Genomic DNA, 56,930 nt, shown 5'->3' with positions numbered 1-56,930 from the left:
ACGACCTGGCCGAGGCGGTCCGCGCCGACCGGCTGTCCGACGTGGCCGGGTTCGGCGAGCGCAGCGGCGAGAAGATCCTGCACGGCATCGAGGTGATGCGGCAGTCCGGCGGACGCAGCCTGCTCGACGCGGCCACCGAGCTCGCCGAACAGCTCGTCGCCGTGCTCTCCGCCGTCCCCGGCTGCACCCGCTGTGCGTACGCGGGTTCGCTGCGCCGGATGCGCGAGACGGTCGGCGACATCGACGTGCTGGCGACCGCCGCCGACTCCGCGCCGCTGATGGCCGCGCTGACCGGACTCCCGTACGTGGCCGAGGTGATCGGCAGCGGGCCGACCAAGACCTCGGTGCGCACCACCGGGGGCGTGCAGGTGGACCTGCGGGTCGTCCCCGAGGAGGACTGGGGCGCGGCGCTCCTCTACTTCACCGGCTCGAAGGCGCACAACGTCAGACTCCGCACGATGGCCGTCCGGACCGGGCTGAAGCTCTCCGAGTACGGGCTGTTCGAGGTCGACGGCGGGGCCAAGGTGGTCTCGGCGACCGAGGAGGAGGTGTACGCGGCGCTCGGCCTGCCCTGGATCGCGCCGCCGCTGCGCGAGGACCGGGGCGAGATCGAGGCCGCCCTGCGCGGCGAACTCCCGGACCTCGTACAGGAGTCGGACCTGCGCGGCGACCTGCACACGCACACCGACCTGACCGACGGACTGGCCACCCTGGAGGAGATGGTCGACACCGCCGCCGCCCGCGGCTACTCGTACTACGCCGTCACCGACCACGCCCCGGACCTGGTGATGCAGCGGATGACCGACGAGAAGATGCTCGCGCAGCGCGAACGGCTGCGCGCCCTCGCCGGCCGCCACCGCCGGCTGCGCCTGCTGCACGGCACCGAGCTGAACATCGGCCCGGACGGCGGGGTGGACTGGCCGGCCGACTTCCTGGCCGGTTTCGACGTCTGCGTGGCCTCCGTCCACTCGCACTTCACGGCCGGCCGCGACGCCCAGACCCGTCGGCTGATCCGTGCCTGCGAGAACCCGTACGTGCACGTCATCGGCCACCTCACCACCCGGCGGATCGGCCGGCGCGGGCCGATCGACGTCGACCTGGACGCGGTGTTCGCGGCCGCCGCTCGCACCGGCACCGCGATCGAGGTCAACAGCTCCCCGCAGCGCCTCGACCTGCGCGACGAGGACGTGCTGCGGGCGAAGCGGCACGGCGTCCGATTCTCGATCGACAGCGACGCCCACGCCACCGGCCAGCTCGCCTACCCGCGCTTCGGCGTGGGCACGGCGCAGCGCGGCGGGCTCACCGCCGAGGACGTGATCAACACCTGGCCGTGGCAGCGGCTGAAGCGCTTCCTCCGCAAGGACGCGCTGCGCTGAGCCGCACCACCCCGCGCCGCGACGGCCGCCCCGCCACGAACGACCCCGGCCCGTCCCTCCCCGACCCACCCCGCCCCGCTCACCCCCCGGCGAACGAGGCCCCCGGCGAGGCGAGCACCCGGGCCGCCGTGCGGTGCCCGAGCGCGGCCGCCCCGGAGAGGTCGCCGGTCTCCAGGAACCCGGCGAGGAACCCGGCGGCGAAGGCGTCCCCCGCGCCGGTGAGGTCGCGCACCTCGCTCACCGGTGGCACCGGTACGGTGCGCAGCTCCTCCCCCGGCGCGTCGACGGTGGTCGGCTCGGCGCCCGCCTTGGTGACCACCGTGGTGGCCGGCAGGCCGGCCCGCTCCGGCCCCGGCAGCCCGCCCGCCAGCAGTCCGAGGAACTCGGACTCGGAGCGGTTGGCGAACACGAAGGTCGGTGCCAGCCCGGCCAGCAGGGCGAGGAAGCGCTCCCGCCCGTACCGCTCCAGCATCCCGGTGGAGGAGGCGTCGACGGAGGTGGTGCCGCCGGCCCTGCGGACCCGGGCGAGCGCGTCCACCGCCGTGCGGCCGACCGGATCGCCGTCGAAGGAGTAGGCGGGCACGTGGAGGTGGGTCAGGCCGGCCAGCCACGCGTCGGGCACCCGTTCCAGCAGCGTGGCCGCGCCGCGGTCGGGCAGCATGGTCCGCTCGCCGTCCGGGTCGATCAGGACCACGACGCTGCCGGTCCGGCCGCGCCGCTGCACCCTCACGTCCACGCCGTGGCCGGCCAGTTCGGCCACCACGGCGTCGCCGACCGGGTCGTCGCCGACGCAGCCGAGGAACCGGGCCGGACACCGCCCGGCGGCGAAGCCCGCCACGTTGGCCGCGCTGCCGCCGCGGCGCCGGAACACCCGGGCCGGCGAGTCGGTGCCGTGGCGCAGCGGCCCGTCGACCCAGACGACGACGTCCTCGACGAGGTCGCCGAGCACCCCGAGCACGGTCAGGCCCCGGTCTTCGCGGCCGCCGCGAGGGCGGTGGCGATCTCGCCGCCGAGCCGGACGTTGCCCCGGTAGACCTCGACGTTGACCTCCAGGCTGCGGCCCCCGGTGTCGCGCTGGATGTGGTCGAGCAGGAACGGCGTGGCGGCGTTCCCGGTGATGCCCCGGCGTTCGGCCTCGGCCCGGGCGCGGGCCAGGATGCCGTCCAGCTCGTCCGGCGGCAGCTGCTTGGCCGGGTCGACGGGGTTGGCGATCAGGACGGCCTGCGGCAACCCGAGGGCGTCCCGGGCGTCGATGACCCGCGCGGCCTCCTCGGGCGAGTCGACGCGGTAGGCGATCTCGTGGCCGGAGTCGGTGACGTAGAAGCCGGGGTACCGGCGGGTCCGGTACCCGATGACCGGGACGTTGTAGGTCTCGAAGCGCTCCAGGGTGGCCCGGATGTCGAGGATGGACTTCACGCCCGCGCTGATCACGGTGACGGGCGTGGCGGCCAGGGTGGTCAGGTCGGCCGACTCGTCGAAGCTCTCGGACGCGCCGAAGTGCACGCCGCCCAGGCCGCCGGTGGAGAACACCCGGATGCCGGCGCGGTGGGCGAGGAAGGCGGTGGCGGCGACGGTGGTCCCGCCGTGCCGGCCGAACGCGGCGACCACGGGCAGGTCGCGCAGGCTCACCTTGTCCAGGCCGTCGGTCGCGGCGAGCTCGGTGATCTGCTCGGTGGTCAGGCCGACGGTGGGCACCCCTTGGTGCACGCCGATGGTGGCCGGCACGACGCCCGCGTCGCGCAGCTGCGCCTCGGCCGCCAGCGCGACGGCCAGGTTGCGGGGCCGCGGCAGGCCGTGCGTGAAGATCGTCGACTCGAGGGCGACGACGGGCCGGCCGTCGGCCACGGCCCGGGCGACCTCGTCCGCCACGTGGACGGCCCGCGGGGGGCCGCCGGCCTCGGGAGTGCTGATGGGCAGTCCGGTCATGATGCGGTCCTCCTGTGAGGTGCCACCGGGACGGGGCGACGTGCCGTTCAGCGTATGGACCGTCCGCATCGGAATCCAGAATGAGTCCCGGGGCTTCCGATAGCCTCCCGGCTATCGGTCACGGGCGCGAACTAGTCTTCGGGCATGGGTCTCACCTTGCGTCAGCTCGAGGTCTTCCTCGCCGTCGCCGACACGCTGCACTTCGGCCGGGCCGCGGAACGGCTGCACATCTCGCAGCCGACGGTCAGCCAGGAGGTGGCCCGGCTCGAGCGGGCCGTCGGCGTCGAGCTGTTCGACCGCAGCCGCCGGTCGGTCGCGCTCACCGGGGCCGGCGCGGTGATGGCCGCGGAGAGCGGCCGGCTGCTCGGGCAGGCGGAGGCGCTGCTGGCCCGGGTGCGGCTGCACGAGGAGTCCCGGCTGCGGACGGCCCGGATCGTGGCCTCGCCGAGCGTGGTGAACCGGCTGCTCCCCGCCGTCGTCAGCCGGGCCGAGCTGGAACTGCCCGCCCTCACCACCGCCGAACTCGCCGTCGACACCGGGCAGGTCTCCGCCACCCTGGCCGCCGAACTGGCCGACATCGGCCTCGGCCGGTTCCTCGACGAGGCGCCCGGCTACCGTCTGGAGCGGCTCGCCGACGAGCCGGTGCGGGTCGCCCTCGGCCGGGACCATCCGCTGGCCGGCCGGGCCGCCCTGCACCTCGCCGAACTGGGCGACCTGCCGCTGCTGTCGTGGCCGCGCGAGCAGCACCCGCGCTACCACGACCACGTCCTCGGCCTCTGCGCGGAGCGCGGCGTCGACCCGCCGGTGCTGGTCAGCCCGCCACGGATCGTCGGGTCCCGGCTGTACCTGCTCGCCCGCAACCGCGCGTTCTCGCTGGTGCCCGGTTCGATGACCGGACACCTCACCGGGGACGTGACCACCGTCCGGCTGGAGGGCCGGGCCACCCTGCCGCTGGAGATGCAGTGGCGGGCGGACGACCGGCGCCCGCTGCTGGGCGCCCTGCGCGACCTGTTCCGGCAGGAGGCCGCGGCCCTGGCGGCGGACTGAGCCCCCGGAGCGGCGGAGGGCGACACGGGCCGGCACCCGCCCCCCCCGACCACCGGCCCAGTGACCACCGACCACCGACTCATTGACCACCGGCCGCCACCCCGACCCATTGACGCTGCCATGCCAGCACCGGAAGGATGCCCGGATCACCCACCCGGCCCGCGGCGAGGCCCGCCGGCCGCCCGACCCCGGGGATCCGCCTTGGCCGTCCGCCCCCTGCTCCGCCGCGCCGCCGGCTTACTCGGCGCCGCCGTCCTGACGCTCGCCGGCACCCTCACCGCCGCCGGCCCCGCCCGCGCCGACTTCGGCACCGACTACCACGACCCCGTCACCGCCACGCAGCCGCTGACCCGCCCCGACACCCGTTCCTGCACCGTCGAGGTGATGCACGACCAGCCGTTCCGCAACGGCTACGGCAACCCGCCCGACACCCCGTACACCGCCACCCTGACCCCGCCCGCCGACTGCGCCGGCCCCTGGTCGGCCGTGGTCATGGACCTCCACGGGCAGGTCGCCGGGCGGCAGTTCGACCGGATCTTCAGCGTCCGCGTCGGCGGCGTCCAGGTGCTGCTCTCCTCCACCCCCGAACCGTCCAAGGACGGCATCGAGTGGAGCCTCGAACACGACGTCACCCGCTACGCCCCGCTGTTCACTGCAGGCCCGCAGCCCTTCTCCTTCGACCTCGCCAACGTCACCGACGCCACCTACACCGGCGTCTTCACGATCAGCGCGAGCCTCACCTTCTACACCGCCGACCGCCACCGGCCGGCCGCCCGCACCGCCGACCGGCTGCTCACCACCGGCCCGTTCGCGCTCACCCAGGCCGCCCCCACCGCCGGCCGCGACCTCACCTTCCCGCAGAACCTGGAGCGCCTCACCGCCGAGGTCTACACCCGCGGCGGCGGCGCCTGCGAGGAGTTCGCCTACGCCTCCGCCCCGGACGCCTTCGTCAGCGCCAACCCGGGCCTCGGCGCCTGCGGCAAGGGCCCGTTCCGCGAGCTGCGGCTGACCGTCGACGGGCGCACGGCCGGCGCCGTCTGGCCCTACCCGGTGATCTACACCGGCGGCTGGGACCCGCTGCTCTGGCGGCCCGTGCCCGGCGTCTTCGCCTTCGACCTGCCCGCCTACCGGCTCGACCTCACCCCCTACGTCGGCCTGCTCGTCGACGGCCGCCCGCACACCGTCGGCATCGGCGTGAACGCCGCCGAGGCGCAGAGCAACGACGTCTGGACCGGCCAGGTCAACCTGTTCGCCGACGTCGACCACGGCGCCGCCCGCACCACCGGACAGCTCACCGACCACCGGGTCGCCGCCGAGGCCACCGTCGGCACCGACCTCACCGACCACGGCGGCGGCAGCGGCGACTGGACCGTCACGGCAGGCCGCCACGACCTCGCCCGCGGCTGGGTCCAGACCTCCCACGGCCGGATCACCACCGAGGTCCGCGACGACCTCGTCTTCCGCTCCGCCCAACAGCTGCGCGACGGCGGGAACGACATCACCCTGCACAACGGCACCGACCTCACCCGCACCACCACCAGCTGGGGCGGCGGCCCGCGCCGCACCACCACCGTGCACGAGGGCGAACCGCTGGACGTCGGCTACCGGACCACCCACGACGCCGCCGGCAACACCGACCAGCGGACCACCATGGACCTCGGCTACCACCGCGAGGCCACCACGGCCACCGGCGGGCACGTCACCGAGCACTCCACCGTCGACCACACCCTGCGGCCCACCGCCCACCGCCACGACGGGGACACCACCGTCCGCACCGGGACCAGCACGGAGGACTACCGCAGCACCGGGCCCGGAGGGCCGTACCACCGCACCCTCGGCTTCGTCGACGGGTGGCCCGCGCCGTAGGACGCGCCCGACGGGCGCCCGGGAACGCACGATCCGCCCGAGTTGCGAAAAACGCCCGATTCCAGGCCGTCGACCCCTGGTGCACCCGGCGTGGGAGGCGCATGATGGAAGTGGACCTGCGAGGTAGCTGAAGGAGTTCGACCGCAGGAGGCAGTGGCGACAGATCGAGACGGATCAGGGTCTGCCGCTGGCACTACCTCGGTCGACGATCGAACTGCCGGCCGGAGGGCGTGACGCCCGGAGGCCACCCCCACCTCGCAGGTTCCACGCGTCCACGGGGCACCCCCTCGGCCCCGTGGACGCCCTGCGTCCGGGCCGTCCGACACCGGGGCGGGGCGGGGCGGGACGAGGGAATCCGCGACACCGTCCGCGCGTTCACGCCGGTCCGCCGCGCCCGCCGCGCCCCCCGTGTCCGCCGTGTCCGTGACCAGGCCGGACGGCGGGACGGCGGCTCTCCCGGGGGAGGCCGCGCTCCTCCTCGCGGTGGAGCCCGAGGCCGCCGACTCCCCTCCCCGGCGGGAGGTGCGGCCGCACCCCTTGCGACGAGAGTGGTGGCACCGAAACCGGTCCCCATCCGTCGAGAAGGACGAACCCGCCATGAACCGTCGCCCCGCCGTCACCGCGGCCGCCCTCTGCCTGCTGGCGACCGTCGCCGCCGCCGTTCCCGCCGCCGCGGACCCGACCGGTGCCGCCCCGGCCGACCGGGGCGCCGCCGGGACGGCCCGGCTGCACGGCACCGGCGGAGCCGTCCTCACCGCCGCGTTCGGCGACTTCGCGGGCGACCCGGTCCGCTTCGAACTGGACGCCCGGGCCGACGTCAACACCGACCCCCGGACCACCCGCGGGCACTTCCACGTCCGCCACGTGCACACCGACGGGCGGCTGGTGGCGGACTTCGAGGGGGACGTCACCTGCCTGGGCGTCGGCGGCCGGGAGGCCATCGCCACCGGCGTGATCACCAAGGGCGAGGCGCCGTGGTTCCCGGGCCTCACGCTGGTCGGCCAGAAGGTCGCCGTCTCGGTCGAGGACGACGGGCCCCGCGGGGACCGGCTCGGCTGGGTCTGGGGCGCCTTCGGCCTGCCGGTCGCGGACTGCCAGGGCACGGTACCTTTCATCCGCACCACCGGTGGCGACTTCACCGTGCGCGGCTGAGCCACCCCCGCCGGGGCCTCCCGTCGCCGCGCGGCGCCACCGCCCGCCCGAGCGCCCCGGAGGACCACCCGATGCCCGTCGACCGCCCGATCGAGCCCCGCCCCGCACCGGGCGCCGCCCCCGGGCCCACCGACCCGGGCGCGGGGGTCACCGACCTCACAGGGGAAGGCCGGTGACCCCCGCACCCGACCGCCCGCCCGTCGACTACGGCCGGCTCGCCGCCGTCGGACCGTACTTCGCGCTCGACACCCCCACCGCACCCGACCAGGGCCCGCCGCCGGGCTTCCGCCCGCTGGCCGACCTGTTCGGCACCGGCCCGGACGCTCCGCTGGCCGGGCGGATCCGGGTGGTGGCGCAGCGGCTGGGCACCGCCGAACCACGGGTCGCGGCGTCGATCCTGCACCTCGGGCTGGCCGCCCGGTTCTGGTCGGTGGGGCTCGGGTCGGCCGTGCTGCTGGGGACGGTCCCGACGCTGGAGCGGGCCTGGACGCGGATCCCGGACCAGGGGCCGATCGACCTCTGGACGCCGCCGGAGCCCGCACCCGCGACGCCCCCGCCAGCCGGCACGCCCAGCACGCCCAGCACGCCCAGCACGCCCAGCACGCCCAGCACGCCCAGCACGCCCAGCACGCCCAGCACGCCGGACAGCCTCGCCGACCGGCTGCACCGGACCGTCCTGACGGACCGGCTGGAGTCGCTGGCCGCGGCGGTCCGGGCCGCCGTGCCGCTGTCCGCGGGGCTGTTGCTGGGCAACGCGGCGTCCGCACTGGCCGGCACCCTGCGGGTCCTGGACGCGCACGCCCCGGGCCGGGCCCGGGCGCTGGTCGCCGAACTGCTCGCCCGTCCGCCGCTGGCCGGGACGGGCACGCTGCGCACCGGGCCGCACGGCGCCGCCTTCCGTCGTTCGAGCTGCTGCCTGTACTACCGGGTGGGGCCGGGCGCCGGGGTCTGCGGCGACTGCTGCTTCACCCGGCCACCCGCACCGGCCCGGCGCGGCTGAGGCCCACCGAGCCCGGACGGCTCGCCCACGGCCCCGCGTCCGGCCTGTCCGGGGCCGGGCGCGGGGCCTTCGATCCCACCCGGCGCCGGTGCCCGCGGCCCGGGTGGAGCCTCTCGGCGGGCGGTCAGACCGCGACCGCCTCCGCCAGTTCCTCCTCGCTCTCGGCCGCCGTCCCGACCGGACGGCGCCCGCGCCGCTCGGACCACCCGGCGGCCGCCAGCACGGCCCCGCCCAGCACCAGCCAGACCGCCAGCGTCAGGACGTGCCCGCCGAAGCCCGCACCCCCGTCGAAGTAGAGGATGTCGCGGGCGCCCTCCAGGAAGCCGGCGCCGGTCCAGAACCCGTGCAGCGCACCGAAGAAGGCGTTCTGCAGCTCGGGCCGGTAGATGCCGCCGGAGGTGGTGAAGTTCAGCATCACGAACAGCACCATCAGGGCCAGCGTGGTCCACTTCTTCAGGAAGGTGTGCAGGCCGACGCCGATGGTCACCACGCCCGCCGAGTAGAGCCAGCCGAGCGCCCAGACCGCGGCCCGGTCGTGGTCGACCACGTGGAAGACCGGGCCCGCCGTGACGATCCCGATCACGCTCACCACCAGGGACACCGCGAGGCCGGCCAGCGCCCGGGTCCGCAGGTTCAGGCCGGCGCCGGCGGCGCCGATCGCCGCGACGCTGGCGTAGGAGCCGATGCTCAGCGTGACCAGCAGGAAGAACAGGCCCTGGCCGGTCGGGTCGCCCTCGGCCGGCGTGGTGAGGTCGGTGACGTGCAGCGGGACGCCCTGCCGGTCGGTGACCGTGCTGAACACGGCGGTGGCGGCGACCACCGAGGTCTCCGAGTTCCCCTTGGCGACGACCAGTTCGGGGCGGTGCGCGTCCGGGACGAAGGCGCCGACCAGGGTGCGGTCGCGCAGCTGCTGCTCGGCGGCGGCCCGGTCGGGCAGGGTACGGACGTCGAGGGCGTCGCCGGCCTCGGCCCGGACGGCCCGGGCCAGACCCTGCGCCTGCGCGTCGGTGCCGACCACGGCGACCGCGAGGTGGCGCGGCTCGGGCTGGTGGAAGGCGCCCTGGTAGGCGAGGGCCATCCCGAGGCACATCAGCAGCGGGGTGATCAGGTGCGTGGCGAGGTGCTTGAGCGCGTGCCCCGGGGTGGGCGGCGCGGCGGGGGTCTGGGGTGTGCTCATGGCGTGCTGGCCGCCCTCCGGTGGGGTCGATGCAGGACTCGCAGATGGCGGACGCCACCAAATCAGGTGGTAAATGCAACCATCTAAGGATGTAGCTTACAACTATCCGACGTCGACCGGAAGACGGGCCACCCCCGCCACCCGGCTACCCCGCCACCCGGCCGGCCACCGGCCCACCGGCCGCACCCGCCGGCCGCGGCGTCAGCCCAGGTCGAACACCCCGTACGAGAACCCGTCCGCCCGCAGCTCCCCGTCCACCACCCGCACGCCCTGCACGTCCAGCGGCCGCGCCGGACCGTCCGCGAGCCGCACCGACCCCGGCTCCCGGCGCGGGTTGACCGCCACCAGGTACCGACCGGACCGGACGTACACCAGCGGGTACCCGGCGTGCCGGACCTCCACCCCGCCGGACGCGCCCAGGCCCGGGTGCGCCCGGCGCAGCGCGATCAACCGCCGGACGGTGTGCAGCAGCGAGGTCGGGTCGGCCCGCTGGGAGAGCACGTCCGGCCGCCGCGGGTCCGGGTCGACGGGCAGGTAGAGGCGCTCGGGCGGCGCGCTGGAGAAGCCCGCCGCCGGTCCGGGCCGCCACTGCATCGGCGTGCGCGAGCCGGCCCGGTTGTACCGCGGGCCGAGCACGCTGCCCTCCACGTCGGGCAGCCCGGGCAGGTAGCGCATGCCGATCTCGTCGCCGTAGTAGACGGCCGGCAGGGTGGGCCAGGTGAGCAGGAACGCGAAGGCCGCGGCGAGCTGCTCGGCGGTGCGCGGGCCGGTGGCCAGCCGGGAGAAGTCGTGGTTGGCGGTGGGCAGCGCGATGTAGCCGCCGCCCTCGGTCAGTTCGGCGGCGGAACGCCAGGCGTCCAGGAAGGTCTGCGGGGTGCCGCGCCCCTCGGCCTCGAAGTAGCAGGGGCCCTGCCGCCAGAACTCCTCGACCGTCCCGGCGCCGTTGTTCCACAGCGACCGCAGCGGCAGGCCGTGGTCGGCGCCCCCGAAGTGCAGGAAGAAGTCCGCGTGGAAGCCGGCCGCGACGGCCGCGGCCGGGTCGCCCCACTCGGCGAACAGGGCGGCCTGCGGGTGCGAGCGGTCGAGCCAGTCGCGGACGCCGGTCCACAGCTTGGCGGTCTCCACCAGGCCCGGATCGTCCTTGACCAGCGAGTAGGCCATGTCCACCCGGAAGCCCGCGATGCCGAGGCCGAGCCAGTGCGCCATGATGCCGCGCAGCGCCGCCCGGTTGGCCCGCGGCCCGTCGGCGTCCACCGACTGGCGCCAGGGCTCGGCGGAACTCGTGCGCGCGTAGCCGAAGTTGAGTGCGGGTTGGCAGTCGAAGAAGTTCGGCCGGTACCAGCCGGTGCGACTGCCGGGCGAGGCGACGAAGCCGTCCACCCGCTGCTCGGACCAGATGTAGCGGTGGTCGGCCGGGTCCTCGGCGGAGGCCAGGAACCAGGGGTGGCGGTCGGAGGTGTGGCCGGCCACCAGGTCGAGCAGGATCCGGATGCCCCGGCGGCGGGCGGCCTCGACCAGCTCCACCAGGTCCTCGGTGCGGCCGTAGCGCGGGGCGGGGGTGAGGTAGTCGGTGACGTCGTAGCCGGCGTCGCGGAACGGCGAGGCGAAACAGGGGTTGAGCCACACGGTGTCGACGCCGAGCCAGGAGAGGTGCTCCAGGTGCTCGGTGATCCCGGCGAAGTCGCCGATGCCGTCGCCGTCGGAGTCGGCGAAGGTCTGCGGGTAGATCTGGTAGAGGACGGCGTCGGCGAGCCAGTCGGGGCCGGGGCGGGTCGAGGTCATGAACTGGGTCCTCCTACCTGGTCCGGGGCCGGGGCCGGATCCGGGGGGCCGGGTCCGACGGGCCGGGGCTGGAGCTGGGGCCCACCGATTCTCGTCCAAACCCGGCCGTCCCGACAGCCCGCCGCCCCGACGGCCGGCCGGGCAACCCCTGACCGACGCCCGTCGGCCCGCCGCCGCCCGACCGCACGCCGCCCCGCCGCCTACCCCGCGCCGCCGGCCCGCCGTCTACCCCACGCCGGCCGCCCCGCCGCCTACCGCGCGCCGTCGCCCCGGCCGGCGCCCTGCGCGCACGCCTCGGTGAACGCCCGGGCCCGCCGGGTGATCCCCGACCAGTCCCCGGCCTCGACCGCGTCCGGCGGCACCACGTCCGTCCCCGCGCAGACCGCGAGCGCCCCCTGCGCCAGGAAGTCCGCGGCGTTGCCCGCGTTGACCCCGCCGGAGGCGACCAGCCGGACGTCCGGATAGGGCCCGCGCAGGTCCTTGAAGTAGCCGGGGCCGAAGGCCCGGGCCGGGAAGATCTTGACGGCGGCGGCGCCGAGGTCCACGGCCCGGGCGACCTCGGTCGGGGTGAGCGCCCCCATCACCAGGGGCACTCCGGCCTCCTGCGCGGCCCGGGCGACCTCGGGCCGGCAGCCGGGCGTCACCAGGAAGGACGCCCCGGCGTCGACGCCGCGGACGGCCTGCTCGGCCGTCAGCACGGTGCCGACGCCGACCCGGTGGCCGGCCCGGGCGGCCCGCCGCAGGTGGTCCACCACGTCCGTCGTGGTGTAGGTGAACTCGGTCCAGCCGATGCCGCCCTCGGCGAGGGCGGCGCAGAGCGCGGCGGCGTCCGGGATGCGGTGGGCGCGGACCACCGCGATCACCTGGTTTTCCTCGTGCAGGGCGGAGAGGGAGGTCATCTGGCCTGGGTTCCTCGGTCGGTGCGGCGCAGGGCGCGTCCGGGCCTGGCGCCCGTGGTGCGGCCCTGCCGGACGACGGCGGTGCCGTTGACGTACACGTGCTCGACGCCCTCGGCTGGGCGCCGGGGGTGCTCGAAGGTGGCGGCGTCCCGGATCCTCGCCGGGTCGAGGAGCACCAGGTCCGCGTGGTGGCCGGGGGCGATCCGCCCGCGCCGGTGCAGGCCCAGCCGGGCGGCCGGGCGGCCGGTCATCCTGGCGACGGTCTCCTCCAGCGTCAGGACGCCCAGCTCCCGGCCGTAGTGGCCGAGGTAGCGGGGGAAGGTTCCCCAGGCCCGCGGGTGCGGCCGGGCACCGACCAGCAGTCCGTCGCTGCCGACGGTGTGCACCCGGTGGCGCATGATCGCCCGGACGTTCTCCTCGTGCCCGACGTGCTGGAGGATCGTGGTGGCCAGGTCGTCGCGGCGCAGCAGGTCGAGGAAGACCTCGGTGCCGCCGCGCCGCTGCTCGGCGGCGAGTTCGGCGACGGTCCGGCCGACGCTGTCCGCGAGTGCGGGCGAGCGCACGCCGGAGATCTGGATGGTCGCCCAGTCGGTGACGACGCCGTGGCAGCCGTCGCTGCCCTTCTCCTCCACCTCGTACCGGATCCGTTCGCGGACCACCGGGTCGGCGAGCCGGTCCAGGGTCGCCTCCGGGCCGCCCTCGGTGGCCCAACCGGGCAGCAGGGCGGCCAGGGTGGTGGATCCGGGCAGGTACGGGTAGCTGTCCAGGGTGAGGTCGACGCCGTCGGCGAGGGCCTGGTCGACGAGGGCCAGCAGGTCGCCGGCCCGGCCCCGGTTGACGTCGAAGTTCATCGTGGCGTGGGTCAGGTGGAGGCCGCAGCCGGTCCGCCGGGAGATCTCCACCATCTCCGCGTACCCCTCCAACGCGCCCGCACCGTAGGAGCGTTGGTGGGGTGCGTGGAAGCCCCCGTAGGCCGCGACCACCAGGCACAGTTCGACCAGCTCGGCGGTGTCCGCGTAGCTGCCGGGGGTGTAGCTGAGACCGCTGGACATGCCGACCGCGCCGTCGAGCAGCCCCTGCGCCAGGTGCTGGCGCATCCGGTCGAGTTCGGCCGGGGTCGGCGGCCGGTCGGCCCAGCCCATGGCGAGGGCCCTCAGCGTGCCGTGCGGGACGAGGTAGCAGGCGTTGACGGCCGGGCCGGTGCGGTCGAGCCGGTCCAGGTAGTCCGCGACGCCGCGCCAGTCCCAGTCGAGGTCCGCCGGATCGCCGTTCCAGCCGGCGAGCTGGCGGCGCAGCAGCGGCAGGGTGGTGTCGTCCACCGGGGCGTAGGACAGGCCGTCCTGGCCGAGGACCTCGCAGGTGACGCCCTGGGTGACCTTGGCCGGGTGCTCGGGTTCGAGCAGCAGGGCGAGGTCGGAGTGGGCGTGCATGTCGATGAATCCGGGGGCGAGGACGAGCCCGTCGGCGTCCACCACCGCGGGGGCGCCGAGGCCGTGGCCGATCTCGGTGATCAGGCCGTCGGCGATCCGCACGTCCGCCCGGTAGCGGTCGGCCCCGGTGCCGTCGACGACGGTCGCGCCCCGGAACACGACCGCCCCGGGCGCCGGTCTGCCGCCGGCCATCAGAAGAACGTCCTGACCAGGCCGGTGACCTTCGGCTCGGCGGCGTCGGCGGAGTCCAGCACCGGGATCGCCGTCCACCGGTCGAAGGCGGTGCACGGGTGCGAGACGCCGAGCCGCAGCACCGCGCCGACCGGAGCGAGGTCGCCCGCGTCGCGCAGGAAGGCGTGCTGGTCGTTGAGCGCGGTGATCCGAGCCGCCGTCCCGGTCAACCGGGCCCCGCCGCGTACGAGTTGCGGCTCCGGCAGGCCTTCGTCGAAGGGCAGGTCGCGCTTTCCGGCGTCCAGCAGGGCCAGCTGCGGCTCGGGCCGGGAGACCACCCGGGCCCAGCCGTGCAGCGCGCCGCGGAAGGGCGTCGCGCCGGCGCCCCGGACCAGCGGAGAGATACCCCGGTAGAAGCCGTCGTCGTGCGCGACGTAGGCGCCGGAGCGCAGCACCACCATGGCGTCCGGCAGTGCCGTCAGCTCCTCGACGACCAGGTCGAAGTAGGCGCTGCCACCCGCCGAGACCACGGGTCGGGCGTCGTCGGGGTAGGCGCGGGCGAGCCGGCCGTGCAGCTCGGCGAGGGCCCGGAGGTAGCCGCGGACGGTGGCCAGCGCGTCGGCGGTCGCGTCGTGGGCGAGGGCGCCCTCGTAGCCGCCGACGCCGGCGAGGCGCAGGGTGGGGGCGCGCAGCACGGCGGCGGCGATCTCGACGGCCGCGTCCACGCCGCGGGCACCGGTCCGCCCGCCGGGGCCGCCGAGTTCGACGAGGACCTCGACCGGCCGGTCGGCCCCGGCGGCGCGCAGGGCCTCGTCCATCAGCCGCACGCTCTCGGTGGAGTCCACCCAGGAGACGAGGGCGAAGGCCGGGTCGGCGGCCTGTTCGGCGGCGAGCCAGGCGAGTCCGGCCGGGTCGATCAGGGTGTTGGCGAGCAGGATCCGCTCGACGCCGAAGGCCCGGGCGACGCGCACCTGCGGCAGGTTGGCGAGGGTGATGCCGTGGCTGCCGGCGGCGAGCTGCGCCTGCCAGAGCGCGGGCGCCATGGTGGTCTTGCCGTGCGGGGTGAGTGCGACCCCGGCCTCGGCGCACCAGCGGGCCATGGTGCGGATGTTGTGGTCGAGCGCGGCGCCGTCCAGGGTGAGCAGCGGGGTGCCGAGCCCGTCGAGGGTCGGTCCGGTGGCCAACCAGTCCCGGACGCTCCGCGCGCCGGCGGCGTCTCCGGGGTACCGGGCGGGGGGAGAGTCCGACGGGGCGGCCTTGAACCGCCAGTCGAGCGTCTCGTCGGCGAGGGCCGCCACCGCGGCGTCGTCGATGCCCGGCCCGGTGCCGGGGCTTGCGAACGTCTGCTCCACCGTCTTCCTCCATCTGCCATGTTGCAACATGTGCAATGAGGGTTGCACATGCTGGCATCACGGTTCTAGCATCGGCGCCGGATCACGGTCAACGGAACGGCCGCCGCAGACGAGGAGCCCAGCTGATGCCGCGACAGGACACCCCGGGCCCGAGCCGCCCCGGGCCTCCCCCGACGGCCGTCTGCGTGGGCGAGTCGATGGCCGTCCTGCTCCCGGACCGCCCGGGCCCGCTGGAGGCGGTGGACACCTTCCGGCTGTCGGTCGGCGGAGCGGAGTCCAACGTGGCCGGCGCGCTGGCCGCGCTCGGCGTTCCGACCGCCTGGATCAGCAGGGTCGGTGACGACGGCTTCGGGCGGCGGCTGCTCGCCGAGGTCGCCGCCCGCGGCGTGGACGTCTCGGCGGTCGCCGTGGACCCGGCCCGCCCGACCGGCCTCTACCTCAAGGAGGTCGGTGGCGACAGCGGCCACCGCCACGACCTCGGGCCCGGCCGCAGCCGGCTGCACTACCACCGGCGCGGCTCAGCAGCCGCGGCGCTCTCGCCCGCCCTGCTCACCGACCCGGCGGCCGCGCGCCTGCTGTCGGGTGCCCGACTGCTGCACCTGTCCGGCATCACCGCCGCGCTCTCCGACGACTGCCTGGCCCTGCTGCGCGCCCTGCTCGCCGCCCCGCGCCCGGGCCGGCTGATCAGCTTCGACCTCAACTGGCGCCCCGCGCTCTGGCACGGCCGCGACCCGGCCGTCCTGCCACCGCTGCTGGACGCCGCCGACCTGCTGCTGCTCGGCGCCGACGAGGCGGAGGCCGCCTTCGGCACCGGGGACCCGTCCGCGCTGCGCCGGCGCTTCCCCTCCCCCGCCACGGTCGTGGTCAAGGACGCGGCCCGCGTCGTCACCGCCCTGGAGCGGGACGGCACGGCGGTGGCCGAGCCGGCGCTGGCCGTCGAGGTGGTCGAGGCCACCGGCGCGGGCGACGCGTTCGCCGCGGGCTACCTGGCCGGCACCGTCCGCGGCCTGGACCAGCGCCGTCGGCTGCGACTCGGCCACCTGAGCGCCGCCTGCGCGCTGACGGCCCACGGCGACCAGGCCGAGCTGCCGCCCGCCGCCGTGGTGGCGGCGCTGCTCGACGCCTCGCCCGCCGACTGGGCGGCCACCCGGGTGTGCGCACGGGGCATCTCCGGCCCGGCCGTCCCCGCGGGCCCGGCCCGCGCGGCCCGGTGGGCACGGGCAGAATGAGCAGCGATCCCGGCCCCCGCCGCAGCCCCGGCCGGCGCCGCGCTCCCGGCGCGTCCCGCGTTCCCGGCGCGTGCGGCGCGTGCGGCGTCCGCGACGCGCTCGGCGCCCCCGGCCCGCGCCGCGATCCCAGCCCGAGCCCTCCGAGCGGAGCACGATGAGCCAGACCGTCACCCGCGCCCTGCGCATCCTCGCCGAACTGGGCGAGGGCGAGCGCTCCCTCGACCAGCTGGCCGAGGTGCTCGGCGTCCACAAGACGACCGTGCTGCGACTGCTCCAGAGCCTGGAGGAGGAACGGTTCGTCTACCGCGACGCGGGCTACCGCTACCACCTGGGCGCCGGCCTGTTCGCGCTCTCCGGCCTGGCGCTGGAGCAGCGCGGCGTGCGCCGGATCGCCGCCCCGCACCTGGCCGAGCTGAACGCCGCCACCGGCCAGACCGTGCATCTGGCCGCGTACGAGGGCGGCGAGGTGGTCTACATCGACAAGTTCGACTCCCGGCACCCCGTCAGGATGTACTCCCGGATCGGCCTGCGCGCCGCCCTGCACAGCGCCGCCGTCTCCAAGGTGCTGCTCGCCGACCTGCCGCTGCCGGAGCGCCGCCGGGTGGTCGCCGGGATCGACTTCACCCCGCACACCGCCCGCACCCTCACCACGCCCGAGGAGCTGCTCGCCGAGCTGGAGCGGGTGGCCGCCCAGGGCTGGGCGCAGGACCACGCCGAACACGAGGCGTTCATCAACTGCGTGGCGGCGCCGATCCGGGACGTCACCGGCCGGGTCGTCGCCGCCGCGTCCATCTCCGTCCCGGACGTCGTGCTGCCCTACGAGCAGGTGCTGGACCTCCTCCCGCAGCTGCTCGCCACCGCCCGCGCCGTCTCGGCCGACTGCGGCCGCCCGGACCGTACCTGACCGACCGCCAGAACACGAGGAAGCCGATGACCGACAAGACCGAGATCCGCACCGACGGCGCCCCCGCGCCCGCCTGGACGTTCTCCCAGGGCGTCCGCAAGGGCCCGATCCTCCAGGTCTCCGGCCAGGGCCCGCAGGACCCGGCGACCGGCGAGTACCTGTACCGCGGCGACGTGCGGGCCCAGACCCGGCGCACGCTGGAGAACGTCAAGGCGATCGTCGAGGCCGGTGGCGCGACCATCGAGGACGTGGTGATGTTCCGGGTCTACCTCACGCAGCGGGCCGACTTCCCGCTGATGAACGAGGTCTACGCGGAGTTCATCGAGGAGAACGTGAAGCCCGGCGGGGTGAAGCCCTGCCGGACGACGGTCTTCGTCGAGCTGCCGCAGGAGCCGATGCTGGTCGAGATCGACGCCCAGGCCGTGATCGGCTGAGCGCCGCCGCCCGGACGGAAGGGCCCGGACGCCCCGCGCGTCCGGGCCCTTCCGCGCACCGCTCGGACGGCGCGGACGGGGCGGCACTTGCCACACCCTCCCACGGTGATTAGGTTAGGCTCACCTAACCAACTGGAGGTCCGTCATGAGTCTGCCCACCGACGACGCCCCGGTGCCCGAGCCCACCACCGCCGAACGGGTCCACAGCCTCCTCGCCGCGACCTCCTCGCTCACCGTCCGCGCCCTCGGCGAGCACCACGACCTGGACACCCCGGTCTCCGTCCACGGCTCCCGGCTGCGCCTGCGCGCCCCGCTCGGCTCCCCGCTCTCCACCGCCGCCGCGCGCGAGACCGACGGCCTCGCGGTCGTGCTCGACGTCACCGACGTCTCCCCCGTCGCCGTCCGCGACCGGATCCGCGCCCGCCTCACCCTGGCCGGCCGGCTGCACCTGGCCCACCTCGCCGACGACGGCATCAGCGTCCACCTGCGCGTGGACGTCGCCCACGCCGTCCTGTCCACCCCGTACGGCACCGGCGCCCTCACCGCCGCCGACCTCGCCCACGCCGCGCCCGACCCGCTGGCCCGGTACGAGGCCGCACTGCTCACCCACCTCGCCGACGACCACGCGGACGCCGTCGCCGTCCTCACCCGGCTGCTCGACCCGGCGCTGCTCGCCGGGCGGCCGGACGTCCGGCCGCTCGCCCTGGACCGGCACGGCCTGGTGCTGCGCCTGGACCACCCGCACGGCCACCGCGACGTCCGCCTGGTCTTCCCCGAACCCGTCGCCGACACCGAGGAGTTCGGCCAGCGGGTGCACGAGCTGCTGAACGCCGCGGAGCAGGGCCTGCCCGTCCACCGGCTCTGAACCCGCAGCCCGGCGAACGGCACCCGGCGAACGGCACCCGACAGGCGGCAGGCGGCGGACGCCCCCGGGGCCGACGTCACACCCCCGGCGCCGTCCGCCCGTTGCGCGCGCCGGCGCCGGAAGCGGAGACGCACCGGGAACGCCCCCGGGAACGGCGGCGGAAACGGCAGCGGCCGGCCCGGCTCGCGAGGGAGGTCTCGCGAGCCGGGCCGGCCTGGGCGTGTCCCGCGCCCATGTCCGCCGTTGCGGCGATCACCCGGTCGAGCGGTCACCCGACATGACCATCCCGGAGGATCGTTTCGCCCCGCATCAGCGGTAGTCCCGAAGGGCCCGTCCGGCGGGACCGGGCCCTCGACCCGTCAGGGTCAGAGAGCGACGCCGTGCGCCCGCAGGTAGGCGACCGGGTCGATGTCCGAGCCGTACTCGGAGCCGGTGCGGATCTCGAAGTGCAGGTGCGGGCCGGTCACGTTGCCGGTCGCACCGGAGAGGCCGATCTGCTGGCCGACGGTGACGGCCTGACCGATCGACACGCCGATCGAGGAGAGGTGCGCGTACTCGGCGTAGTGGCCGTCGGCGAGCTTGATCTCGACCTCGTTGCCGTAGGCGCCACCGTTGCCGGCCTTCACCACGACGCCGTTGGCGACGGCGCGCAGCGGGGTGCCGGTGGAGGCGACGAAGTCCTGGCCGGTGTGGTGGCCGGAGGCCCACATCGAACCGGCCACGCCGTAGGCGGTGCCCAGCTTCGGGTTGGCCAGCGGGGCGACGAAGCCCGAGGTGCTGGCGGCGGCCGGGGCGGCGGTGACGGCGGCGGCCGGCTTCGGGGCCGCGGTCTGCACCTGGGTCTGGACCGGGGCGGACGGCTTGGCGGCCTCGGTCTTGGCCTGCACCTGGGCCTTCGGCTTGGCCGGGGCGGCGGGCTTGGCCGGGGCGGCCGGGGCGGCGGGCTTCGCCGGGGCGGCGTCCGCGGACGGCGCGGCGTGGCCGGCGATCGAGAGGTGCTGACCCGGGAAGATCAGGTTCGGGTTGCCGCCGACGACCGAGCGGTTGTGCTCGTACAGCGCCTGCCAGCCACCGTCGACGTGCTTGGCGTCGGCGATCTTCGACAGGGTGTCACCGCTGACGACGCGGTAGCTCTCGGCCTGGGCCGGGGCGGTGACGGGAGCGGCGGCCGGGGCGGCCGGCTTGGCGTCGACGCTGGTGGCGCCGGTCCAGGTGGAGCTCTGCGCGGCCGGGGCGGCCGGGGCGGTGTGCGCCTGGGCGCTCACGGCGGCCACGAGCGGAAGGGCGAAGGAGACCCCGGTGACCGCGGTGGCGATGCCGATGCGGGCGGCGCGGGGCAGGGCGATACGACGAGCCTGAGCAGGCATGGAAGTTTCCTCTCCGACGCCTGCGAGGTGAGCTGTCGGGTTCGGGCTGGAGTTGCCCGGCCGCATGCGCGGCTTCACCCCAAGCCGGCCCTGGGATCCGGTACGCGAAGCGCGTGCCGATCCCGGTCCGGCGACTTACCTGTGGGTCCCCCGCTCCTGCCGTACAGAGTTCAGTTCGAACCACCGGGCAGCGGCAGGATTCGGCGTTCCACCCGGCGGATCCGTCCGGACTGGCCGGGCGGTCGCTGAACTAAAACCCATCCGTCCGGGTGAAGCAATGTCGATCTCTTGAACGGACAACCATCCCCGCCGGGGCCGTGACACTCCGAATGATCGGCTGCACCGTGCGTGCACAATCCATTCACCCGGCGCCACTGATCCACGACGCTGCGCCGATCCCGCCACCGCTGCGCGACCGTTCGCTCACGCACCGCACACCGTCGACACACCCCCCGGTGACCCTTGTCACGCGGGCCCCGCGGGGCGCAGGATCGGGCCGTGGCCACCTCCGCGGCCGGCACCCTGCGCCTGGGCACCGCGCAGGGACGCTGGGTACTCCTGGCAACCGTGCTCGGCTCCAGCATGGCGATGCTCGACGGCACCGTGGTGAACGTCGCGCTGCCCCGGATCGGCACCGACCTCGGTGCCTCCCTCGCCTCCCTGCAATGGACCCTGAACGCCTATCTGCTGACGCTCGCCGGGCTGATCCTGCTCGGCGGCGCGCTCGGCGACCGGTACGGCCGGCGCCGGGTGTTCCTGATCGGGGTGGTCTGGTTCGCCGCCGCCTCGGCGGCCTGCGCCGCCGCCCCCACCATCCAGGTGCTGGTCGCGGCCCGCGCCGTGCAGGGCATCGGCGGCGCGCTGCTCACCCCCGGTTCGCTCGCCATGCTGCAGGCCGTCTTCCACCCGGAGGACCGCTCGGCGGCGGTCGGCCTGTGGTCGGGGCTCGGCGGCGTGTCGGCGGCGGTCGGCCCGTTCCTCGGCGGCTGGCTGGTGGACGGCCCCGGCTGGCGGTGGATCTTCCTGCTCAACCTGCCGCTGGCGGCCGCCGTCGTCGCGGTCGGCGCCCGGCACGTCCCGGAGAGCCGGGACGAGAGCGCCACCGGTCGCTTCGACGTCCTCGGTGCGCTGCTCGCCGCGCTCGCCCTCGGTGCGCTCACCTACGCGTTGACCGCCGCCGGGGAGGGCCTCTCCCCCGCGGTCTGGTTCGCCGGAGCGGTCGGGCTGGTGCTCGGCGCGGCCTTCCTCACGGTCGAACGCCGCGCCGCCGAGCCGATGCTGCCGCTCGGCCTCTTCTCCTCCCGGCTGTTCACCGCCGTGAACCTGGTCACCCTGTGCGTCTACGCGGCGTTCAGCGGGGTGTTCTTCCTGCTGGTCGTGCAGCTGCAGATCGTCTCGGGCTTCTCCCCGCTGGTCTCCGGCCTCGCCCTGGTCCCGATCACCGTGCTGATGCTCACGTTCTCGGCGCGCGCCGGGCGGCTGGGCAAGCGGATCGGCCCGCGGATCCCGCTGACCGTCGGGCCGCTGTTGTGCGCCGCCGGGGTGCTGCTGATGCTGCGCATCGGCGCCGGCTCCACCTACTGGGCCGACGTGCTGCCGGCCGTGACGGTGATGGGCTGCGGGATGACCCTGCTGGTGGCGCCGCTGACCGCGACGGTGCTGGCCGCGGTCGAGGTGCGGCACGCGGGCATCGCCAGCGGCGTCAACAACGCCGCCGCCCGCGCGGCCGGTCTGCTCGCGGTCGCCGCCCTGCCGGCGCTCGCCGGGCTCAGCGGCGACGCCTACCGGGTGCCGTCCGCGGTGGACTCCGCCTTCCACACCGCGATGCTGATCTGTGCCGGTCTGCTCTGCGCCGGTGGGCTGACCGCCCTCGCCACCGTCCGCGGAAACGTGCTCGCGCCGGAGGACCACCCCGTCGCCGAGCCGGACTGCGCGTGGACCTGCGGCACCACCCCGCCGCTCGACCCGGGCCACGTGCACACGGACGAGGGCCCCGCCACCGGAACGGCGGCGGGGCCCTCAGCGGGCTGAGGCGACGTCAGAGGATGTCGCCCGGCGCGTACTTGGCGGCCTCCGGGTAGGCGGCGGCGACGGCCTCCACCTGGCGGACGACCTCGGCGACCTGGGCACCGGCCGCACCGGTGAAGGAGAGCCGGTCGGCCAGCAGGGCGTCCAGCGCGGCCCGGTCCAGCGGGATCCGCTCGTCGGCGGCCAGGCGGTCCAGCAGCTCGTTCTCCCGGGCGCCGGCACGCATCGCCAGCGCGGAGGCGACGGCGTGCTCCTTGATGACCTCGTGCCCGGTCTCCCGGCCGACGCCCGCCCGCACCGCACCCATCAGCACCTTGGTGGTGGCGAGGAACGGCAGGTAGCGGTCCAGCTCGGTCTCGATCACGGCGGGGAAGGCGCCGAACTCGTCGAGGACGGTCAGGAAGGTCTCCAGCAGGCCGTCGAAGGCGAAGAACGCGTCCGGCAGCGCGACCCGGCGCACCACGGAGCAGGAGACGTCGCCCTCGTTCCACTGGTCGCCGGCCAGCTCGCCGGTCATCGAGGCGTAGCCGCGCAGGATGACCGCGAGGCCGTTGACCCGCTCGCAGGAACGGGTGTTCATCTTGTGCGGCATCGCCGAGGAGCCGACCTGGCCCTCCTTGAAGCCCTCCGTGACCAGCTCGTGGCCGGCCATCAGACGGATGGTCTTGGCCAGGCTGGACGGCGCGGCGGCCAGCTGGACGAGGGCGGTGAGCACCTCGAAGTCCAGCGAGCGCGGGTAGACCTGGCCGACGCTGGTCAGCACGTTCTCGAAGCCAAGGTGGCCGGCGACCCGCTGCTCCAGCTCGGCCAGCTTCGCGGTGTCGCCGCCGAGCAGGTCCAGCATGTCCTGGGCGGTGCCGACCGGGCCCTTGATCCCGCGCAGCGGGTAGCGGGCGATCAGCTCCTCCAGGCGGCGGAAGGCGACCAGCAGCTCGTCGGCGATCGAGGCGAAGCGCTTGCCCAGGGTGGTGGCCTGCGCGGCCACGTTGTGCGAGCGGCCGGCCATGACCAGCTCGGAGTGCTCGGCGGCCAGGCGGGCCAGCCGGACCAGCACGGCCACCGTGCGGTCGCGCACGTGCTCCAGCGACTGGCGGACCTGCAGCTGCTCGACGTTCTCGGTCAGGTCCCGGGACGTCATGCCCTTGTGGATCTGCTCGTGGCCGGCGAGCTCGCTGAACTCCTCGATCCGGGCCTTCACGTCGTGGCGGGTGATCCGCTCACGGGCGGCGATCGAGCCGAGGTCGACCTGGTCGATCACCCGCTCGTAGTCGGCGACGGCGTTCGCCGGCACCTCGACACCGAGGTCCTGCTGGGCCTTCAGGACGGCGAGCCACAGGTGGCGCTCGAGGACCACCTTGTGCTCGGGGGACCACAGCTGGGCCAGGGTCGCCGAGGCGTACCGGGAGGCCAGGACATTGGGGATCTGGGGCTTCGCGCTCACGCTTCGCAAGCCTAACAGCCGAGGTCAGCCGGAACGCCGCCGGATCCGCGGCCGCGCCCCACCCGCCCGCGGCGCCCGAGCCTCAGTGCCCGGGTCCCGACGCCCGGGCCTCATGCCCGGGCCGCTACGCCCGGGCTGCGGCGTCCTAGGCCCCGGTGCCCGACCGCCCGGCCAGCACCGGCAGGACCTGCCCGCAGATCGAGTGCAGCGCGATCCGCTGCTCGTCGGTCATCGCCTCGAAGGCCTGGTGGGTGCGGGCCATCTCGCCGCGGATCCGGGTGAGGATCTCCCGACCCTCGTCCGTGATCACGACGATCTTCACCCTGCGGTCACCGGCCGCCGCCTCGCGGTGGGCGAGGCCCAGCGACTCCAGCCGGTCCACGATCCCGGTGACGTTCGACGCGTCGCAGCCCAGCCGACCGGCCAGCGCCCGCATCGGCACCGGCTCCTGCACCGAGCCCAGCGCCTTGGCCTGGGACGAGGAGAGCCCGTGCCGGGCGGCGGCGGCCGCGAAGTCCTGGAAGTACGCCGCGCCGACGGCGGCCAGCGCCTCCATCAACTCGGCGTTGGTCGGTACGGTCGTCGTCGCTGTCGAACCCATGGGACCAGCGTACGGCGGAGTGCTTCACCAACTCAAGCTTTGACCACGGCAACCGTCACCGGGGAGGCGGAACCGTCACCGCGGAGGACCGGGAGGACCGCGGAAGGCCGCGGACGACCGGGGAGGGCGGAGGACCGGACCTCAGAGGACCAGCTGGTCGAAGAGCCGCCGCAGCTCCGCCTCCGGGTCCGCGGTCAGCCCGGTGTGCACCGGCCCCGGCTGGACGACCGCGCTGCGCGGCGCGGTCAGCCAGCGGAACCGCTGCCCGGGGCTGTCCCCCTCCGCCGGACCGGCCTGCGGGCCGCCCGCACACACCGCCTCGATGCCGTGCAGCGCCCGCCGCACGCCCTGCACGTCCGCCACCGGGTCCAGCGCCAGCAGCCGGGCCTGGTCCAGGTGCGTGCGCGCGGCGAGGTGGGCGTTCTGCCGGCAGTACAGCAGCACCCCCACGTTGACGCACTCGCCGCGCTCGACCCGCGGCACCGCCCGGATCACGGCGTACTCGTAGTCGTGCAGCTCCACGGCCGCCGACGGCACGGACGTCCTCGGCTCGGTCATGCGGGCACCTCCGGCAGCCAGTCGCGCGGACCGGCCAGGCGCCCGGTCAGCTGGTCGCGGTACGCGGCGCGCACCGCCTCGGGTGAGTCGAAGCCCGGTTCGTCCAGCAGCCAGACGTCCGGGATCTGCGCCACCGCCCCCTCGACCGCCGCCTCGGCGAGCGGGGCGAGCGCCTCGTCGGCGGCCGCCAGGTCCGGCCGGGCGCGCAGCAGCGCGTGGTCGGAGGCGTCGTACGGGCGGCGCACCCAGGCCGCCGCCCCGGACCACGCGTGGTGGAAGATCAGGCTCGCTCCGTGGTCGATCAGCCGCAGCCCGCCGGTCGCCACCAGCAGGTTCGGATTGCGCCAGGAGCGGTCGACGTTGCCGATCAGCGCGTCGAACCAGATCACCCGGCCGGCCAGCTCCGGGTCCACCTCGAAGCAGAGCGGGTCGAAGTTGAGCGCGCCGCTCACGAAGGCCATGCCGAGGTTGGTGCCGCCGCTGGCGCGCATCTGGTCCTGGACCTGCTGGTCGGGCTCGCTGCGGGCGAGCACCGGGTCCAGGTCGATCGTCACCAGCTCCGGCACCGGCAGCCCGAGCCGCCGGCCCAGCTCACCGGCCAGCACCTCCGCGACCAGGGCCTTGCGCCCCTGCGCGGCGCCGACCCATTTCAGCGCGTACAGCCGCCGGTCGTCGGCCTCGACCAGGCCCGGCATCGAGCCGCCTTCTCGCAGTGGCGTCACGTAGCGGATCGCCGTCACCTCGGGGAGCACGCCCGACAGCCTAGCGGTGCCTCCCGCCCCCGCCGCTCCGCGCCGTCGGCCCGCACCACCGGCCCGTCACCCTGCTCCCCGCACCCCCACCGGCCCCTCACCCCCCATCAGCCCCGCCCCGGTGGCAGGCCCTGCTGCGCCGTGCGAGTGTGGCGGACAGTAATGGGGACCTTCGCGGTCACGACCCGCACGGCAAAGGGATGAGCGATGGAACGACCTCGGATCCTGATCGTGGGCGGTGGCTTCGCCGGCCTGGAGTGCGCTCGCCGACTCGAACGCAAGCTCTCGCCGGCCGAGGCCGAGATCTCGCTGGTCACTCCGTTCAGCTACCAGCTCTACCTGCCCCTGCTGCCGCACGTCGCGGCGGGCGTGCTGACCCCCCAGTCCGTGGCGGTGTCGCTGCGCCGGTCGCTGCGCCGCACCCACATCGTCCCCGGCGGCGCCATCGGCGTGGACCCGGCCGCCAAGGTGTGCGTGGTCCGCAAGATCACCGACGAGGTGGTGGCGCAGAAGTACGACTACCTGGTGCTCGCCCCCGGCAGCGTCACCCGCACCTTCGACATCCCGGGCCTCACGGACTACGCCCGCGGCATGAAGACGCTCGCCGAGGCCGCCTACGTGCGCGACCACGTGATCGCCCAACTCGACCTCGCCTCGGCCACCCTGGACCAGCGGGAGCGCGAGTCCCGGCTGCAGTTCGTGGTCGTCGGCGGCGGCTACGCCGGCACCGAGACGGCGGCCTGCCTGCAGCGCCTGACCACGGCAGCCGCCCGCCGCTACCCCCGGCTGGACGCCCGGCAGATCAAGTGGCACCTGATCGACATCGCCCCGAAGCTGATGCCGGAGCTGGGCGACGCGCTGGGCACGGCCGCGCTGGAGGTACTGCGCGAGCGCGGCATCGAGGTCTCGCTGGGCGTCTCGGTGGCCGAAGTGGGCGCCGAGTCGGTCAAGTTCACCGACGGCCGGGTGCTCCCCTGCCGCACGCTGATCTGGACGGCCGGGGTCGCCGCGAGCCCGCTGATCGGCACGCTGGACGCGGAGACGGTCCGCGGCCGGCTGGCGGTGACGGCGGAGCTGCGGGTGCCGCAGTTCGAGGGCGTGTTCGCGCTGGGCGACGCGGCCGCGGTGCCGGACCTCGCCAAGGGTGACGGCGCGGTCTGCCCGCCGACCGCCCAGCACTCCGCCCGGCAGGGGCGCGCGGTGGCCTCCAACGTGATCGCCGCGCTCCGCAACCAGCCCCTGGAGCCCTACTACCACAAGGACTTGGGCCTGGTGGTCGACCTCGGCGGCAAGGACGCGGTGTCCAAGCCGGTCGGCGTGGAGCTGCGCGGGGTGCCGGCGCAGCTGGTGGCCCGCGGCTACCACCTGATGGCGATGCGCACCAACGTCGCCAAGTTCCGGGTCGGCGCGAACTGGCTGCTCAACGCGACCGCGGGGGACGACTTCGTCCGCACCGGCTTCCTCGCCCGGCAGCCGGCCCGGCTGCAGGACTTCGAGTACACCGACGCCTATCTGACGAAGGATCAGGTACGGGCGCACGCGCAGGCGTTGCTCGCCAAGGGCTGAGCCCGCACGCCCGGTGCCCCCCGCGCCTGCGAGGGGCACCGGGCGTGGTGTCAGCGCGCGGCCAGGTACATCCCGCTCGCGTCCTGCCCGGCGGTGTTGCGGCAGGAGTAGTCACCGCTGGTGCGGCCCCACAGCAGCGTCAGGCAGCGCCCGAGCGCCTGCTGCCCGTAGTAGTTGGGGTGCATCGACTCCTGCAGGGCGCCCTGGGTGCTGTTGAGGCCGCCGTCCAGGAAGCGGGCCCACTCGCTGGTGGTCGCGGACGGCCCGGAGGCGGAGGTGGGCTGCCGGGTGGCCGTGGAGCAGACCTCGCGGCCCTGCAGCATGTCGGAGAGGTCCAGGAACTGCGCCCCCTTGGCGGAGGCGACGCCGGCCAGCGCGGTGGAGATCTGCGGCACCATCGAGTCGCGCGCCCAGTCGGCGTCGCCGTCCCAGAACGGACAGCCGCCGGTGTTGGAGCGGGTCCACCCGCTCTCCGGGTAGCGCATCTCGGAGCTGCGCGGGATCGGCGACGGGTAGGACTGCAGCACCAGGCGGTAGTCGCCGGGGGCGTAGCCCGCGCCGGTCATCACCGCGCGGATCTCGTCGATGGCCTTGCCGACCCCGGCCATCGCGGTGGGCAGCTTGGAGTCGATCGAGGACTGCGCGGAGTCGTGGCAGTACGAGTACCAGATCAGGTAGTCCTGGACGCAGTTGGAGATGATGTCGGCGAAGCCGAGGTCGTTCCCGCCGATCGACAGGGTGATCAGCTTGACGTTGTTCTGCCGTGCCACGGTGGCGAGTTGGTCGGCCTGGGGGGCCTCGCCCTTGTAGGACTGGCCACCGTTGGCGGCCCGGTAGACGTTGGCGGCGACGGCGCCGGAGCAGGCCAGGTTGATCTCGTTCTGGGCCCCGGTCGAGGCGCTGAGGACCTCGGCGACGTCGGAGCGGTCGCAGCCACTGGAGGCCGTCGCGCCGTAGACCCGGGAGGCGTCGGCGGAGCTGCCGTTCCAGGCGCGGTCGGTGCCGTTGCGGCTGCCGCTGGTGCCGGCGGCGTTGCCCTTCCAGCGGCCGGCCTCGCCGGAGATGTAACTGTCGCCGAGGGTGACGCTGGCGGTGGGGCCGCTCGGGACGGCCGAGGTGGCGGCCCGGGCCGGCGCGGCCGCGGCGAGGCCCCCGGCCATCAGGCCGCCGGCGGCGAGCGGGAGGGCGAGGGCTGCGGTGAGCAGCCGTCGGGTGAGTCGAGGGGTGCTGCGGGTGATGCTCGAACCGTTTTCGGGCACGGCGGAACTCCTGCGGCTCGGTCCTCCCGCGTGGTGGGGACGGGAGGACGCCTAGGTGAGGGTGGGCCGCCGGCCGGTGGCGCGATGAAGATGACATGCCCGCGTTAGTTACCGCTAGGTATCTGCAGCAGGTTTCCCGCTTTGTTACCGCCGGGTTCAGACCAGTGGGGCCGGGGGTTGGACGCCGCGCAACCTCACCGGACGGCGCGCGGGCGCCCTGCGGGCCGCTGACCTGCACGGCACCCGAACACCACCCGCCCCAAGGGCGACCCGCCCGTGACCGGCCGCCGCCCGGGTCACACCAGGCGCGAGCCGACCCCGCCCGTGCCCAGCACGCCGGCGAGGTCCTCGGCCAGCCGCCGGGCGTCCGCCGGGTCCAGCCGGGACGTGGTGATCCGCAGCCCGGGCGGCGACTGGAGCCGGTACCGGGCGCCCGGCGCGGCGACCCAGCCGCGCTGCACCAGCGCGGCGAGCGCCGACGTCTCGTCCGGCACGGGCAGCCAGACGTTGAGCCCGCTCCGGCCGTGCGCGGCGATGCCGCGGGCGGCGAGTTCGTCGAGCAGCGCGTCCCGGCGGGTCCGGTAGACGCCGGCCACCCGGGCGACCGGTGCCGCGTCGGTGCGCCACAGCTCGGCGACGGTGCGCTGCAGCAGCAGGCTGACCCAGCCGGCGCCGAGCCGCAGCCTCCCGGTCAGCCGTCCGACGGTGTCCTCGTCGCCGACGGCCACCGAGAGCCGCAGGTCCGGTCCGTAGGCCTTGGCCGCCGAGCGCACCACCGCCCACTGCCGGGTGCCGGCGCCCACCAGCGGGTGGTAGGGCTGGTCGACCATGCCGTGCCCGTGGTCGTCCTCGATCAGCAGCACGTCGGGGTGGCCGGCCAGGACGTCGCGCAGCTCGTCGGCCCGGCGGGCGGTGAGCGCGGCGCCGGTGGGGTTCTGCGCCCGGCTGGTGACCACCACGGCACGGGCGCCCTCGGCCAGTGCGGCGGCGAGCGGGCCGGGCAGCGGGCCCTCGTCGTCCAGGCGGACGGGCACCGGCCGCAGGCCGATCGCGGGCAGCAGGTCGAGCAGGCTGCCCCAGCCCGGGTCCTCGACGGCGACGGCGTCGCCGGGGCGCAGCCGGGTGACGAGGATGCGTTCCAGGGTGTCGAGCGAGCCGGAGGCGAGGGCGATCGGGCCGCCGGGCAGGCCGTCGGCCTCGAAGGAGGCGCGGGCGAGCGCCAGCAGTCCGGGGTCCACGGCGGGGTGCCCGTAGAGGACGGGCTCGGCCCGGGCGGCCTCGGCGGCGGCGGCGAGCGCGGGGCCGAGGTCGGGGAGCAGCGCCGGGTCGGGGTTGCCGTGGGAGAGGTCGCGGGCGTGCGGCGGGACGGGGATCCGGATCTGGTCGCGCGGAGTGAGGGCGGGCCTGGGCAGGATGCGGCTGCCCTTGCGGCCGGCCGTCTCGATCACTCCGCGGTCGCGGAGCAGCCGGTAGGCGGCGGCGACGGTGTTGGGGTTGACGCCGAGTTCGGCGGCGAGGTCGCGCAGCGGGGGCAGCGCGGTTCCGGGGGCGAGGCGTCCACTGCTGACGCCCTGCTCGATGTGGGTGGCGATCTCGCTGGCGCGTCGCCCTTTCAGCGGATAGTCTCCTAGCACAAAGCAAATTATGCACTAGTACAACGAGGTTGTCATGTCGCTCCCCGCAGACGGCTCCGCCCCCTCCAGCTACTCCCGCACGCCCCGCACCACCCCCACCCGGTACAAGGACCGCGCCACCTGGGAGCAGGACGCGATCCACGCCGTCCTCGACAGCGCGTACATCTGCCACCTCGGCTTCGTCGCCGACGGCGCCCCGGTCGTCCTGCCGACCATCTACGCCCGGGTCGGCAGCCGGCTCTACGTGCACGGCTCCACCGGCAGCCGTCCGCTGCGCGGCGCCTCCGGCGACCGGGGCCTGCCGGTCTGCGTCACCGTGACGGTGGTCGACGCGCTGGTGCTGACCAAGTCCGCGTTCAACCACTCGGTCAACTTCCGCTCGGTGGTCGCCCACGGCACCGCCCACCAGGTCACCGACCCCGAGGAGCTGGACGTCGCCCTCGCCGCCCTGGTCGACCACGCCGTCCCGGGCCGCTCCGCCGAGGTCCGCCCGGCCAACGCCAAGGAGCTCGCCGCCACCGCCGTGATCCGGCTGGAGCTCGACGAGGTATCGGCCAAGACCCGCGCCGACGGCGCCGACGACGACCCGGAGGACCTGGACCTGCCCTACTGGGCCGGCCTGATACCGGTCTCCACCGTGCACGGGACGCCCGAGCCGGACGCCTCCACCACCGTCCCGCTCCCGGCGCACCTGCGCTCCTACCCGCGCTGACCGGAGGTCCGCCCATGCTGATCCGCTCCTGGGACCGCGGCGACGAGGCGGAGTGGCGCGCCTGGCTGGCCGAGGGCCGCGACTTCGGCCTGCTCGCCGCCAACGGCGCCCCCGGCGCCGGCCCGGTGCTCGTCCCGACGCACTTCCTGCTGGACGCCGACCGCGGCGAGATCCTGCTCCACCTCGCCGCGCCCAACCCGCTGCTGGCCGCCGTCCGGGCCGACCCGAAGGTGACCCTCGCCGTCACCGACGACTACGCCTTCGCACCGGGCCACTGGCGCGGCGAGCCGGGCACGCCCACCAGCTACTACGCCTCCGTCCACTTCCACTGCACCGCCGAAGTGGTCGAGTCCGCGGCGGGCAAGGCCGAGATCCTCAACCGCCAGCTGGCGCACTTCCAGCCGGAGACCCCGGACACCCGGGTGGTGCCCGGCGAGGGCGAGTTCTCCCGACTGCTGCCCGGCCTGCGCGGCCTCCGCCTGACGGTGGACGAGGTCCGCGCCAAGTTCAAGTACGACGACAAGAAGCCGCCCGTCGCGCAGGAGGAGATCGCCGACCGGCTCGCCGAACGCGGGGGTTCAGGCGGCCCGCGGCGCGACCACGACGCCGGCGCCCGCACCCAGCTGCTCCGCCGCCACCGGCGGCGCACCCGCTGACGGCACGGCGCACCGGCAGGGCCGTACACCCGCACCGGCCGGACCGCACGGCACGCCCACCGCACCGCACCGCGAACCGCGAACCGGCCGACGGGCCGACGTCCTGACACCCGTTCAGGCGACACGCCGTCACCCGTTCGGCCCCCAATCCGCGCACCGCGGCGCCGCCGCTGCTCGAATGTGAGACGAGTCCTGCCCACCCGGCCCTCGGAGCGGGCCGTCCACCCGGGGAGCGCACTTGTCCACAGTCAACACCCATCGGTCCGGCGAGGCGCACCTCGGCCACGTGGTCTTCATCTCGGCGGCCGCGGCGATGGGCGGCTTCCTGTTCGGCTACGACAGCGCGGTGATCAACGGCGCGGTGACGGGCATCCAGAAGCACTTCGGGGTGGGCAACGGCGAGACGGCCTTCGTGGTCGCCATCGCGCTGCTCGGGTCGGCGGCCGGCGCGGTGGCCGCCGGCCGCCTCGCCGACCACCTCGGCCGGGTCCGCACCATGCTGCTGGCCGCCACCCTCTTCGCGATCAGCGGGATCGGCTCGATGTTCCCGCCGAGCATCCAGGTGCTGGCCACCTGGCGCGTGGTCGGCGGCGTCGCGATCGGCATCGCCTCGGTGATCGCGCCGACGTACATCGCCGAGGTCGCGCCGACCGCCTACCGCGGCCGGCTCGCCTCCTTCCAGCAGATGGCGATCGTGCTCGGGATCACCGTCTCCCAGCTCGCCAACTGGGCGCTCAACCAGGCGGCTGGCGGCGAGTCCACCGGCCACCTGGGCGGCATCCAGGCCTGGCAGTGGATGCTCGGCGTGGAGACCATCCCCGCCCTGGTGTACGGCCTGATGGCGCTCGCCATCCCGGAGTCCCCGCGCTACCTGATCGCCGACCACCGCGAGGAGCAGGCCCGCAAGGTCCTGCTCGAGGTGGAGGGCGAGGGCGTGGACCTGGACGCCAGGGTCGCGGAGATCCGCGCGGTGCTGGAGTCCGCGCACAAGCCCCGGGTCAAGGACCTGCTGGGCGGCCGGTTCGGCCTGCTGCCGATCGTCTGGGTGGGCATCGGCGCCTCGGTGTTCCAGCAGTTCGTCGGCATCAACGTGATCTTCTACTACTCGTCCTTCCTGTGGCAGTCGGTCGGCATCAACGAGTCCAACTCCCTGCTGATCAGCCTCTCCACCTCGATCGTCAACGTGATCGGCACGGTCGTCGCGATGGTGCTGGTCGACCGGATCGGCCGCAAGCCGCTCGCCCTGGCCGGCTCGGTCGGCATGGCGCTGTCGCTGGCCACCGCCGCCTGGGCGTTCTCCTACCGGCACGGCACCGGCGACACCGCCACCCTCGACGACACCCACGCCACCGTCGCCCTGGTCGCGGCGCACGTCTTCGTGTTCTGCTTCGCCTTCTCCTGGGGCGTGGTGGTCTGGGTGCTGCTCGGCGAGATGTTCCCCAACCGGATCCGCGCGCTCGCGCTGTCCGTCGCCGCCTCGGCCCAGTGGATCGCCAACTGGGCGATCACCGTCAGCTTCCCGGACCTCGCCGACTGGAACCTGTCCGCCACGTACGTCATCTACGCGGTCTTCGCGCTGCTCTCCATCCCGTTCGTGGCCTACTGCATCAAGGAGACCAAGGGCCGCGCCCTGGAGGAGATGGGCTGAGCCCGCCCCGCCGCCACCCCGGGCGCGCACCCCGAGGCGCACCCGGGCCGCTCCCCCGTCGAGTCCCCGCCGCACCCGGCCCGACCCACCGAGAGGACGCCATGCCCGACCAGCGCGGCTCCCGGCAGAACACCACCTTCCCGAGCGCCGGCCGCACCGCGCACGGGTACCTGGCCCGCCCGCCGCAGGGCGTGGGGCCGGGTCTGGTGGTGGTGCAGGAGTGGTGGGGGCTCACCTCGCACATCGCGACGATGGCCGACCGCTTCGCCGCCGAGGGCTTCACCGTCCTCGCGCCCGACCTGTTCGGCGGCGAGACCACCCACGACCGCGCCGAGGCGGCCCGGCTCAAGCGCGACCTCCCGGTCGAACGGGCCGCCGAGGACCTCTCCGGGGCGGTCGACCACCTGCTCTCCCTGGACGGCGTGGTCGGCGACGCGGTCGGCGTGGTCGGCTTCTGCATGGGCGGCGGCCTCGCCCTGCTGCTGGCCGCCCGGGCCGGCGACCGGGTCGCCGCCGTGGTGCCCTTCTACGGCCTGCCGCCCGATCCGGACTTCGACTACCGCGGCCTGACCGCGCACGTCCTCGGGCACTTCGGTGAACTCGACGGCTCGATCCCGGAGACCGCCGTCGACGAGGCCGCGATCCGGATCGGCGAGGCCACCGACGTCCGCCCCGAGTTCCACTTCTACCCGGCCGGGCACGCCTTCATGAACGACGAGGACCTGCTCGGCACCCACGACCCCCTGCAGGCCCGGACGGCCTGGCGCCGCACCCTCAGCTTCCTCTGGGGCCACCTGGGTTAGGGCGCGTCCTGTGGATCCCGTCGGGCGCACGACGCCGGATCGTCCGGCCGGCCCGCAGGGGCACCGCCGACGCACCGGAGTCCGCGGGCGAGCCCGCCTTCGCGCCGTGAGCGCCCCGTGCGCCCCGCGTGCGCCCGCCCGTACGCAACCAGCGGTGCCCCCGGCTCGTCCGACCGGTCAAGCAACGCCATCGCCTTTGGGGGGCCACCGGTGCCGAAGCCACTGCTGTTCCTGGACGTCGACGGGGTGCTGAACCCGGTCTGCCCGCACCCGGACGCCGGATTCGACACCCACACCCTGCTCGGATACTCGGTGCTCCTCTCGGAGCGGCACGGCGCCTGGCTGCGCGAGCTGGCCGGCAGCTACGAGCTCGTCTGGGCGACGACCTGGGAGGAGCACGCCAACACCCACGTCGCCCCGGCCATCGGCCTGCCCGAGCTCCCGCTGGTCCGCTTCACCGGCGACGTCCCGCAACCGGGTGACCCGCGCGTCCCGCTGATGGAGCTGCTCTCGGCCCGCAAGTGGGCCCCGCTGCTGCGCTACGCGGCGGGCCGCCCGTTCGCCTGGGTGGACGACGTCATCCCGCCGCGGCTGGTCCGCCGCGCGCTCTGGCGCCGGGACCGCCTGCTGCTGCCGATCGACCCGGGCCAGGGGCTGGAGCGCCGGCACGTCGACCGGCTGCTCGCCCGCCCGCCGCGCCCGCTGACGGCCCGCCGCCCGCTCAGGGGGTCGGCAGCCAGCTGACGTGCCCGGCCAGCAGCGCGTACCCGACGAAGGCCACCGTGTCGATCAGCGCGTGCGCCGCCACCAGCGGCATCACCCGCCCCCACCGCCGGTACAGCAGGCAGAACACCGCCCCCATCACCATGTTGCCGACCAGCCCGCCGACCCCCTGGTACAGGTGGTACGACCCGCGCAGCACCGAGCTGGCCGCCACCGCCGCCGGCCAGGACCATCCCCGCTGACCCAGCCGGCGCAGCAGGTAGCCGAGGACGACGACCTCCTCGAGGACGGCGTTCTGCCAGGCGGAGAGCAGCAGCACCGGCACCCGCCACCACACGTCCGGCAGCCCGGAGGGCGCCACGGTCAGGTTGTACCCGGCCGCCTGCGCGCCCAGGTACAGCGCCAGTCCGGAGCCGCCGATCACCGCCGCCACGGCGGCGCCCCGGCCGAGGTCGCGCAGCTTCTGCCCGAGGTCGAAGCCCAGGATCCGCAGCGAGACGCCCTCGCGCACCAGCAGGTAGCCGACCAGCACCACCGGCATCAGGCCGCGCCCGATGTAGTACAGCTGCCACACCAGGTCCAGCCAGGGCCGCCCGGGCGCGCGCGAGCCGTTGAGCGTGGCGACCTGCTGGCCGAGCGTGAGGGGTTCGGTGAGCGAGCCGGCGAAGCTGATCAGCGCACTGACGCCGCTGGCCCCGAGCGAGAGGCCGAGGACGATCAGCAGTTCCGCACCGAGCAGCCGGCGCGTGGGCCGATCGGTCTCCGGCGCGGTCGGGACGGTGGTCACGGGGGCTCCAGCGGGGCGGGCGGCGCTCCGGCCGTCGGCCGACCGCCGGAGCGATCATCCTGACACAGCCGGACGGTCAGCCGACCGGCCAGGTGTGCACCGGCTCGCCGCCCCGCATGTGCTCGACGTAGCGCCTGGTCATCGCGGCCAGCGCGGCCGACCGGTCCATCCCGTACTGCTCGCGCAGCCGGTGGAAGGTGGCGCTCTGCCAGGAGGCGCCGTTGGTGCGGCGCAGGCAGCGCTGCTCGATGATCCCCAGGTAGCGGTCCCGGTCGGCGGGTTCCACGCCCCACTCGTCCAGCCCCTGGTGGGCCATCGGGAGCAGCTCGTTGAGCACCAGGTCGACGGCGGACACCGTGGTCAGCCCGCCGCTGCGGCCTGCCCGGCCCGGGCGCGGCCAGTGGAACACCGCGTCGATGCCGTACCGGGCGCCCTGCCGGAAGTTCTCCTCCGCCCGTTCGAACGGCAGCCGGGTCCAGACCGGCCGGGACTGCTCGGCGAGCACCCGCACCAGCCCGTAGTAGAAGGCGGCGTTGGCGAGGGTGTCGGCCACCGTCGGGCCGGCGGGCAGCGCCCGGTTCTCCACCCGCAGGTGCGCCACCCCGCCGGCGACGTCGTACACCGGCCGGTTCCAGCGGTAGATCGTGCCGTTGTGCAGCCGCATCTCGGCGAGCCGGGGCGCGCCGCCGGAGGCGAGCACCTTCAGCGGGTCCTCGTCGTCGCAGATCGGCAGCAGCGCCGGGAAGTACCGCAGGTTCTCCTCGAACAGGTCGTACGCGGAGTCCACCCAGCGCTCGCCGAACCAGGTGATCGGGCGCACGCCCTGGGCCTTGAGCTCCGCCGTACGGGTGTCACAGGCCTGCTGGAAGAGCACCGGACGGGTCTCCCGCCACAGCTCCCGCCCGAACAGGAACGGCGAGTTGGCGCCGAGCGCGAGCTGCGGCCCGCAGATCGCCTGGGCCGCGTTCCACACCGAGGAGAAGCGCTCCGGGGTCACCTGCAGGTGCAGTTGCAGCGAGGTCGCCGCCGCCTCGGCCACCATGGTGATGGTCTCCAGCTGGAGGTGCTCGACCCCCTCGATGTCCAGGGCGATGTCCTCGCCGCGGGCGGCCAGGATCTGGTCGCTGAGCAGGCTGTAGCGCGGGTTGTGGGAGATCGCGTCCAGCCCGGTGTGGCCGTGTTCCAGCGTCGGCAGGATGCCCACCATGACGATCCGGGCGCCGGCCTCCGCGGCCCGCCGGTCGGCGTAGCGCAGCCCGGTGTCGATCTCCTCGCGCAGCTCCTCGAAGACGTGCCCGCAGAGCCGGTGCGGGACGATGTTGACCTCGACGTTGAACTGCCCGAGCTCGGTCTGGAAGTCGCTGGAGCCGATCGCGCTCAGCACCTCGGCGTTGCGCAGGGCCGGCAGGCCCTCCTCGTCGGCCAGGTTGAGCTCGATCTCCAGGCCCATCACGGCCCGCGGCCGGTCGAAGCGGTCCTCCCGCAGCATCCGCCCCAGCGCGTCGAGACAGGCCTGGAGCTTGCGCCGGTACAGCTGCCGGTCCGCCAGATCGGCCCGAGTCGCCACGACCTTCTCGCCCACGGTCCCCTCCTCCTGAGCCACCGGCCGACCCGACCGTGCAAGCATCATGCCCACCTCGAAGATCGATACCCGAATGCTTGTACTGGCTTGCAATGCAAGGAAACTGACGCGTATTCAGCGAATCTGCCGACTTGCCCGGCGCCACCGCCTGTGATAAACAGGTCACCCTGCGCACCTGTTCGATAGAATTCGCACTGCGCTGCGGCCGGTCCGCTCCCCGCCCCGAGGCCCTCGTCGACGGCGGCGACCGCGCCGGCACCGCGATCATGCACAACCGGACACGGCCGGGTCCCGTCACCGATGACACGCCGCGCCACGCCGGTATGCCGCACTCGCACGCCGATCTCGCACGGAGAGGCGGACCCCGCCATGACTCTGCAGACCCCACAACCCCCGCCGAGCGCGCTGCGCGCCGTCCTGGCCGCGCTCGACTCGGACACGGCGCTGCGCCAACCGGCCGCCGCGGCGCTGCGCCGTCCGATCGGCCCGCTGCTGCCCGCGCACGCACTCGCCGTCCACGTCCTGGACGGGCCGCGCCCCGAGCTCCCCGCCGCCCGCCGCACGGGCTGGCGCTTCCTGATCAAGGACGGCGCCGAGGTGGCCGCCGCCGCGGAGGTGGTCCAGAGCGTCGAGGGCCACACCTTCTCCCACTTCACCGCCGGCCCCTACCTCGACTCGACGGTCCGGGCGCTGCGCCAGGCCTGGCAGATCGCGCAGGGCTCCCGGGCCCGGCAGCAGCCGCGCCTGCTGACCTTCCCCGGCCAGTACGCGACGGCGCTGTGGCTGCACTGCCCGGACGCCGGCCCGGACGCCGACCAGCTGATCCCGCTGGCCCCGGCCCCGCTCGGCGTCACCGCGCACCGCGCCTACCCGGCGGCCGAGCTGCTGCCACTGCTCGCCCGGGCGCCGCTCGCCAAGCCGCTGCTGCTCTCCTCCTGAAGGACCGCCGCCACCGCCACCGACGGGCCACCGGGTCAGCGCATCCGGTGGCCCGTCGGCGCGCGCGCCGCCCACACCCTCCCGGACCACCCGGACGAGTCATCCGGCATGGTCGCCTCGGGCCATGCCCGGACTGACCCGTCGGTGCGCGGATTCCCGCCGGACCCACCTGAACGGGTGATCTATGCCGGGGAGTTGTGGCGCATGTCACGAAATCGCTGCGCGCGCGTCCGCAGATGCCGACACTGGGAACCAGCGTGGAAGGACCACCTGTCCTACCCACTTGAGCGCCGGTCCACACCTGGTCGGTGCGCGGACAGGATCCGGCTACCGCGGCGGCTCCCGACGGCTCCACCGCCGGCGACCGCATCACGGGGGAGGATCGCAGAGCGAAGCGAGGGTACGCGTATGTGCCAGCACCGTCCTGAGTGCCCGTCGGCGGAGTCCGAGGACCGCGAGGCCGCCGTCACGGTGGCCTGCCACCCGGAGCAGGGCTGGAGCCTGCTCTGCAACGGCGTCCTGATGTTCGAGGACACCGGAGAGCTGCTGCCCGACGGCCGGGTGATCGCCCCGCGCCGCGCCGTCGCCCACGCGGCCTGACCGCGCCGGCGGGGGCAGCCGCCGCGGACGACGACGGGCAGGGCCCCGGCGGATCGCTCCGCCGGGGCCCTGCCGTGCGCGTCACCGCGCGGGGTCTGGACGCGGTCAGACGCCGTACTCGTCCAGCGGCGGGCAGGAGCAGACCAGGTTGCGGTCGCCGTACGCGCCGTCGATCCGGCTGACCGGCGGCCAGTACTTGTCCGCCGGGTTCACGCCGGCCGGGAAGACCGCCTCCTGCCGCGAGTAGCCGTGCGCCCAGTCACCGGCCAGGGCGGCGGCGGTGTGCGGGGCGTTGCGCAGCGGGTTGTCCTCGGCGGCCCACTCGCCCGAGCCGACCTTGTCGATCTCGGCCCGGATCTCGATCATCGCGTCGCAGAACCGGTCGATCTCGTGCAGGTCCTCGGACTCGGTCGGCTCGATCATCAGCGTGCCGGCCACCGGGAACGACATCGTCGGCGCGTGGAAGCCGTAGTCGATCAGGCGCTTGGCGATGTCGTCCACCGTCACGCCCGTCTCCTTGGTCAGCGGGCGCAGGTCGATGATGCACTCGTGCGCGACCAGCCCGCCGGGGCCGGTGTAGAGCACCGGGAAGTGCGGGGCCAGCCGCTTGGCGATGTAGTTGGCGTTCAGCACCGCGACCTGGGTCGCGCGCTTGAGGCCCTCGCCGCCCATCAGCCGGACGTACGCCCAGGAGATCGGGAGGATGGCCGCCGAGCCCCACGGCGCCGCCGAGATCGGGCCGACGCCGGTGGCCGGGCCGGCCTCCTCCTGGAGCGGGTGGTTCGGCAGGTACGGCGCCAGGTGGGCGCGCACCGCGACGGGGCCGACGCCCGGGCCGCCACCGCCGTGCGGGATGCAGAAGGTCTTGTGCAGGTTCAGGTGCGAGACGTCCGCGCCGAACTTGCCCGGCTTGGCGAGGCCGACCAGCGCGTTCAGGTTGGCACCGTCCACGTACACCTGGCCGCCGGCCTCGTGCACCAGGGCGCAGATGGTGGTGATCTCGGTCTCGTACACGCCGTGGGTGGATGGGTAGGTGACCATCAGCACGGCGAGGCTGTCGCGGTGCTGCTCGATCTTGGCCTTCAGATCGTCGACGTCCACGTCGCCGTCGACCAGGGTCTTCACCACGACCACGCGCATGCCGGCCATCACGGCCGAGGCCGCGTTGGTGCCGTGCGCGGAGGAGGGGATCAGGCAGACGTCGCGCTGGGTGTCGCCGTTGGCCTGGTGGTAGGCGCGGACGGCCAGCAGGCCGGCCAGCTCGCCCTGCGAGCCCGCGTTCGGCTGGATCGAGACGGCGTCGTAGCCGGTCACCTCGACCAGCTGCTGCTCCAGCTGGCGGATCAGGGTGAGGTAGCCCTGGGCCTGCTCGATCGGCGCGAAGGGGTGCAGCTGGCCGAACTCCGGCCAGGTCACCGCCTCCATCTCGGTGGTCGCGTTGAGCTTCATGGTGCAGGAGCCCAGCGGGATCATGCCGCGGTCCAGCGCGTAGTCCCGGTCCGACAGGCGGCGCAGGTAGCGCAGCATGGCGGTCTCCGAGCGGTGGCTGTGGAAGACCGGGTGGGTCAGGTACTCGTCCTCGCGCAGCAGCGCGGCCGGCAGCGCGTCGGCGGCCTCCGCGACCTCGACCGCGGGGACGCCGAAGGCGGCCCAGACACCGGCCAGGTGCTCGCGGGTGGTGGTCTCGTCGGTGGAGACCGAGATCCGGTCCGCACCGTCCTGGTACACGTTGACGCCGTTGGCGCGGGCGGCCGCGGCGATCTCGGCGGCCCGGCCCGGGACGACGGCGGTGACGGTGTCGAAGAACTCGCCGTGCAGCAGCTCGACGCCGCCGGCGCGCAGGCCCTCGGCGAGGGCGGCGGCGTAGCGGTGGGTGCGGCGGGCGATGTCGGCCAGGCCGTCCGGACCGTGGTACACGGCGTACATGGAGGCCATCACGGCGAGCAGCACCTGGGCGGTGCAGATGTTGCTGGTGGCCTTCTCGCGGCGGATGTGCTGCTCGCGGGTCTGCAGCGCCAGGCGGTAGGCGCGGTTGCCGTCGGAGTCGACCGAGACGCCCACCAGGCGGCCGGGCAGCGAGCGGGCGTACTCCGCGCGCACCGACAGGTAGCCGGCGTGCGGACCGCCGAAGCCCATCGGCACGCCGAAGCGCTGCGAGGTGCCGCAGGCGATGTCGGCGCCGAGCGAGCCCGGGGACTTGAGCAGGGTGAGCGCCAGCAGGTCGGCGGCGACGGCGACGATCGCGCCCAGGCCGTGCGCCTGCTCGACGAGCGGGGTGAGGTCGCGGACCACGCCGGTGGCGCCCGGGTACTGGAGCAGGACGCCGAAGACGCCGCGCTCGACGATCTCGGCCGGGATGCCGGCGGACAGGTCGGCGACGACGACCTCGACACCGGTCGGCTCCGCGCGGGTCTGGATCACCGCGACGGTCTGCGGCAGGGTCTCGGCGTCGACCAGGAAGACGCCGCCCTTGACCTTGGTGACGCGGCGGGCCAGTGCCATCGCCTCGGCGGCCGCGGTGCCCTCGTCGAGCAGCGAGGAGCCGGAGGTCGGCAGGCCGGTCAGGTCGGAGACCAGGGTCTGGAAGTTGAGCAGCGCCTCCAGGCGGCCCTGGGAGATCTCCGGCTGGTACGGCGTGTAGGCGGTGTACCAGGCCGGGTTCTCCATGACGTTGCGCAGGATCACCGGCGGGGTGAAGGTGCCGTAGTAGCCCAGGCCGATCATCGGCTGGAGCACCTGGTTGCGGCCGGCCAGCTCGCGCAGCTCGGCGAGGACCTGCGCCTCGCTGCGGCCCGCGGGCAGGTCCAGCGCGGTGATGGAGCGGATCGCCTCGGGAACGGCGGTGTCGGCGAGCTCGGCGAGCGAGCCGTAGCCGATGGACGCCAGCATCTTCTCCTGCGCGGAGGCGTCGGGGCCGATGTGGCGGTTCTCGAAGGGGCTGGCCAGCTCAAGCTCGGTGAGGGTCGAGGCGCCGGTGGGGCGTCCCGCGTTCGGCTGGGCGTTCATGTGGTCGAGGCCTCCTGGTCACGGACCGGCGGGGGTACGCACGCCGGCGGGCCTACCCCGCTGCGGGCAGCGGAGCGACTTGGGCGGACGAACCCGACAGGCCTCCCCCTCTGTCATCGGGACCTGAGAGCTTCGCCCGCACGACACGCGGTGGCGCGCCGTCGGCTTGCACCGTCGGTGAGGGTGGTGTCGCCGGCTCACGTGCCGACGCTCCTGCCCTGCTTTCCAGAGTGACCTATCCCGCACGGTACGGATGCCTGAGAGATTCCGGGGAGGAGTTGCTCCTTCGGCGCCCCGACCAGCGGATTCCGCCGGCGGGGACTCTCCCGAGCGGGCTCGGCGGTCGCCGCCCAGGGTACCAGCGGGAGGCCGTCCGATCACGGGTGCGTCAGGTCACCCGGGGTCTACGCGCGTACCCCGGACGGCCCAACGCGCAGCCCGTCCGGCGGCGCACCGGTCGCGCCCGCCCGGTTCATGGCTTTTGGTGTGAAGTGGCGGACGGGACGGGTGCTCCGACGCCGTCCTGCGGGAGTTCCGCAGGTGCAGCGCACTGGAGGAAAGAGTGCAAACCGACATCGACCCCCGGGACCTCATCGGCCACAAGGCGGTCGACCGCAACGGGGACAAGATCGGCACGGTCGACGAGGTCTACCTGGACGACGCGACCGGCCAGCCGGAGTGGGCGGCCGTCCGGACCGGCATCTTCGGCCGGGACGCCTTCGTCCCGCTGACCACGAGCGAGTTCTCCGGCGAGGAGCTCCGGGTCCCGTACGACAAGTCGCTGGTCAAGGACTCGCCGGACTTCGGCGTCGGCCAGCACCTCTCGCCCGCCCAGGAGCTCCAGCTCTACCGCTACTACGGCCTCGACACCCCCGTCGAGGGCGGGTCGGCCAACGGGTCGGGCGACCGGCCCGCGCAGCCCGACCTCGACTTCGGCTCCACCCCGGCGGCCGAGCCCGCGAAGGCCGCCGCCCTCCTCTCCCCCGCCCCCACTCCCTCCCCGACCACCGCCACGAGCACCAGCACCGCCCCGGAGGCCAGCGTGCGCACTCTCAGCACCCTCGCTCCCGTCGCCGCCGCCGCGGCGGCGGCACCCGTCGTCGAGCCGAAGCCGCAGGTCGTCCCGCCCGCGACCACCCCGGCCCCCGGGGCGGACACCCCGTCGTCCTCCTCCCCCAGCGGCCCGCTGGAGATCACCTGCCGCGAGGAGCGCCTGGACATCACCACCGAGTGGCACGTCCTGGGCACCGCGAAGCTGCGCAAGTACGTGACCAGCGAGCCGGTCGAGCGCCGCGTCCCGGTGGTGCGCGAGCGGGTCCGGGTGGAGCGGATGCCGGTGAGCGAGGCCGAGCGCGCCTCGCTGACCGAGAAGGACATCGCCGAGGCGGTGGAGGAGGTCACCCTGCGCGAGGAGCGCCCGGTGGTCCGCAAGTACCTCGCCCCGATCGAGCGGGTCCGCCTGGTGGTCGAGCGGTACACCGCCGAGGAGGTGGTCACGGACGAGCTGCGGCGCGAGCACGTCGAGGTCCACGACGAGACCTCGGCTCCCGGCGCCCCCGGGTCCTCCTCCCAGAGCCCGGGCCACACCCCGGACCACACCGCGGGCCAGAGCCCGGACCACGCTCCGACCCCCGGCTCCGCCCCGGCTGCCGACAACGGCCGCCCCGCGGCCCTGCGCCCGCTGTCCTGACGCCGCCCCGACGGGCTCCACCAGCCCTCCTGACCCGCTCCACCAGGCCCCCGGACCCTCGGTCCGGGGGCCTCGCGCTGCGCCCGGACGGCACCGCTCGGCCCGCCGCCGGCACCGGGATCCTTCGACTTTGCCAAAGCTTCACCGATCGATATTTGACACTCTGAAGTATCTCCCGGCATGGTTACTTCAGTTCATTCACTATGTACGGGAGGAAGCAACCGTGAGTGAGGCACCCCAGCCCACCATCGCGGCCGAGAAGCAGAGCAGCGCCCGGGTCCTGCCGGCCCTCATCCTGGCGATGCTGTCGTTCAGCGTGGTGCAGACCGCGGTCGTCCCGATCCTGCCCTCGCTGGCCAAGGAACTGAACGTCTCCGCGTCCAGCATCACCTGGCTGATGACCGCCAACCTGCTCTCCGCCGCCGTGCTGACTCCCCTGCTGGGCCGCTTCGGCGACCTCCGGGGCCGCAAGCCGATGCTGCTCATCTCGCTGGCGGGTCTGGTCGCCGGTTCGGCGCTGGCGGTCAGCACCCACTCGTTCACCTGGCTGGTCGTCGCCCGTGTCCTGCAGGGCGCCGGCGGTGGCGTGCTCCCGCTGGCGATCAGCATCGTCCGCGACGAGCTGCCCAAGCAGAAGGTGACCGGCGGCGTCGCCGCCATCAGCGCCTCGATGGGCGTCGGCTCCGGCCTCGGCCTGGTGGCCACCGGTCTCCTGCTGGAGCACTGGAGCTACAAGTCGATCTTCTGGATGGGTCTGGCCTTCGGCCTGCTCGCCGTCCTGCTGGTCGCCCTGCGCGTCCCGTCCGACCCGGTCACCGACAAGGACGGCGGCGCCGACCCGCTCGGCGCCCTCACCCTGGCCGGCTGGCTCTCCGCGCTGCTGGTCGCGGTCAGCCAGGGCAACCACTGGGGCTGGACCTCCACCAAGACCCTCGGCCTGTTCGCCGTGGCCGCCGTCGTCGCCCTGATCTGGGGCGTCATCGAGACCAAGGTCGCCCACCCGCTGGTCGACATGCGGATGATGTCCCGCCCGGCCGTCGCCTTCACCAACCTGGCCGGCCTGCTGATCGGCTTCGGCATGTACGGCTCGTTCATGGTGATCAGCAACTTCGCCCAGACCCCGGAGAAGCTCACCCACTACGGCTTCACCGCGACCGTCCTGCACGCCGGCGTGATGCTGCTGCCGTCCGCCATCGGCTCGATGGTGGCCGCCCCGCTCGGCGCGATGCTGATCGCCCGCCGCGGCCCGCGCCTGCCGCTGGTCCTCGGTGGCGTCCTCGGTGGTGTCGCGATGGCCTACCTGGCCCTGCGGCACAGCAGCGAGGGTGACATCTACACCGCCTCGGCGATCTTCGGTCTGGGCATCGGCCTGGCCTTCTCCGCGATGCCGGCCTACATCAACGGCGCCGTCCCGGTGGAGCAGAGCGGCATCGCCAACGGCATGAACGCCGTGCTGCGCACCGTCGGCGGTGCGATCGGCACCGCCGTGATGGCCGCCATCCTGACCGGCGACACCATGAAGCTGCCCCCGCAGATCCCGCTGACGCTGCCCACCCTGGACGCCTACAAGCACGCGTTCTGGGCCGCGGCCGTGGTCTGCGCCGTCGCCGGCGCCGTCCCCTTCCTGATCCGCACCGTCAAGCCGGCCACCACCGTCGCCCAGGGCGGCGCGGCCGACCAGAACGCCGGCCCCGAGCTGGTGAAGACCGACGCCTGACGAGGCGTCCGACCCCCGCGCCCCGGGACAGGGCGCGGGGGCCCGGCCCCCGGCCGGTCGTGAGGGCATCACGACCGCACCGGGGTCCGGCACGGTAATGCGGCCCCACCCGGTACTCCCCCTGGACCGGGTGGGGCCGCTTCGCGTCTCACCGCCCGGCCGGGCCCGGCTCCCCCGCCGCCTCCTCGCCGCCCCCGCGCAACGGCAGCGGCCGGGCCGGCTCCAGCGCCGGATCGTCCACCGCGAAGGTCCGGATCCGCCCCGGCCCGCTCCACGGCGTCTCGAACCGCACGGTGACCCGCCCGACGCCGCTGCCCTGCACCCATCCGGGCCCCAGCTCCGCGTGCCGGACGTCCTGCCCGGGCAGCCAGCGCCGCAGGACGGCCGTCGCCGGCTCCTCCTCGGCCTCCCCCTCCGCCGCCTCCGGGTGCTCCGCGGCCTCCTCCCGGAGGGCCTGCGCGAAGAGGTCCTCCTGGGTGTAGTCGGCCAGTTGGGCGACGCCCACGCCGAGCAGCCGGATCCCGCCCGTGATGTCCACCTGGGCCGCCAGCCGGCGCGCCGTCTCGGTGATCACCGCCTCGTCGTCCGTGGGCCCGCGCAGCGTCTCCGACCGGGTCAGCGTCGAGAAGTCGAACCGCCGGACCTTCAGCACCACCGTCCGCCCGGAGCGCCCGGCCGCGCGCAGCCGCCGGACGCACCGGGCGGCCAGCACCTCCACCTCGCGCAGCACCCGGTCCCGGTCGGCGAGGTCCACCTCGAAGGTGTCCTCCACGGAGACGGACTTGGCGTCCTGGTCGGCCACCACCGGGCGCTCGTCCAGCCCTATGGACATCTGGAACACCCCCGCGCCGTGCGAGCGCCCGAGCAGCTGGACGAGCTCGCTCTCGCCGGCCTCGGCCAGGTCGGCCACCGTGCTCAGCCCGGCCCGCCGCAGCACCTGCTCGGTGGCCGGCCCGATCCCCGGCAGCGCCCGGACGGGCATCGGGCCGAGGACGGCGCGCTCCTGCCCGGGCTCGACCAGCACCAGCCCGTCCGGCTTGGCCTGCTCGGAGGCGATCTTCGCCATCAGCTTGGACCCGGCCGCCCCCACCGAAGCGGTCAGCCCGGTGCGCTCGAGGATGTCGGCCCGCAGGTCCTCCGCCAGGGCGAGCACCAGCCGCTCCCCCGTCCCGTGGTCGGCCTCGGCCAGCACCGGACCGTACGGGCCGGCCTCCAGGTCGACGAACGCCTCGTCCAGGCTGAGCGGCTGCACCAGCGGCGACAGCTCCCGCAGCAGGCCCATCACGATCTCGCTGACCTGCCGGTAGGCCTCGAACCGCCCGGCCAGGAAGGCCGCGTTGGGGCAGAGCCGGCGCGCCTGCGCCATCGGCATGGCCGAGTGGACCCCGAACCTGCGCGCCTCGTAGGAGGCCGTGGAGACCACCCCGCGCCCGCCGAGCCCGCCGACGATCACCGGCTTCCCGCGCAGGCTCGGCTTGGCCGCCTGCTCCACCGCCGCGAAGAAGGCGTCCATGTCGAGGTGGATGATGCTCGGCAGTGATCGCACCCGCCGATCATCGCCCACGGGTCCGACAGTGCGTACGAACCCGGCCGACGCCCCCGCCGCCGGGCCCGCCGGGCTCCGGGCCCGGCGGAGCGGCCTACCGCCGGGCGGCGTCCGCCAGGGCCCTCGGGATGCCCTCCTCGCGGGGCCCGAGGAAGACCGGGTCCGGCCGCAGCCAGGCGTTGACCGCCGCCTTGCCGGCCCCCGGGACCTCCCGCAGCCCGCCGTACAGCCAGGTGACGTCGTGCGGCTCCGGCACCGCGACGGCGTGCGCGTCGATGCCCGCGGCCGCGCAGAGCGCCAGCGCCCGGCGGACGTGGAAGTCCTGGCTGACCAGCACCGCCCGGTCCACCCCGAACACCCGCCGCGCGCGGGTGCAGGAGTCCCAGGTGTCGAAGCCCGCGTAGTCGCCCACCACCCGCACCTCGGGCACGCCGTGCTCGATCAGGTACCGCCGCATCGCGTCCGGCTCGTCGTAGCTGTCCCGCCCGTTGTCCCCGGTGACCAGGATCGCCTGCACCTTCCCGGCCCGGTACAGGTCCAGTGCCGCGACCAGCCGGTGCTCCAGGTACGGGGACGGCCTGCCGTCGTCCAGCCCGGCGCCGAAGACCACCGCGACCGGCGCCGCCGGCACGCTCTCCACCGTGCCCACCCGGTCGCCCGCCGAGACCCACAGCCAGGCGCTCGGCGCGAGCGCCAGGGAGCAGAGCACAGTCCCCAGTTGGAAGGCCCTGCGCTGCGCGGGCCGCTCCCGCAGTGCGGCCACCAGCCGCCCGCCCCGCCGTCTCAGCCGGTCCGTCACCGCGCCGCCGAACCCCACGTGCCCTCCCTCGGTCTCGTCACCGGGCGAAACGACGAGGCCGTGGGCCCGAACGGTTCCCGTTCGGGCCCACGGCCTCGTCAGATCGTCGGTCAGACCGCCCGGTTGCGGCGCTGCGCCAGCTCGTCCCCCGGGTCGTGGCCGACCACCGTCTCGCCGGTGTCGGTGCGTTCGGCGTGCAGCCGCGCGACCACCCGCTCCAGCTCCTGCCAGACCGCTCCGACCGCGATGCCGAACACCCCCTGACCGCCCTTCAGCAGGTCGACCACCTGCTGCGGCGTGGTGCACTCGTACACCGTCGCACCGTCGCACAGCAGCGTCATCCCGGCCAGGTCACCCTGCTCGGCGGCCTGCAGATGGGCGACGGCCACCCGGATGTTCTGCAACGAGACGCCCGCGTCGAGCAGCCGCTTGACGATCTTCAGCAGCAGGATGTCGCGGAAGCTGTAGAGCCGCTGGCTGGTCGCCGGGTACGCGCTGCGGACGCTGGGCTCCAGCAGTCCGGTGCGGGCCCAGTAGTCCAGTTGGCGGTACGTGATGCCGGCCGCCGCACAGGCCGTCGGGCCGCGGTAGCCGATCAGTTCGGACGTCGGGGCCAGCCGCTCGATGGCTGGCTGCCCCGGCTGCACGGCCGGGAACCTGCTCACCCGGGGCAGGTCCGTCACGGTACGAGCGGTGCGCGGCAGGTGCACGGCGCACAGGCCTCCCACGGCCGCGTCGTCGCCGGTGCTGCTCATGCCTACCTCCGTCCACTGGTGCTGCGGGCAACCCGAGACTGCGGGCATCGGTCACCCGGACAGCCACTCCTGACGGTAGGCAGTCCCCTATGACCCGTCAACGATCGCCACGCCGGGCCGGACAAACCACGTCACTCAGGAGAGTGGTTTTTCGTGCCCCTAGTGTGGGTAGATGGACGGTTTTTGGCAAAACGACCGGTGCGACGGCTACCTGATCAGTACACCGTCCCGTTCGCGCTACTGCGGGCCGCTGCCCCCGAAGTCCTCGGGCGACACCTGGTCGAGGAACTCGCGGAACTTCTCGACCTCGTCCTCCTGCTCGTCCGGGATCGCGATGCCCGCCTCGGCGAGCACCTCCTCGCTCCCGTAGATCGGCGTCCCGGTGCGCAGCGCCAGCGCTATCGCGTCGGACGGCCGCGCGCTGACCTCGACCCCGCCGGCGAAGACCAGCTCGGCGTAGAAGACGCCCTCCCGCAGGTCGGTGATCCGGACCTCGGTGAGCTGCTGTCCCAGCGCCTCCAGGACGTCCTTGAACAGGTCGTGCGTCAGCGGGCGCACCGGCGTCATGCCCTGCTGGGCGAAGGCGATCGCGGTCGCCTCGCCGGGGCCGATCCAGATCGGCAGGTACCGATCGCCCCCGACCTCCCGAAGCAGCACGATCGGCTGGTTGGAAGGCATCTCCACTCGGACACCCACGACGTCGAGCTCATTCACACAGGCAACCCTATGGCTCCGCTCCCGGATATGAAAGCGCAGGGCCGACGCCGCTGGTCAGGGCGGTGCACCCGGCCGCCTGGCCGGCGGCCCGGGCGGCTACCCGCGCGTGCGCAGACCGGCCTGCACCATCGCCGCGTGGAGCCGGACGGACAGCGTGGCGAGCTCCCTGGCGGTGGCCTCCGCGTGGGCCCTGGTCTGCGGGTTGCGGTGCCGGCGCAGCGGCGCCACCACCTGCTCCACCAGGGCGACCTCGCGGTCCGCGGCCGCCTTCATGGCCCGCAGGTGGCGCGGTTCCAGCCCGAACCGGCCGAGCTCCGCGACCAGCCGGGCGACCTGCAGCGCCTCACCGTCGTACCCGCCGTCCGCACCAGGCGCGACCAGGCCGTAGGACTCCCACTCGGCCAGCTCCTGCTCCCCGGCCTCGGCGGCCGCCAGCAGCTCGGCCCGCCCCAGCCGGACCCCGGACGCCGCGTCGGCGGCGGCGACCAGCTCGCGGTCGGCCTCCTCCAGCGGGCCGGGCCGGGTGTCGGCGGAGGGCGGCAGCGCGGGCGGGGCCTCACCGCGCTCGATCGCGTCCAGGTGCTCGCGGATCACCCGCAGCGGCAGGTAGTGGTCCCGCTGCATGCGCAGGACGTAGGCCAGCCGCTCGACGTCGGCCGGGCTGAACTTGCGGTACCCCGAGGGCGTGCGCTGCGGCTCGACCAGCCCCTCCGCCTCCAGGAAGCGGATCTTGGAGATGGTGACCTCGGGGAAGTCGTCGCGCAGGAAGGCCAGCACGGCGCCGATGCTCAGCAGCTCGTCGCCGCCGCGCCGACGCACCCCCGGCCGGTCCGGGCGGACCGGCTGCCTGGGGCCCGCGACCACCCCGCGCCCGCCACGGTCCGCCTGCGGACCGGACGACGCGGGGGTGGTCGCCCCGAGAGAAGGTGAGGGGGGATTCGTACTCACTCGGGCTCCTGCCGACGTTGGGTTCAGTACCCCCGGTTGTGGCCGGCGAAGAACACCAGCCGGTACTTCCCGATCTGCACCTCGTCGCCGTTGTTCAGCGACACCTCGTCGATCCGCTCCCGGTTGACGTAGGTGCCGTTGAGGCTGCCCACGTCGGCGACGCTGAAGCCGGCCGGCGTGCGGCGGAACTCCACGTGCCGGCGCGAGACCGTGACGTCGTCCAGGAAGATGTCGCCCTGCGGGTGACGGCCGGCCGTGGTGACGTCCGAGTCCAGCAGGAACCGGCTGCCCGAGTTCGGGCCGCGCTGCACGATCAGCAGGGCCGAGCCCGGCGGGAGCGCGTCGATGGCCGACAGCACCTCGGCCGACAGGGCCGGCGTGGCGCCGGTGCCGGTCGTGGTGTTGGGGTCGTACGACTCCAGGCCCGAGATGGAGATGGTCGACGTGGTCTCCGCCGCCCCCTCGGGGATCAGGCCGCCGCGCAGCGCCGTACCGCAGTTGGAACAGAACCGGGCCGAGGCCGGGTTCTGGTTGCCGCACCTGGGGCACGGAGTCGGGCCAGCCATGTTCACAGCCTCCTGGCGCGGCACACCCGACGGGTTGTGCCCGGCGTACGGATCCGGGGCAAACCCTCCACCAGAGGTTGAGGGTCCCGACTGGAAACCTATGCGCGGGTCGCCGGAAGGGTCAACCGACGCGCCGTAGCCGGCGGGATTCCCCGCGTACTGGGCGGCGCCGCCGTCCCGGAACAGCTGCTGCTCGGCGTACTGCGGCGCCTCGGGGGCAGGCCGCATGCCCGGCACGGCGGGCTCGTCCTCGGGCCGGCGGTGGCGCGCGGTGGGCGCCTCGACGGCGGCCGCGTCGCGGCCCTTGTTGCGACCGAACAACTTCGAGAAGAAACTCACGGGCGAATCCCCTTGCGTGTGACAGACCCGCCCGCGGGGCAGGGTGAGAACCTCGGACAGGCAGCGGGCCCGGTTGCGGTCCGGACCCGCTGGAGCGGTGCTCCGACGGAATGTGCTGCGGTTGGTGCTCCGGTGCGTACTCGTGCGAACCAGTCTCGCCCACGCGACGGCGGCGCCCCGCTCCGGGTGCCGCCCGCACGTGACGGGACGTTCGTCGGGTGCCCCGTCACTTCGAAGCCGGCTTGGCGTACTGCGGCGTCTTCAGATCCACGAGGGCGTCCACGACGACCTTCTGCTGCTGCGCGATCGTCGCCCGGGCCTGGTGGCTCTCCAGGGTGCGGACGACGCCTCCCGGGATGTTCAGCGCGGGCGTCAGGTCCTGCGGGTTCCCCACGACGGTGAACCGATAGGGCTGCGAGACCTTCTTCCCGTCGATCTGCACACCACCGCCCGAGAGGTCGGTGAAGTAGGTGTTGACCACCACGCGCACATCGTTGATCTGAATCGCCTCCGCCCCCGCCGCTCGAAGTTCCTGCAGGGTGTCCAGCAGCATATCTGCCTTCACCTGCCCTTGGGGATCATCGACCGTCAGTACGATGCCCGGACCAGTGGCTTTGACGGTACCGGCGAGCACGCCGAGTTCCGTCGTCTTCTTCCTGGTCTGCTCCTGGGCCTCCTTGGCCTGGTTGGAGCTGTTCTCCAACTTGGCCAGGGACTGCTCCAACTCCGCCTTCTCCTGCTGTAGACGCTGTTGGCGGCTGTCCAGTTCGTCGAGGATCCGGACCAGGTCCTCCTGGCGGGCCCCGCGCAGCTGGCTGTGGTGGTCGTTGGTCGACCGCACCTGGATCGCCAGGGCCAGTCCGAGGGAGAACAGCAGCAGGGCCACCACCAGCTGCCCGCGGGACAGCCTCGGCGGCCACAGCGCCGCCTTCAGGCGCCGCCGCCCGGCGCTGCGGTCCGCGGCGGGCGGCTGATCGCTCCCGGCCTCGTCCCCGGCCCCTTCTCCGGCCTCCTGCTCCTGCTCCTGCTCCTGTTCGCGCTCCGGAGCCGCCTCGACCACCGGCACGGACGGCGGCTCCCGCTCCGGCTCCACCCCGGACGCGGACGCGGCTGCCGGTTCCGGCTTCCGCTCCGCCGGCTTCCGCTCCGCCTCCGGCCGCACCACCTTGGTGAGCTGCAGGGTCGGCTCGGCCACCGCCGCGGCCACGGCCCCGGGCTCGGGCGCAGGCGCCGCCTCGGCCCCGGTCGCCGCGGGCTCCGTCGGAGCGTCCCCGGCCGGCTCCACCGGCCCGGTCTCCTCCACGCCCTCGACGTCCTCGGCCCGGGCGTCCCCGGCCTCCCCCGCGGGGTCCGCCGGCGCGACCGCGTCCACCGCCGCAGCGGCCTCCGGGCGCTCCCCGGCCGCCTCGGCGGGCTGCTCGGCGGCCGGCGCGGGAACCCGCTGAACGGCCTTCCCGGGCACCCCCGCCGCGTCCTTCGCCGCGGTCGCCCCGGGCGCCGCCTCCTCGGCCCGTCCGTCCACGTTCTCCTCCGCCGCCGCGCGGCCCGGCTCAGGCACGGAAGACATGGCGCCGGATCGCGGCCGCGTTGGAGAAGATGCGGATGCCGAGGACGACGACCACGCCCGTGGACAGCTGCGAGCCGACGCCCAGCTGGTCACCGAGGAACACGATCAGCGCCGCGACCACCACGTTCGAGAGGAAGGAGACGATGAACACCTTGTCGTTGAAGATCCCGTCCAGCATCGCCCGGACACCACCGAACACGGCGTCCAGCGCCGCCACCACCGCGATCGGCAGGTACGGCACGACGGCGTCCGGCACCTCGGGCTGGACGAAGAGCCCGACGACCACCCCGATCACGAGACCCAGTACGGCAATCACGGTCTAGCTGCTCCTGTCCCTGCGGACGACGACCCGGTCGGGGCCGTCGTGGACGAGTGGGCTGTCGTGGTCTTGGTGGTGGCGCCCGGGGTCCGGCGCGCGGGGCCCGAGGGCGTGCCGGTGCCGCTCGCGGACGGTGGGACGGGCGCGCTCGGGCTCTCGGAGGTTCCGGCCGTGGGCGACGGCGTCGCGCTCGGCGCGGCCGACGGGCTCGCCGTGGGTGAGGGCTCGGGGGTGACGGGCTGCGCGGTCCGCAGCGAGACGCCCACGGCCGCCGGCAGCGTCAGGCTCTTCTGCGCGGAGAGGGTCGACTTGATGCCGTACTTCTCCTGGAGCAGCCGCAGGTACTGCCCGGCCATGTCGTTCTCGAAGGCGGTGAGGAGCTTCGGGCCGTCCCCGATCGCCTGGATGTTGTACGGCGGGACGAGCGGCCGGTTGTCCACCAGCACCGCCTCGCCCGCGGCCCGGATCGCCGAGAGGGCGGTCAGCCGCTGGCCGTTGATCGCCACCGCCTCCGCCCCGGATCCCCACAGACCGTTCACCACGAGCTGCAGGTCGCGGTCCCGCAGCCGGCCGCTGTTGGAGAAGCCCTGCCCGGCCCGCGGGTCGACGTTGCCCCCGCCGCCGGTCCCGGCGGCGTCCTCCAGGACCAGCTTCACCCCCGGTCCCGTCACCTCGCCCAGCCCCACCGCACCGGTCAGCCCGCCGGCGTCGCCGCTCCCCGTGGCGAGCGCCTGCTGCTGCGTGCTCTCGACCTTGCGCCGCAGGTCCTGGACCTGCTGCTGCAGGTGGTCCGCCGAGCCGTTGCTGTCGTTGATCCGGTGGATCAACGCGTCCCGCTCCTTGGCCAGCGTCGGCTCCGCCTTGTGCGCGTTCACCGCGCCGACCGTCACCACGGCCCCGACCAGGGCCAGCCCGGCGCCCAGCGTGAGCAGGCCGCGGGCCGTCCTGGGTATCCGGCCGTCGCGGTCGCCGCCGCGGGCCGCGGCCGCCTCGGCGTATCCCTCGTCGAGGCTGTGGTCCATCACGTTGGTCAGCAGGGACATCGAGGCGTCCGGGCGGTTGTACCGTCCGTTCGGAGCACTCGGCGTCGGCGTCGCTGGCATGCGGACCATCGTCCCACGTCGGAGACGGGCCCCGTGCACGCCCCCTGAGCTGCAAACACGACGCAAAGTGACGGATCAGGCCGAAGGGTGTGAAACGGACAGCGGGGCGCACGGCTTCCGCCGCACGCCCCGCTGGTCAGGACCGTTCCACGGTCAGACCGGTGTCGTCGTCACCGACCTGCCCCGTCGACCACCGCGGCCCACTCGTCCAGCAGCGCCTCGGTCGCCTCGTCGTCCGGGCCCTCCGCCCACAGGTGGGTGGTCGCCTCGGCAGGGTCCGGCAGCACCAGCGTCCAGCGCCCGTCCGCCTCGACGACGCGGACGCCGTCGGTGGTGTCCAGCCGCCGGCTGCCGGCCGCCTCCACCACCGAACGCATGACCATGCCCTTGGCGGCCCACGGCGTGGCGATGTCCCGGCGGCGGATGTGCGCCTGCGGGATCCGGGCGTCGATCTGGCTCAGCGTGAGCTGGGTGCGCGCCACCAGGCCGACCAGCCGGACGAAGGCCGCGGCCCCGTCCAGCACCCCACTGAACTCCGGCACCACGAAACCGCCGCGCCCGTCCCCGCCGAACACGGTGCCCTCGGCGGAAGCCGCCTTCGCGAGGTCGTCCGGGGTCGTCGTGGTCCAGATGACCTGGGTGCCGTGGTACGCCGCGACCTGCTCCGCGATCCTGGTGGTCGTCACCGGCAGCGCCACCTGGCCGCTGCGCCGCTCGGCCGCGACCAGGTCCAGCAGCACCAGCAGGGCCCGGTCGTCGTCGATCACCCGCCCGAGCTCGTCGACGAAGGCGACGCGCTCGCCGACCGGGTCGAAGCGGACGCCGAAGGCCGCCCGGGAGGAGGCCACCAGCTCCCCGAGCCTGGCCAGCCCGGCCCGCCGCTCCTCCGCGTCCTCCGTCGGCCTGGCCTCGTCCAGCCCGCTGGAGACGGTCAGCGCCTCCACCCCGAGCCGCCCGAGGATGCTGGGCAGGACGAGGCCCGCGCTGCCGTGCGCGGTGTCGACGACCACCTTCAGCCCGGCCTCCCGGACGCCCGTGGTGTCCACGGCCCGCAGCAGGTTGCCCGCATAGGAGTCGAAGACGCTGGACGGGAAGGTGAGGTCGCCGATCTCGCCGGGGAAGGCGCGCCGGTACTCCTGGCGCGCGTACACGCGGTCCAGCTTGCGCTGCCCGGCCTGCGAGAGGTCGGCCCCGCGCTCGTCGAAGAAGAGGATGTCCAGTGAGTCCGGCACCCCCGGTGTGGTCCGCAGGAAGATGCCGCCGGCGCTCCCGCGCGCGGTGTGCTGCCGGGCCACCGGCATCGGCACGTTCTCCAGGTCCCGGACGTCGATCGCGGAGGTCTGGAGCGCCGAGATCATCGCCCGTTTGAGCGCACGCGCACCACGCGAGTGGTCACGCGCGATGGTGACGGTCGCCCCCTTCTTCAGGGTCGTGGCGTACGCGCCGGCCAGCCGCACGGCCAGTTCCGGGGTGATCTCGACGTTCAGGATCCCGGAGACGCCCCGGAGCCCGAAGAGGTGCTCCTGGCCGCGGGACTCCCAGATCACCGAGGTGTTGACCACGGCGCCGGCCTCGATGGTCTTGAACGGGTAGACGCGGACGTTCGCCCCGATGATCGACTCCTCGCCGATCAGGCACTCGTCCCCGATGACCGCGCCGTCCTCGATCCGCGCGGCCCGCATCACGTCGGTGTTCTTGCCCACCACGCAGCCGCGCAGGTTGCTCTGCGGCCCGACGTAGACGTTGTCGTGCACCACCGCCTTGTGGAGGAAGGCGCCGCGCTTGACCACCACGTTGCTGCCGAGCACGGTGTGCTCACGGATCTCCACCCCGGCCTCGACCTTGGCGTAGTCACCGATGTACAGCGGGCCCCGCAGGACGGCCTCCGGGTCCACCTCGGCGCCCTCGGCGACCCAGACCCCCGGGGAGATCTCGAAGCCGTCGATCTCGACGTCCACCTTGCCCTCCAGGACGTCCGCCTGGGCCTTCCCATAGCTCTCGTGGGTGCCCACGTCCTCCCAGTAGCCCTCGGCGACGTACCCGTAGACCCGCTTGCCCTCCTTCAACAGCTGCGGGAAGACGTCGCTCGACCAGTCGACGGACTCACCCGCCGCCACGTAGTCGAAGACCTCGGGTTCCATCACGTAGATACCGGTGTTCACGGTGTCGGAGAAGACCTGCCCCCAGGTCGGCTTCTCCAGGAACCGCTCGACGCGTCCGTCGTCATCGGTGATCGTGATTCCGAACTCCAGGGGATTCGGCACCCTGGTGAGACAGACGGTGACCAGTGCGTCCTTACTGCGGTGAAAGTCGATCAATTCGGAGAGATTGAAGTCGGTCAGCGCGTCGCCGGAGATCACCAGGAAGGAGTCGTCCTTCAGTGCGTCCTCGGCATTCTTGACACTCCCCGCAGTGCCGAGCGGCGTCTCCTCGTGGGCATAGGTCAGATGCATGCCCAGGTCCTCGCCGTCACCGAAGTAGTTCTTGACCAGTGACGCCAGGAACTGGACGGTGACGACGGTGTCGGAGAGACCGTGCCGCTTCAGCAGCCGGAGCACGTGCTCCATGATCGGCCTATTGGCCACCGGTAGCAGCGGCTTCGGCATGCTCGAGGTCATCGGGCGGAGTCGGGTGCCTTCGCCCCCTGCCATGACTACGGCTTTCATTACGGGTGCGTCCTCCTTCGCGGTGGTGGACCTGCAGGTCCATCAAACCGTTCCAGAGGGATCTCTACCCTGAAGGTATCGTCCGACGCACCGATACGACGTGGGACTTCTCTCAGCCCGTGTCTCAGACTGCGGACGCGGAGCCCGCGGTACTCGCCCGGATGATGCGCCGCGCCTGAACGGCGTAGAGAATACCGGCCCACCAGTACAACGTGGTCCCCCACCAGATGAAGGCCCAGCTGACCACCTCGGCCGGCCGCGCGATCCAGCTGTCCACGCTGCCGAGCAGCAGGAGCGGAAACGCGTACATCAGGTTGAAGGTCGCGGCCTTCCCCAGAAAACTCACCTGCAGCGGTCCGTAACCGTGCCGGTTCAGAATGGGAAGCAGCGCGGCGATAAACACCTCACGCGCCAGCAGAATCACCGTGAGCCACCACGGCAGAATCTCACGCCAGGTCAATCCGACCAGGGTGGACAGCACATAGAGCCGGTCCGCCAGCGGATCGAGCAGCTGCCCCACCCGGCTGATCTGCCCCCACCGCCGGGCGAGCTTTCCGTCCAGGTAGTCGCTGATCCCGCTCAACGCCAGGATCAGCAGCGCCCAACCGTCGTTGTTGGGGCCGTCGAAGACCGGCCAGAGAATCAGCCAGAGAAAAAGCGGAACGCCGACCAGCCGGCCCATGCTGAGCAGGTTGGGGATGGTGAGGACGCGATCGGTCTGGACCCGCGTCTCCTGGACCTCCACCCGGGGGCCTCCTGATCCGTGTGACGACACTGCACGTTGACCTTACAACAGAGAAGCCCCCGTCCGGTTCACCCGGCGGGGGCTTCTCTCGAAGAATTGTTCGGCGGCGTCCTACTCTCCCACAGGGTCCCCCCTGCAGTACCATCGGCGCTGTGAGGCTTAGCTTCCGGGTTCGGAATGT

At 74.1% G+C, this 56,930-nt stretch carries 48 protein-coding genes, 1 rRNA gene and 2 riboswitches (1 of these 51 running past the window's edge); of the genes, 20 read left to right on the top strand and 29 right to left on the bottom strand.

Annotated elements, in window-relative coordinates; translation table 11 throughout:
• Positions 1-1,376 carry the 3' portion of a DNA polymerase/3'-5' exonuclease PolX gene (gene polX, locus ACFYUY_RS25245; protein ID WP_387903888.1) on the top strand. It extends 352 nt beyond the left edge of the window, so the window shows 1,376 of its 1,728 coding nt (coding positions 353-1,728); the start codon falls outside the window, past its left edge; the stop codon is at positions 1,374-1,376.
• A gap of 79 nt (positions 1,377-1,455) precedes the next feature.
• Here the strand turns inward: polX and ACFYUY_RS25240 are convergent, their stop codons facing one another.
• Both ACFYUY_RS25240 and ACFYUY_RS25235 read right to left on the bottom strand, forming a co-directional pair.
• Positions 1,456-2,325 (bottom strand): PfkB family carbohydrate kinase, encoded by an 870-nt coding sequence (locus ACFYUY_RS25240; protein WP_360211470.1) that lies wholly within the window; start codon positions 2,323-2,325, stop codon positions 1,456-1,458.
• Positions 2,326-2,336: 11 nt separating this feature from the next.
• A complete protein-coding gene (locus ACFYUY_RS25235; protein WP_387903885.1) occupies positions 2,337-3,302 on the bottom strand; it encodes a pseudouridine-5'-phosphate glycosidase in 966 nt (321 codons plus the stop codon).
• A 144-nt stretch (positions 3,303-3,446) separates the two neighbouring features.
• Here ACFYUY_RS25235 and ACFYUY_RS25230 point away from each other — a divergent pair, with 144 nt between their 5' ends.
• From ACFYUY_RS25230 to ACFYUY_RS25215, 4 genes are all read left to right on the top strand, one after another.
• A complete protein-coding gene (locus ACFYUY_RS25230; protein WP_387903883.1) occupies positions 3,447-4,349 on the top strand; it encodes a LysR family transcriptional regulator in 903 nt (300 codons plus the stop codon).
• Positions 4,350-4,550: 201 nt separating this feature from the next.
• Complete coding sequence (locus ACFYUY_RS25225; RefSeq protein ID WP_387903880.1) at positions 4,551-6,215, top strand: peptide-N4-asparagine amidase; 1,665 nt, start codon at positions 4,551-4,553, stop codon at positions 6,213-6,215.
• 597 nt (positions 6,216-6,812) lie between these two features.
• Entirely contained in the window at positions 6,813-7,367 is a 555-nt protein-coding gene (locus ACFYUY_RS25220; RefSeq protein ID WP_387903878.1) for a hypothetical protein, read from the top strand.
• 172 nt (positions 7,368-7,539) lie between these two features.
• Positions 7,540-8,367, top strand: a complete 828-nt coding sequence (locus ACFYUY_RS25215) for a (2Fe-2S)-binding protein (protein ID WP_387903875.1) — start codon at positions 7,540-7,542, stop codon at positions 8,365-8,367.
• 124 nt (positions 8,368-8,491) lie between these two features.
• Here the strand turns inward: ACFYUY_RS25215 and ACFYUY_RS25210 are convergent, their stop codons facing one another.
• From ACFYUY_RS25210 to ACFYUY_RS25190, 5 genes are all read right to left on the bottom strand, one after another.
• Complete coding sequence (locus ACFYUY_RS25210) at positions 8,492-9,544, bottom strand: hypothetical protein (RefSeq protein WP_387903873.1); 1,053 nt, start codon at positions 9,542-9,544, stop codon at positions 8,492-8,494.
• Between the two features lie 201 nt (positions 9,545-9,745).
• Entirely contained in the window at positions 9,746-11,326 is a 1,581-nt protein-coding gene (locus ACFYUY_RS25205) for an alpha-amylase family glycosyl hydrolase (protein ID WP_387903870.1), read from the bottom strand.
• A gap of 251 nt (positions 11,327-11,577) precedes the next feature.
• Positions 11,578-12,225, bottom strand: a complete 648-nt coding sequence (locus tag ACFYUY_RS25200; RefSeq protein ID WP_387903869.1) for a bifunctional 4-hydroxy-2-oxoglutarate aldolase/2-dehydro-3-deoxy-phosphogluconate aldolase — start codon at positions 12,223-12,225, stop codon at positions 11,578-11,580.
• Entirely contained in the window at positions 12,222-13,847 is a 1,626-nt protein-coding gene (locus ACFYUY_RS25195; protein ID WP_360211488.1) for a D-aminoacylase, read from the bottom strand. Before ACFYUY_RS25195 ends, ACFYUY_RS25200 begins: the two co-directional genes overlap by 4 nt.
• The gene (locus tag ACFYUY_RS25190; protein ID WP_387903867.1) at positions 13,847-15,178 is read right to left on the bottom strand and encodes an alanine racemase; all 1,332 of its coding nucleotides are present in this window, start codon (positions 15,176-15,178) and stop codon (positions 13,847-13,849) included. The genes ACFYUY_RS25195 and ACFYUY_RS25190 overlap by 1 nt, the downstream gene beginning before the upstream one ends.
• 125 nt (positions 15,179-15,303) lie before the next feature.
• Here ACFYUY_RS25190 and ACFYUY_RS25185 point away from each other — a divergent pair, with 125 nt between their 5' ends.
• The 4 genes from ACFYUY_RS25185 to ACFYUY_RS25170 all read left to right on the top strand — a co-directional run bounded on the left by ACFYUY_RS25185 (position 15,304) and on the right by ACFYUY_RS25170 (position 18,610).
• Positions 15,304-16,407 (top strand): sugar kinase, encoded by a 1,104-nt coding sequence (locus tag ACFYUY_RS25185; protein ID WP_360211492.1) that lies wholly within the window; start codon positions 15,304-15,306, stop codon positions 16,405-16,407.
• Between the two features lie 154 nt (positions 16,408-16,561).
• Positions 16,562-17,311: an IclR family transcriptional regulator gene (locus ACFYUY_RS25180; RefSeq protein ID WP_360211494.1), complete on the top strand. Its 750-nt coding sequence runs from the start codon at positions 16,562-16,564 to the stop codon at positions 17,309-17,311.
• Between the two features lie 26 nt (positions 17,312-17,337).
• Positions 17,338-17,745, top strand: a complete 408-nt coding sequence (locus tag ACFYUY_RS25175) for a RidA family protein (protein WP_360211496.1) — start codon at positions 17,338-17,340, stop codon at positions 17,743-17,745.
• Positions 17,746-17,890: 145 nt separating this feature from the next.
• Entirely contained in the window at positions 17,891-18,610 is a 720-nt protein-coding gene (locus ACFYUY_RS25170; RefSeq protein WP_360211498.1) for a DUF2470 domain-containing protein, read from the top strand.
• Positions 18,611-18,975: 365 nt separating this feature from the next.
• On the opposite strand, the gene ACFYUY_RS25165 is transcribed toward ACFYUY_RS25170, so the two are convergent.
• On the bottom strand, positions 18,976-19,977 hold the full coding sequence (locus tag ACFYUY_RS25165; RefSeq protein WP_387903863.1) for a peptidoglycan DD-metalloendopeptidase family protein: 1,002 nt from the start codon (positions 19,975-19,977) through the stop codon (positions 18,976-18,978).
• A gap of 2 nt (positions 19,978-19,979) precedes the next feature.
• A riboswitch (cyclic di-AMP (ydaO/yuaA leader) is annotated at positions 19,980-20,163 on the bottom strand.
• 312 nt (positions 20,164-20,475) lie between these two features.
• Here ACFYUY_RS25165 and ACFYUY_RS25160 point away from each other — a divergent pair.
• Positions 20,476-22,008 carry an MFS transporter gene (locus tag ACFYUY_RS25160; protein ID WP_387903860.1) on the top strand — a complete coding sequence of 511 codons (1,533 nt, stop codon included), beginning with the start codon at positions 20,476-20,478 and terminating at the stop codon, positions 22,006-22,008.
• Between the two features lie 7 nt (positions 22,009-22,015).
• On the opposite strand, the gene purB is transcribed toward ACFYUY_RS25160, so the two are convergent.
• From purB to ACFYUY_RS25140, 4 genes are all read right to left on the bottom strand, one after another.
• The gene (gene purB / locus ACFYUY_RS25155) at positions 22,016-23,446 is read right to left on the bottom strand and encodes an adenylosuccinate lyase (RefSeq protein WP_360220997.1); all 1,431 of its coding nucleotides are present in this window, start codon (positions 23,444-23,446) and stop codon (positions 22,016-22,018) included.
• Positions 23,447-23,591: 145 nt separating this feature from the next.
• Complete coding sequence (locus tag ACFYUY_RS25150; protein ID WP_387903857.1) at positions 23,592-24,047, bottom strand: MarR family winged helix-turn-helix transcriptional regulator; 456 nt, start codon at positions 24,045-24,047, stop codon at positions 23,592-23,594.
• Positions 24,048-24,188: 141 nt separating this feature from the next.
• Entirely contained in the window at positions 24,189-24,605 is a 417-nt protein-coding gene (locus ACFYUY_RS25145) for a DUF3037 domain-containing protein (RefSeq protein ID WP_360220991.1), read from the bottom strand.
• Entirely contained in the window at positions 24,602-25,357 is a 756-nt protein-coding gene (locus tag ACFYUY_RS25140) for a HipA family kinase (protein WP_387903854.1), read from the bottom strand. The genes ACFYUY_RS25145 and ACFYUY_RS25140 overlap by 4 nt, the downstream gene beginning before the upstream one ends.
• Before the next feature lie 207 nt (positions 25,358-25,564).
• On the opposite strand from ACFYUY_RS25140, the gene ACFYUY_RS25135 reads away from it, so the two are divergent.
• The gene (locus ACFYUY_RS25135; protein ID WP_387903851.1) at positions 25,565-26,923 is read left to right on the top strand and encodes an NAD(P)/FAD-dependent oxidoreductase; all 1,359 of its coding nucleotides are present in this window, start codon (positions 25,565-25,567) and stop codon (positions 26,921-26,923) included.
• Positions 26,924-26,973: 50 nt separating this feature from the next.
• Here ACFYUY_RS25135 and ACFYUY_RS25130 read toward each other — a convergent pair whose 3' ends face one another.
• Positions 26,974-28,182: a GDSL-type esterase/lipase family protein gene (locus ACFYUY_RS25130; RefSeq protein ID WP_360220982.1), complete on the bottom strand. Its 1,209-nt coding sequence runs from the start codon at positions 28,180-28,182 to the stop codon at positions 26,974-26,976.
• A 296-nt stretch (positions 28,183-28,478) separates the two neighbouring features.
• A complete protein-coding gene (locus ACFYUY_RS25125) occupies positions 28,479-29,816 on the bottom strand; it encodes an aminotransferase class I/II-fold pyridoxal phosphate-dependent enzyme (RefSeq protein WP_387903848.1) in 1,338 nt (445 codons plus the stop codon).
• A gap of 34 nt (positions 29,817-29,850) precedes the next feature.
• On the opposite strand from ACFYUY_RS25125, the gene ACFYUY_RS25120 reads away from it, so the two are divergent.
• The 5 genes from ACFYUY_RS25120 (at position 29,851) to ACFYUY_RS25100 (ending at position 34,379) form a co-directional block, all read left to right on the top strand.
• Positions 29,851-30,528, top strand: coding sequence for a pyridoxamine 5'-phosphate oxidase family protein (locus ACFYUY_RS25120; RefSeq protein ID WP_387903845.1), 678 nt, complete (start codon positions 29,851-29,853; stop codon positions 30,526-30,528).
• Positions 30,529-30,542: 14 nt separating this feature from the next.
• Positions 30,543-31,184 (top strand): FMN-binding negative transcriptional regulator, encoded by a 642-nt coding sequence (locus tag ACFYUY_RS25115; RefSeq protein ID WP_360220973.1) that lies wholly within the window; start codon positions 30,543-30,545, stop codon positions 31,182-31,184.
• A gap of 238 nt (positions 31,185-31,422) precedes the next feature.
• On the top strand, positions 31,423-32,832 hold the full coding sequence (locus ACFYUY_RS25110) for a sugar porter family MFS transporter (RefSeq protein WP_360220970.1): 1,410 nt from the start codon (positions 31,423-31,425) through the stop codon (positions 32,830-32,832).
• A gap of 101 nt (positions 32,833-32,933) precedes the next feature.
• Positions 32,934-33,635 (top strand): dienelactone hydrolase family protein, encoded by a 702-nt coding sequence (locus tag ACFYUY_RS25105; RefSeq protein WP_387903842.1) that lies wholly within the window; start codon positions 32,934-32,936, stop codon positions 33,633-33,635.
• 210 nt (positions 33,636-33,845) lie between these two features.
• Positions 33,846-34,379 carry an HAD domain-containing protein gene (locus ACFYUY_RS25100; RefSeq protein ID WP_387903839.1) on the top strand — a complete coding sequence of 178 codons (534 nt, stop codon included), beginning with the start codon at positions 33,846-33,848 and terminating at the stop codon, positions 34,377-34,379.
• Here ACFYUY_RS25100 and ACFYUY_RS25095 read toward each other — a convergent pair.
• Together ACFYUY_RS25095 and ACFYUY_RS25090 are read right to left on the bottom strand one after the other, a co-directional pair.
• Positions 34,357-35,145: a CPBP family intramembrane glutamic endopeptidase gene (locus ACFYUY_RS25095; protein ID WP_360220961.1), complete on the bottom strand. Its 789-nt coding sequence runs from the start codon at positions 35,143-35,145 to the stop codon at positions 34,357-34,359. The two genes, ACFYUY_RS25100 and ACFYUY_RS25095, sit on opposite strands and share 23 nt — an antisense overlap.
• Positions 35,146-35,221: 76 nt before the next feature.
• Positions 35,222-36,727: a glutamate--cysteine ligase gene (locus ACFYUY_RS25090; protein ID WP_360220959.1), complete on the bottom strand. Its 1,506-nt coding sequence runs from the start codon at positions 36,725-36,727 to the stop codon at positions 35,222-35,224.
• 369 nt (positions 36,728-37,096) lie between these two features.
• On the opposite strand from ACFYUY_RS25090, the gene ACFYUY_RS25085 reads away from it, so the two are divergent.
• Positions 37,097-37,666 (top strand): hypothetical protein, encoded by a 570-nt coding sequence (locus ACFYUY_RS25085; protein WP_387903837.1) that lies wholly within the window; start codon positions 37,097-37,099, stop codon positions 37,664-37,666.
• Positions 37,667-38,074: 408 nt separating this feature from the next.
• A complete protein-coding gene (locus ACFYUY_RS25080; RefSeq protein ID WP_360220953.1) occupies positions 38,075-38,266 on the top strand; it encodes a DUF5999 family protein in 192 nt (63 codons plus the stop codon).
• A 105-nt stretch (positions 38,267-38,371) separates the two neighbouring features.
• Here ACFYUY_RS25080 and gcvP read toward each other — a convergent pair whose 3' ends face one another.
• A complete protein-coding gene (gene gcvP, locus ACFYUY_RS25075) occupies positions 38,372-41,272 on the bottom strand; it encodes an aminomethyl-transferring glycine dehydrogenase (protein WP_387903835.1) in 2,901 nt (966 codons plus the stop codon).
• Positions 41,273-41,507: 235 nt separating this feature from the next.
• A riboswitch (glycine riboswitch) is annotated at positions 41,508-41,611 on the bottom strand.
• Between the two features lie 223 nt (positions 41,612-41,834).
• Between gcvP and ACFYUY_RS25070 the strand changes: the two genes are divergently transcribed.
• A complete protein-coding gene (locus tag ACFYUY_RS25070; protein ID WP_387903833.1) occupies positions 41,835-42,962 on the top strand; it encodes a PRC and DUF2382 domain-containing protein in 1,128 nt (375 codons plus the stop codon).
• Between the two features lie 223 nt (positions 42,963-43,185).
• A complete protein-coding gene (locus ACFYUY_RS25065) occupies positions 43,186-44,679 on the top strand; it encodes an MFS transporter (RefSeq protein WP_360220944.1) in 1,494 nt (497 codons plus the stop codon).
• A 148-nt stretch (positions 44,680-44,827) separates the two neighbouring features.
• Here the strand turns inward: ACFYUY_RS25065 and ACFYUY_RS25060 are convergent, their stop codons facing one another.
• The 12 genes from ACFYUY_RS25060 to rrf form a co-directional block, all read right to left on the bottom strand.
• Entirely contained in the window at positions 44,828-46,225 is a 1,398-nt protein-coding gene (locus tag ACFYUY_RS25060; RefSeq protein ID WP_360220941.1) for a DNA polymerase IV, read from the bottom strand.
• A gap of 94 nt (positions 46,226-46,319) precedes the next feature.
• On the bottom strand, positions 46,320-47,012 hold the full coding sequence (locus tag ACFYUY_RS25055) for a vancomycin high temperature exclusion protein (protein ID WP_387904071.1): 693 nt from the start codon (positions 47,010-47,012) through the stop codon (positions 46,320-46,322).
• Between the two features lie 122 nt (positions 47,013-47,134).
• Positions 47,135-47,779 (bottom strand): MerR family transcriptional regulator, encoded by a 645-nt coding sequence (locus tag ACFYUY_RS25050; RefSeq protein ID WP_360223050.1) that lies wholly within the window; start codon positions 47,777-47,779, stop codon positions 47,135-47,137.
• Between the two features lie 237 nt (positions 47,780-48,016).
• Positions 48,017-48,493, bottom strand: a complete 477-nt coding sequence (locus tag ACFYUY_RS25045; protein ID WP_030303568.1) for a bifunctional nuclease family protein — start codon at positions 48,491-48,493, stop codon at positions 48,017-48,019.
• Positions 48,494-48,592: 99 nt separating this feature from the next.
• On the bottom strand, positions 48,593-49,315 hold the full coding sequence (locus tag ACFYUY_RS25040) for a MerR family transcriptional regulator (RefSeq protein WP_387903829.1): 723 nt from the start codon (positions 49,313-49,315) through the stop codon (positions 48,593-48,595).
• A 152-nt stretch (positions 49,316-49,467) separates the two neighbouring features.
• Positions 49,468-50,349: an FHA domain-containing protein gene (locus ACFYUY_RS25035; RefSeq protein WP_387903827.1), complete on the bottom strand. Its 882-nt coding sequence runs from the start codon at positions 50,347-50,349 to the stop codon at positions 49,468-49,470.
• A 226-nt stretch (positions 50,350-50,575) separates the two neighbouring features.
• Positions 50,576-51,916, bottom strand: coding sequence for a DUF881 domain-containing protein (locus ACFYUY_RS25030; protein WP_387903825.1), 1,341 nt, complete (start codon positions 51,914-51,916; stop codon positions 50,576-50,578).
• Complete coding sequence (locus ACFYUY_RS25025) at positions 51,900-52,232, bottom strand: small basic family protein (RefSeq protein WP_030062488.1); 333 nt, start codon at positions 52,230-52,232, stop codon at positions 51,900-51,902. Before ACFYUY_RS25025 ends, ACFYUY_RS25030 begins: the two co-directional genes overlap by 17 nt.
• On the bottom strand, positions 52,229-53,338 hold the full coding sequence (locus ACFYUY_RS25020) for a DUF881 domain-containing protein (protein WP_387903823.1): 1,110 nt from the start codon (positions 53,336-53,338) through the stop codon (positions 52,229-52,231). Before ACFYUY_RS25020 ends, ACFYUY_RS25025 begins: the two co-directional genes overlap by 4 nt.
• A gap of 170 nt (positions 53,339-53,508) precedes the next feature.
• Positions 53,509-56,004, bottom strand: coding sequence for a mannose-1-phosphate guanyltransferase (locus tag ACFYUY_RS25015; RefSeq protein ID WP_360223041.1), 2,496 nt, complete (start codon positions 56,002-56,004; stop codon positions 53,509-53,511).
• A gap of 124 nt (positions 56,005-56,128) precedes the next feature.
• Entirely contained in the window at positions 56,129-56,749 is a 621-nt protein-coding gene (locus ACFYUY_RS25010) for a CDP-alcohol phosphatidyltransferase family protein (RefSeq protein WP_387903820.1), read from the bottom strand.
• 98 nt (positions 56,750-56,847) lie between these two features.
• Positions 56,848-56,930: ribosomal RNA gene (gene rrf / locus ACFYUY_RS25005) — 5S ribosomal RNA — on the bottom strand; the annotation flags it as partial.

Origin of the sequence: Kitasatospora sp. NPDC004745, assembly GCF_042873275.1 — a bacterium.
GTDB lineage: Bacteria > Actinomycetota > Actinomycetes > Streptomycetales > Streptomycetaceae > Kitasatospora.
The sequence above is the reverse complement of the archived record's forward strand: the minus strand, read 5'-3'. Positions and strand labels throughout refer to the sequence as shown.

What these genes read in the sequence shown, in the direction of transcription:
- ACFYUY_RS25235 (WP_387903885.1), bottom strand. Translation starts at nt 3,302, where the DNA reads ATGACCGGACTGCCCATCAGCACTCCCGAGGCCGGCGGCCCCCCGCGG.
- ACFYUY_RS25230 (WP_387903883.1), top strand. Translation starts at nt 3,447, where the DNA reads ATGGGTCTCACCTTGCGTCAGCTCGAGGTCTTCCTCGCCGTCGCCGAC.
- ACFYUY_RS25220 (WP_387903878.1), top strand. Translation starts at nt 6,813, where the DNA reads ATGAACCGTCGCCCCGCCGTCACCGCGGCCGCCCTCTGCCTGCTGGCG.
- ACFYUY_RS25210 (WP_387903873.1), bottom strand. Translation starts at nt 9,544, where the DNA reads ATGAGCACACCCCAGACCCCCGCCGCGCCGCCCACCCCGGGGCACGCG.
- ACFYUY_RS25205 (WP_387903870.1), bottom strand. Translation starts at nt 11,326, where the DNA reads ATGACCTCGACCCGCCCCGGCCCCGACTGGCTCGCCGACGCCGTCCTC.
- ACFYUY_RS25200 (WP_387903869.1), bottom strand. Translation starts at nt 12,225, where the DNA reads ATGACCTCCCTCTCCGCCCTGCACGAGGAAAACCAGGTGATCGCGGTG.
- ACFYUY_RS25195 (WP_360211488.1), bottom strand. Translation starts at nt 13,847, where the DNA reads ATGGCCGGCGGCAGACCGGCGCCCGGGGCGGTCGTGTTCCGGGGCGCG.
- ACFYUY_RS25185 (WP_360211492.1), top strand. Translation starts at nt 15,304, where the DNA reads ATGCCGCGACAGGACACCCCGGGCCCGAGCCGCCCCGGGCCTCCCCCG.
- ACFYUY_RS25180 (WP_360211494.1), top strand. Translation starts at nt 16,562, where the DNA reads ATGAGCCAGACCGTCACCCGCGCCCTGCGCATCCTCGCCGAACTGGGC.
- ACFYUY_RS25175 (WP_360211496.1), top strand. Translation starts at nt 17,338, where the DNA reads ATGACCGACAAGACCGAGATCCGCACCGACGGCGCCCCCGCGCCCGCC.
- ACFYUY_RS25170 (WP_360211498.1), top strand. Translation starts at nt 17,891, where the DNA reads ATGAGTCTGCCCACCGACGACGCCCCGGTGCCCGAGCCCACCACCGCC.
- ACFYUY_RS25165 (WP_387903863.1), bottom strand. Translation starts at nt 19,977, where the DNA reads ATGCCTGCTCAGGCTCGTCGTATCGCCCTGCCCCGCGCCGCCCGCATC.
- ACFYUY_RS25150 (WP_387903857.1), bottom strand. Translation starts at nt 24,047, where the DNA reads ATGGGTTCGACAGCGACGACGACCGTACCGACCAACGCCGAGTTGATG.
- ACFYUY_RS25145 (WP_360220991.1), bottom strand. Translation starts at nt 24,605, where the DNA reads ATGACCGAGCCGAGGACGTCCGTGCCGTCGGCGGCCGTGGAGCTGCAC.
- ACFYUY_RS25135 (WP_387903851.1), top strand. Translation starts at nt 25,565, where the DNA reads ATGGAACGACCTCGGATCCTGATCGTGGGCGGTGGCTTCGCCGGCCTG.
- ACFYUY_RS25120 (WP_387903845.1), top strand. Translation starts at nt 29,851, where the DNA reads ATGTCGCTCCCCGCAGACGGCTCCGCCCCCTCCAGCTACTCCCGCACG.
- ACFYUY_RS25115 (WP_360220973.1), top strand. Translation starts at nt 30,543, where the DNA reads ATGCTGATCCGCTCCTGGGACCGCGGCGACGAGGCGGAGTGGCGCGCC.
- ACFYUY_RS25105 (WP_387903842.1), top strand. Translation starts at nt 32,934, where the DNA reads ATGCCCGACCAGCGCGGCTCCCGGCAGAACACCACCTTCCCGAGCGCC.
- ACFYUY_RS25085 (WP_387903837.1), top strand. Translation starts at nt 37,097, where the DNA reads ATGACTCTGCAGACCCCACAACCCCCGCCGAGCGCGCTGCGCGCCGTC.
- ACFYUY_RS25080 (WP_360220953.1), top strand. Translation starts at nt 38,075, where the DNA reads ATGTGCCAGCACCGTCCTGAGTGCCCGTCGGCGGAGTCCGAGGACCGC.
- gcvP (WP_387903835.1), bottom strand. Translation starts at nt 41,272, where the DNA reads ATGAACGCCCAGCCGAACGCGGGACGCCCCACCGGCGCCTCGACCCTC.
- ACFYUY_RS25050 (WP_360223050.1), bottom strand. Translation starts at nt 47,779, where the DNA reads ATGAGCAGCACCGGCGACGACGCGGCCGTGGGAGGCCTGTGCGCCGTG.
- ACFYUY_RS25030 (WP_387903825.1), bottom strand. Translation starts at nt 51,916, where the DNA reads ATGTCTTCCGTGCCTGAGCCGGGCCGCGCGGCGGCGGAGGAGAACGTG.
- ACFYUY_RS25020 (WP_387903823.1), bottom strand. Translation starts at nt 53,338, where the DNA reads ATGCCAGCGACGCCGACGCCGAGTGCTCCGAACGGACGGTACAACCGC.
- ACFYUY_RS25015 (WP_360223041.1), bottom strand. Translation starts at nt 56,004, where the DNA reads ATGAAAGCCGTAGTCATGGCAGGGGGCGAAGGCACCCGACTCCGCCCG.